Below are 57,671 nucleotides of genomic sequence, written 5' to 3' on the forward strand. Positions count from 1 at the left end.
TTAAAACGCTTTCAATAATTCTTTTTACGTCTTCTTTTATCTGGTGATAAGTCATTATCACTTCTGCCTGATCTACATCTCTAATCATAGGAATAGGTTGATAAGCCGCTTCTTCCCGCTTAATTGCGGCATGATCGTTTTGAATACAATTATGAAAAGTTTTCAATTCGATTTTATTATCAGGATCATCAGCCACCATGCCAACAAATTCACCCGAGGATAACCCTGAAATTTTTGAGGCTGGTATTGCGTAATCCAATTGCGTTGATTTGCTTATTGAGGTGTCCTGACTATTAATTGATATGCTTTCCTTTTCCTGGTTAATTTTACCAAATCGTTCGGAAAGTTGTTTTGCCGTGTCGCCGGTTACCTGCCCAAAAACAATGTTCCCTACTATATTTAAAATAACTTCTGCCTGCTCACGGCCGTAGTCTTTTTTTAGCTGGCTATAATCCTGAACGGCTAAGGTAACGGCGACTTTATTAGATCTGGCTGTAGCAATCAAATTATCAATTCCGTTAAAGTAAATAGTGGGGAACTCATCATAGATCATGCTGCACTTTTGCTGATTTTTACGGTTGACAAGCTTATTGATGCGGTTGATATAGAGCGATAATACCGCGCCATAAATCTGTGATTTTTGTGGATTATTGGCAAGGCATACAATTTTGGGTTCATCAGGATTATTAATATCAAGTGAAAAATCGTTGCCGCTTAACACATAATATAATTGTGGCGATGATAATCGTGCTAAACTAATTTTGGCACTTGCAATTTGTCCTTCCAATTGTTCGTAAGCTTCATTTTGCCAGGCAGAAACAAAAGGGTTGATCAATACTTCGATTTCAGGTTCTTGCAACAATACCTCAAATAAGTCTTTATACTCTACCTGAGCCAATTCGATCACATGAGGCAATGTGCAATAGCGCCCGTCTTCATATTTCTTTAAAAACCACATAATGGCGGTAATAAAGTTAATAGGAGATTCCACGAAGAAATCTCCTTGCTTCTTAATCCATTCACGGTTAAGACCAAGCATGATCGTGCGGCTTGAATCTATTGCATCAGTAATATCAATCATCGTATGCGGTTCTAAGGGGTTGGCCCGGTGCATAATATTTTCGAGGTTGATAACATATTGAGTGGGCTTTACCTTGTACAAGTGGCCGTACTTTAAGAGTGCATTGTAAACGATCCTGGTTAAATCATCATATTTAAAATCATAAACCAACATGGTAAAGCCCTTTTGAATATGTTGGGTAATAATGTGACGGATGACGAAATAGGACTTACCCGAACCTGGGCTACCGCCAATTAGTGTGCCTCTAAACGGATTGATGATGTTTATCCAGCTATTGCGGCTTTTGCCTTTCAGATTATAAATTGCCGGCAAATTGATCGAGTATTCATTTTCTAATAATCTTTCCTCCTGCGGGAACGATTCATTTTCCTTATTGAAAATATCCTTACCCAAATTGATCTTTAGCAATCTGAAAAGCAGACTTACCCCTGAAAGAATTAGCATATAACCAATGACTGTTACGCCTATATACAATATGGCTATTGTGGTTGCTGGGTAATGTATTGTAAGAAAGAGTGTACTGATGAAGTACGTTATTGAACCTATGGTGCAATAAATAAAAATCCTGCTGGCCTTTATGGATTCATCCTTTTTTCCTTTGCTGCCAACCAGCGAAATCATTAAAAGAATTAGCGCTGCTAATTTCGCATAAAGTACTTTAGCAAAAATTACCATCTTCGATAACGGCAATAAAATGTGATTTACGAATGGCTTGGTCAAGCCTAAAATTTGGAAAGCCGTATAGCAGCTTAGATAAAAATGTATTATTAAAATAGCAATGCTTAGTAGCCTTGTAAAGTCAATTATCTTTCTTAGGGCTTGCTCGTTTTCACCTGTTTGCATAATGTTAAATATTAAAGTGAATGACCTTTTCTTTTCTTCTTTCGCTTATTCTGTCGCAGCCTTCCTATGGCCGCCATGTCTTGTTGTTCTTCTTTGAATAGTATTTTTAACAATGAATCTCCATCGGCTGAAGTTGTAACTGAACCTGAAATATTGTCAGGAAATTTTGAAGCCTGACTAACATTCTTTATCGGTTTGGAAACGATTTGATTGTAGTTAATTTCCTCATTTTTAAACCAATTTATCAGGGTGGCAGCACTGTAATTTTTTCCTAAATCACTACCGTTAAATACTGCCTTCGACCCATGATCTACGAACGTTATCCCATATAGACGGCCTTCTTCATTTTGCCGGAAAATGACCTGAATGCCATCATCTTTTAATTTTTTTTGAAACGCATTTTTGGAAACCGGTGCTAATAATACCTTGTCAATCTTAGTTTTTACCTGCTCTTTTAGAGGTTTTCGCAATACTTCATTTAATCGAAATCGATCTTCGAGCGCCTTCATAGTTGGCTTGCCATAGATGCTGCTGGCCTTGATTGGCACCCCAAGTTTGTTTCCTTTTGCATCAAGTGCCCAATAAACCAAGCCGTTTTTTTCATACATTCTTGAATCTTTGGAGCCGCGATCAGCCGTAATATTATATTGATTGAGTACGGCGTTCAGTTCAGGAATGCTGGTATATTTGTAGGCTTTAACTATTTCATTCACTACATTGGTGATTGATCTTTTAAGTTCTGACTTACCATAATCAACCTGTTGCAATGGCTTAGATAATACGTTTTGCTGCTTGCCCTGGTCTTCTGCCTTCACCAAATTGTAAGTCAATTCAACTTGTTTTCGGGCACTTTCGGAGGCCCTGTTCGCAAGTAAATGAAAACTGATACGTTTTCCGTCCGGTTCAATATTAGTGGTAACAATATGCAGGTGAGGGTGTCCGGCATCATGATGCTGGTAAACCAAATAAGGCTGTTTACCAAAACCTAAACCATCCATATAGTCATCGGCAATTTGTTGAAGTACGCCTTGCTCCAGGTTTTCGCTCACTGCAAAATTTAACGAAACGTGCAACGCATTTACGAGCGTCCGCTCGTTCCGATTTGTTAGATCAGTCAACCTTTGCAGTTTATCCATAAACGTTAATTTGGCCGGGTCTTTCAGGTAGCCTTGCGCGGAAATCAGCTCCGCTTTACCCAGCCTTACTTTATGTTCATTATAATTTATTGCACCGCTGATACTTCGCCCGGTTTTAATTTTTGCGACCATAATTCTGAAAAACTTTGCATACGTTCTTTAATCTGACCGATTGCCGGATCGACCTTGCTGCCAATAATGGAAAGTAAATTTATCCATAGGCGGTTATCCGCATTTCCGTGCGCACTATTGATTTGGCGTACAGCCTGGTTAAGATTATTGCCGATGGCATTTAACTCTTTTCTGAGCAAAGCCAACTCTTCCAGCATTTCATCCATCGACTTGTCACGGTAGTTTACCGTGATCGGTTTTTCAAGCAGAACGCACCTGATATACTCACTCATTTTTAAAAACCGTGTTTTTTTAAAACGGGTATCCAGTACTTTAAATTCGTTCGGTTTAAACCGTGTGGTTACTTTGCGTTCCCTGTTTTCTTCTTCATTTTCCATTACTGTAATCTTTAAAAAATCCGACCCTGGAGGATTTTTACCCTGCCCCCCGACTGACCTCGGAAGGTAGGGGCAAGATCCGTTTGTCCGACAAACGTTTATCTTGCTGATTGCTATTAAGAGGCAATCTCATCCCTTTTGACTTCTTCAATCTGCCAGTATTCCATTAGGACCTGTATCATATTGATTTCTTCAATTTGGCATCTAAAAAGAATTTTAAAGCATTTATACTGATGTCCTTTAAAGATGTATCGTATTCTACTCCGTATGATTTCAAGCGCTTCAAAAGCGCCTTTGGAATCCAGACATTCAGCTGCGCCTCGTCCTCTTTAACTGTAGCACTTTGCTTTATTGGGTGAACTTCCTGAATGGGCGTTTTGGGCGTGTCCTTTTTAAGTTTGTCCGCTAAGCCACCCAGTTTGTCTTTATAATCTGTCATTGTAAACCTGATTTAATTACCTCGTTGAACGAGAGTTTTGAAACCTGCATAAATATGTATTTATGTAATTATGCACTGATACGGTTAACGATCTCTTCTGCCAGGGATGTTATTTCTGATTTCGCTTTTGCATCACTTCCCTGTAAAACTCCGGCAGTTATCGAAGACCTCGCAATACTTACCCGATCATGTATCAGGGTTTCCAAAACAGGGGTTGCCATGTCTTCTAAAAGGCCGCTAACCTCTTTGGTAATACCTGATCGCGGTTTGATCATATTCATCACAATGCCGGCCTTTATGTCGGGGTTCTTTACCTGCGCATCGTTGACCAATGCGATAGTCGAACGTATAGCCATTACATCAAAAAAGCCTGCTTTTGTTGGAATCAATATAAAATCGGAGAGGCTGAATAGCTCGGGAAGCTTGTTCGACAAGTAAGGCGGGGTATCAACTATAATAAGGTCATAGCCTAAATTTTTTATGTCCTGTAATTGGTCTTTCCCGACCACCGCCAGCCCAGGGAGATCGTCCTTGATCTGGAGTAGACTTCCTTGCAAATCTGTATCAACCAAAGCAACGCTAAGTTGATCCTGGAAACACACTGCTAAATTCATTGCCAATGTGGTTTTTCCAACGCCCCCTTTTTGGTGGGCTACTGTGATGATCTTTCCCATGTTATGTAATTCTAAATTGTTATAAATACATAATGCTATAATTGCATAATGCTGTAAATCGTTAAATACATAATTCTTTAAATGCAGATTGCTGTAAATACACAAAGCTGTAAGTATGTATTTCTATAATTACAGCATTCCATATCTGCATAATTCGATAACTACATATTGCTGTAAATACAATAACCTGTAATTATGCATCAGGAAGGACTTTGCCTTTTGCTTCCTGACGTTCGATTAATTTAGTTTGTTGCTGGCCCTTAAGATTCTATCGGTTGTTCAACATTCAGAGATTAACCCTGTGATTTTGGCACCAGCTTTATTGATAATTTTTAATAATACACCTAACAACTTCATGATTCGATGAAACAAAACCCGATTCAATAAAAACCGTCAAATTGTCATGAAATTTGCATTTGCTGTTCAAGATGATTCCGTGTGAAACGGCGATTTTTTTAACCGCATCTTCACTGCCTGCCGGTAATCATAAATCCAATCCGCAGCGCAAACTTTCCAGTTAATTATTGGGTATCCGGTAATACTTTTCCACTCCCGTAATTCATGTTGAGTGAAAAAATCGCCCGCAATTTCTATTAAGCCTTTTTGATCAAAGTAAATTTCAATACTGGCAAGCGACGGCGGCATGGACGTACCTAAGCCATCATGGCTACGTAAAGAGATTGCATTCCTGTTATTCGGCCCTTTATCCAAATCCGGAACGATCCGTTTTGCTTTACGCTTCATGCCATTTTCATTTGATCGTTCAACTTGCCAGAGTTCATGAGTGCCTCGATATCTTCCAGGTTATAATAAGTTATACCACCTAATTTTTTGAAAGGTATCAGGCCTTTATCACGGAAATATTGGAGCTTGCTTTCGGAAAGGCGCAGCATCTTTTTAATCTCGAAGGCTTTGAGCCATTGGTGTCCCGGATGGCCGGTCTGTTCCTTCAATAGCTTTTTAATATCAACAATCAATTGTTGCTTAAAATCAATCAAGTCCTGCACCGTGATCAGTTGATCGCGGTGAACTTTCGGAAAGTCATTTTGAGTTTCATTGTAATTTGCCATAGCTTAAAATTTAGCACAGCAAATGTGAGGAAGGGAAAAATATATTTTTCACACCTCATGTACGAGGTAGGTGTTTTTTTATAAACTAAGGTTACTATATTTAGAAACCTTTCACATAATTATGCCAAACAAACTAAGTTCAATTACTAAGGAATTACTGCTCGAAGCATTTGTTAAAATAGATCAGAACGGTGTGCCAAAAGACAATGAGTACAATGAATACTGGTTAAACTATGGGGGTAAAAAATATCCTTTTAAATATTCAGTAGAATTAGCAAGTTCTTCTCTCTCCAAACAGGATCAAAAGCTAACAACCGATTTCCAAAGTAACAATGGTTATCGCAAAACTATTGCAGATTTAGGTTTCCCAATTTATTTTCAATCGTGGAATGAAAGAGGCAACGAACCAAGTTTTTTTATTGGAGCAAGCTACTTTGGCAAGGAGCCGAACCTTATTCCGATGTTTGATGACTTCATTAAGAATGAATATTGGCGCACCGATCACGACCTTTCATCCGGGCAAGGAGCTAAAATTTATAAGCTGTTGCAAAAAGCAAAGATTAATGATCGTATCGCAATTAGATTTTTAAGCCGTAAAAACAGATCAGTAGAAATTATGGCAATTGGCACAATTGCAAGCGTTAATAATATTGGTACTGGGGAACTTAAAGTTAAATGGGATTATAGACCACGACTTTTCAAAGGCCCTGTTCCTTCAGGTGAAGGTGCTGGCAATTGGTCATTAACTTTATTAGAACTTAAACGTCCTGAAGATATAGAAGTAATATTCGATTACTCTAAAAATTTCAAAAGAGCTGCCAGGTTAGCATGGAATGATAACGGTTACATATTTCCATCGGGTCGCTTAGGGAAAAGCGCAGATAAAGATTCTCACGAAGCACAATTCGGTTATGGGCATGAAGAATGGATTCTCGATATGAGTAAACAGATTGATGGTTATCACTATGCCTTTTTAGAACCAATCAGAAAACACCAGTCAGCATATATCTATAAAAAATATGATGTATGGCTTTATACTCTTGATGGACAATCTAAACAAAGATATTGGGTTGGAAATATCAACGATATTGAAGTGATCGATTCGCAACTTGCTAATAATATAAAACAGCAATATCTGAAAGCTGGCTGGCTTGAAGAGATGGAAAATCAAATCAAAATCAGCGGGGCTAATGATAATGGTTTTTCGGGATACGACGGTTTGGATATTTTTAACATAAGATTTAAACCTGAGAACATACTAATCAACGACCCTTATGTCGAGATTCCCGAAGATAATTTAATTAATGGTGTGAATAGATATACCTTCTTGCACATGAGGGACAGTTTTAAACTTCCCGAACAAGACCCTACAAAACCATTTATATTTGTTCCTCCAACAGTTATACCAACCAACACACCCAAAAGCCCCAAAAAAAAGAGTACAGTTCGCCAGCCGAAAGCTGTGGAAATCATTTACATCCATCGGGCGATCAGCGATAATTTAACTTTTAAATTAAGAGAAAAATACGGATCAATAAATGTTAACCCCGAACATCCGGCAGGTTATGGTCAGAATCGAGTAGATATAGTTGTTAATGACGCTGATGGACTAATCTTTTATGAAATAAAAAGTTATAATTCACTTATGACTTGTATTCGAGAAGCAATAGGACAATTGCTGGAATATGCTATGTGGCCGGAACATCAAAAAGCAAAAAAAATGATAGTTGTTAGCGAAAAGAAAATTACTGTTGATGGTAAAAAGTATTTTGAACATCTTAGAAAACATACTAATCTTCCACTTTATTACCAGTCATTCGATCTTAAGACGAATAGCCTATCAGAAGAATATTGATGTCAGACACTTAAGGCAAATCGTTTTTGTTGACAATACTCTTGGATTCTGGATTATATTTATAATTTACAATGCTTTCATCTATAACAAATTGAACTGCCTTTTCAATAATATCCAGTGGAGCTACAAACCACTCTCGTGGCGAAACCTTGCGACCAGTACTATCGATAATGTTAATGTTTAGACAAGAGGCTCCGAAAAAATTATGTAATAATAATTCCAATTTTTGAGCATTTAGGTTGAAACATTTAAACGCTGTTATTATCGTCACGGGTGCCATAAGAAATGTGGCCTCATTAATTGCATTTTTTACCCTTTCCTCAACGTTTGTTGTACAATAGCCGATTTTATACAAATGTTTAATGCCTTTTATCTCTGGGATTTCACTTTGAGATTTTAATATGTAGATGAAACCAGTTGCTTTATCTTCGGTAGATATGTTATTGAAGCTATCTAAGAGATTTTCATAAGTTTCAGTTACTCGCCTTCCGTTTTTATATAATTCAGCGGCAAGTGACCTTAGAAGCATGTCAGATTCCGTTCCGTTTTCAAAAATTACTCGTAGCCTTCCATTAAGTCTACCACCTTCAGTCCATGTATCACCAACGTGAGCAATGAAAAGTAAAACTCCTTTTAACACAAAAAAATTGCCAGTGTTGATTTGTTGTTCGACCTTAAATTGAGTTAATTTTCGCTTGCCAACTGCAATATCAGAATGACAAGTTTTGAATAGTATTTCAAACTCTGTAAAGTCCTTTAAAGGTTTTCTTTTAGCAATATAGTCAGGAACATTTATGTCTTTTGGTACGTTTCTTAAGTTAAAAATACTATCAGGCTCTGTAGTCAGTAATCCAAAATTATCGTCATTAAATATATCATTGACTGATGTTATTGGTTTTTGAGGTTCTTTTAGCAAACCATGCTTGTCAAAATCTTTGAGTGCTTCAACTTTAGTCGAGTTCTCTCTAATACCTTTCAATCGGGAATATAATGCTCGCTCTTGTACACCTCCTTTTAAACCGGGTTCTTTACCATTTTTTAAAAAAAATGCATTTATTTCTTCAAAGGAGCTTACCAATCTATCATCATCATTGCGTACGGTAGCTTGTGGCTTGGAATTAGTTAATCCAAACGGGTCATCATTAAAAATATCTTTTAAACTTTTCTTTTCCATCAAGCCATTTTTCGTCTTTGGTCACGCAAATATACGAGTACTTCTGCCATTCTTTTTTCAAGTGGGTCCATAGAAACAATACTCGGTTCCCGATTAAAAGTGGCATAAAACTCTTTTATTTTACCCCACGTTAAAATTGCTTCTTCTTCAGTGACCAAAATGCGTGTAGCCTCAATACTTTCCTGAATTAGCTTGAGAACATGGGTTGTAACAGACTTTGAAAGAATTTCAAATGCTTTTTGAAAAGGGTTAACTCTGTCGATTAAATCAATATGCAAATCATCTATATTCACAAAATTGTTAGCCATTCTTATAAATCGCTTGTCCCCAGTTTCAATAATTTCACTATTTTTAATTACCGAATCTACCACAACATGTTGCCTCAATTGCTCTATCTCATCATCCGTTAAATCAGGATATTTTATTTGAATAATCTTTGGGATTAAAACCTTATTAATGACTTCTGGTTCAAGGTTACCCGGCATAGCTTTAAGCATGGTATCATCCTGTAAAATTGCTGCTTTAAGGTCGTTTAAATCAGAATCAATTATGTCTTGCACACGTTTAGAGGTTGGTTCTTTAAAGCCATCAATTTTTATAGTGCCAGGCTCTGTATCTTGTTCTACATCAAATTTACTTTTGAATTTGAAGGTTGGTGCCAGTACTTGTTCCATCAGTAATGAAGCAGTTATTGCCTTTAACATATTGTTGACAGACAATTTCACCTGATCATCATCCGCATCAGGTTGAGCAATTAAATTGGTAAACTGAGCATGAACTTTATTACTACTGTCGCGTGTGCATCGTCCAATTATTTGAATAATTTCAGTTAAAGAACCTCTATATCCAACTGTGAGCGCATGCTCACAATAAGGCCAATCAAACCCCTCTTTGGCCATTCCTAATGCGATAATTATGTCAAGATCATCAACTGATTTGATGTTTCGCAAATAGTTTACCACTCGATCACGATCTCGCGGATTATCGTTAACCAAATCAGCAATCTTTATGATTTTAGAATCTAACTTTCGTCTAACATGTATAATCCCTGAATCTTGGTCAATGTGAGTGACGTCGCCAATTGTGTCAATAATAGTATCCACCTCCTGATGTTTATCTTTGGTAGATTCGCCAGAGTTTACATTAGGTATATGTACAATTGTTTTTTTTGTAGTATCTAAAATATCTGTGATGGCGGATGTATAACGTCCTTGATAAAAATGGTATCCTATGCCTAATGATTTTAAATGTGTATATCCATTTAATTGTTGGTAGTAATTATAAGTGACTTTCGTAAATTTCGCTTCATCTTCAGGAAGTAAAACTGGGTTACTGTCGCCCCTGAAATATGATCCCGTCATTGCGACGATATGAGCGGTTGATTTTTGCATAATCGACCTAAGTAACTCGCCTAAACGATTATCTGTATCTGCTGATACATGATGAAATTCATCGATTGCAAGTAAGCAATCATTGAATAAAAGTTCATCCGATTCCTCAACTGCGAAACGCAAAGTAGCGTGAGTACAAATTAGGATTTGTTCATTGTTGCCTAAAAAGTTTTTGAAGCTTTGTACCTTGCTGGTACTTCCATCAGATCCTGGGGTACATAAGTTAAATTGTGGATTTGGTACCCAATCAGCAAAAAAACCATTTTGCTTTAAATAATTAGTGCTGAAAGAACCCCCAATAGATTTTTCCGGAACAGCTACTATTACTTTTTTTATGCCTTGATTATGAAGTTTATCTAATGCAATAAACATCAAAGCTCTCGATTTTCCAGAAGCAGGAGGTGCTTTTAAGAGTATATATTGCGCATCACGTGCAGAATAGGCGTTCTGTTGCATTTCCCTCATACCTAAATCATTGGTTTTTGAGCTTTGCCCAGTCTGCTGGTAAGTTACATGTACTAAATCAGGCATTGTATTGTTCCTCCAATATCATTTTTTCGTAAAGCTTAAATAAATAGTTTAAACGCTCATCGTCACTTCCAAATGGCCTTGATCTATAACAACGATCAATTGCTAAGTCAAGTTGCTCATGAGCCCTTTTCAGTGATTCAGGCATGCTATCAGGATTATAAAGTTGAGCCAAAGTTCTTTCAGAATACTTCTCTCTCTCGTCAAGAATGATATAAACATAACTTTCTAATTCTTGCTTCTGCGTATCACTTACAAGGGGAAATGGCATAGTGTTAAAAGTCAGGTTAACTGAATAACTATAATCCTGTCGCATTTTACCGCTGGTAATTTCCATCCACAAACAATGTAGTCTTGAGGAAAGTATTGCGAAAACATAAACCTCGGGGTCGTATATCACGAATGCTTGATTACTAACAATAGTGCCGGGTTCAAGAAAACCACAAGGGAGATAATTTCGTCTACCGGAACTTGTCCTTGGAACAATAATACATTCAGTGTTTTTATATTTACGGTAGAAGAATCTATGAGGTACAGATGCAGCTTTCTGCGCGTCTCTTCCTGCTCCTAATCTGTATTGTTTGCACTTGCCAATACGTTCAGAAATTAGTTCTATATCATAGGCTTCGGAGATAGAATCATCTTCAATCCATAAGCAAAATCGCTCTATAGAATTTAAAAAATCACCACCACTTAAGAAAGGTTTAATGAATCGTTCAGATCTTGAATCAGATTTAATAAATTCAATCCTTTCAGATGTTGACAGCATTAAAAATCCTCCATCAATCCCGCTACTACCTAAAGCCATTTCAGGAAATTTTGACAGCGGAACTGTTCGTTGATAGATAATCGTTGAGTTACCGGATATTAAATAAGGCCCGATCGAGTCAACCAATGAATATGCATCTTCGGAAAAAAGTACTTTTTTGGACAAGCTCTCATTTTGTATTCCTAAAATAACGCAAGTAACACCGGCTTTATCTTTGGCATTGTTATCCCAATCAAACGGTTTATAGGCAAAAGAAATTTGAAGTTTTTTTGAAAAGATGTAAGGCCAAATTAAACTAACCTGTTCACCTTGTGTTAATGAACTTGTAGAAACAAATGCGAAACTGGCATTATATCCAAGTATATAGTCGGAAGCCTGCTTAAACCAGCAAGCTATAAAATCTAATCGCAATACGTTTCCAACATCTTTAAATATTAGTTCCATATCTGACTTTTGTTCTACAGTCCACCCGCGAAATCCTAAATATGGCGGGTTGCCTAAAATATAGATTTCGTCATTTTCTTTTTTAGGACAAATTGCCTCCCAATCAAGAATATTCGCATTTCCATGTATTATTCTTCCAGAAGTTTTTAAAGGTAAAGATGGGCTACCTTGTCCAAGCACCTCTTTAAACTTAGTGTTCATCTGATGTTCCGCAAGCCATAAGGATAATAGTGCAATTTCATGCGCAAAATCATCGAGCTCAATTCCATAAAATTGTGATAATTGGATTCGTGAAAATAATGGCGGTTGGTATGCAGATGCTAAGGATAATTGAGCTTTAGGTATAAGAGAAAGTTGTTTTTCTTCAAATCCACTTACGAAAGACTGAAGAAGCTCTAACCTTTTCAATATTTTGATCTCAAACAACCTAAGTTCTTTATAAGCTATGATTAAAAAATTCCCGGAGCCACATGCCGGGTCAAAAATCTTGATGGTAGACAACCTTTCAAGCAACTTGTGAAGTCTGGAGGGCTGATTCTTGTTTTCTTCAAATTCAGTATGTAATTTGGATAAGAATAAGGGTTCAATAACCTTCATTATGTTTGGAACGGATGTATAATGCATTCCCAAACCACCTCTATGACTTGGTGTAACTACCGCCTGAATCATAGAACCAAATATGTCAGGATTTATCGCACTCCAATTAAGAGATCCGCTATCAATAATTGCTTTCCTCGAATGTTTCGTAAAAGATGGAATCGGCTGTTGCTCCTTAAATAAACCACCATTTACGTAGGGAAATTCTTCTAAATATTTTGGTAAATTATCTCTTTCCTTTACACTTAAAACATGAAATAATCTTTCCAAATAACTCTGCAAGTCACTTCCATCTGGCTGAGTATGTGAGCTGATCGCATTTATAAACTGATTCTTTTTAAATATTCCGGTATCTTCAGCGTAATAGCAAAAAAGCAATCTTGATAAAAATACGTTTAAACCATGAATCTCAAAGTTAGATAATATGGGATTGTCTTTTAAAATTTCATCATAAAGTTTGGCCATTTTGACTGCAGCCTTTACATCGGCAACCGCTTCTTTTTTTGCGCTATGTTTTTCTATCCCCGACAATGGTAAAAAGAAATCATAGTGACTATTTAGTGCTTGAAAGTTTATATCTAATGTGTCCTTCGTTTTTAAATCAACGGACAGAAAAGTAATATAATCGGTAACAATTATAAATCTCGGTGAAAATTTAAGAATTTGTTGATCTTTTGCATAATCATCAATCAGATTGTGTAACAAATTAGAGTTGGTCGCTTTGAAAAAGAGCTTCTTTTTCCAGAGTATCTCCCCATCTATTTTGGATAAATTTAATCCACCAAGTTTTAAGCGTGTAATAGAAGATTTTGGCTGGCCGTAAGCAGTTAAAAAATCATAGATGAAAGTATCTTCCGAGAAGTTTTCAATTAGACTATTTAAGTTATCTTCAATTTCTATTAAATTCATAAATAAGGCGCAAATCGCTCAATCGGCTATAAAAAGAAAGGATAAATATAACCTTAAAGGTCATACTTATCCAATCTAATCATAGCTTTTTATAACCCATAATTATAAATTACTTGAAGTTCTTATATAATAAAAACCAACGATCTGCTTTAAAGCATGTTATCACTATGTGTAAAGATGTTTTAAAGTTACTTTGTTGACGAAGCCATGCGATTTTTTAACGCATCCATATCCTCTTTGAGTTTGCGTTCGACAACTTTTGCGTAAATCTGCGTTGTAGTAATTTTTGTATGACCCAATATTTTACTTACAGTTTCAATGGGGACACCATTAGAAAGTGTGACGGTTGTTGCAAAAGTGTGTCGAGCGATATGAAAAGTCACTTTTTTAGTGATATTGCATAAATCGGCTATCTCCTTCAAATAACTATTTACCTTTTGATTAGATACTGTAGGAAATACTCGTCCATCAGAAAGTGACCTTATATTATCCTCATATTTATCTAAAATCTTCAACGCTGGTGGAAGTAGCGGCACATTAACCGGTATTAGTGTCTTTTCGCGACATGTCCTGATCCACCGCTCCCCATCGCTGCCGGCGATAATATGCTCTGGGGTTAAATTGATCATATCCACATAGGATAATCCAGTATAGCAACAAAAAACAAACATATCACGCACCATATCTAAGCGTGCGATTGCCAGTTTTTTCTTTTCCATATCTGCTAATTCTTTTTCAGATAATTGTTCGCGATTAACCTTTAAAATTTTCAATTTGTAAGTGGCAAAAGGATCGTTGTTAATCCATTGTAGATTCAAAGCCAGATTAGTCATTTTCTTTAACCTGATGATATGTTTCATCACCCCGTTGTTATTCAATGGTTGCTGATGATCTTTGGGCTTGTGTGTACGGAGAAACACCTCAAAGTCTTTTACAAACTTATAATCTAATTGGTGTAGATAAATATCTGTTGCATTAAATTGAGTTTCCAGAAATTTCAATAAATAGCGCTGGGTGACATAATAATGTTTCAGGGTACTCCACTTTAGATCTTCGGTAGAAGTTTCGTTGTGGTACGTTATAAGACGGCTTAGTGAATATACCTGCGCTTCCTCTCCAAGATATAAATCCTTAACAGCTTTGGCCGATAACATTTTCCTTTTAATTTGAAGTTCTTTGTAGCTATTGCCAATTACAAGTCTAACTTCCTCCAGGTAATTGTTAATTGATTTAACTTCTTCTTTATTCCCTTTGGCGGCACCTTTGCCGCCATCCCAATTTTTGGGATCAACGTTTTGCTTTAAAGCAATGTAAGCGCGCTGACGGTTTACCGTCACGCAGGCATAAATAGGTTCTTTTCCGTCTTTCGCTTTGTCTGGACGGGTGGTAAAATGAATACCGAACGACTGTGATGTTTGCATAAAATTTAATTTTTAAGTTTTAAATGTTTCATACTTCATCCCGTTTTTAGGTAACACAATAGGTAACACAAATACAGCATACAGATGCGTTAAAAAACAACTTTTATCGCTGTAACAAACTGTAATTCAATTTATTGAATGGGTTTGTGTTACCTAAGTTAAAAACAAAAAACAGGTAGTCGGATAGGTAACGAGAACTTAGGCTTTACAAAGGGTTGGTAAGGGAATAATTAATGAAAAAACCCCTTAAATCAATGATTTAAGGGGTTCTACCGCCTCGCCAGAGTCGGATTTGTGCGCCCACCTGGGCTCGAACCAGGGACCAAAAGATTATGAGTCTTCTACTCTAACCGACTGAGCTATAGGCGCGGATTAAATATTAATATTTTTTCCGGTGCAAATATCTAAAATAATAGCAAATTACGCAAGGTTCGTTTAACTTTTTCTACAGCGCCGTTATAAACACCTGTAAAACATCAGTTTTAATTTTGTTATTTATTCAGGGGTGATTCTAAACTCTACTTGTAAGGAAAATTGTTGTTGCAAATTCTCTTGTTTGTTAATCTCTACCAAAAATTTTAACTTTTTGGTAGTTAGGTTCCTTTAGTGAATAGTTATCAAAATTTAGTTGTCTGGTTCTACAATTAATAATGGCAGCATTGCTAATTGTTCTTCCAGCTATTCACGCCGTATAGAGTTCTATTTTAGATTGCTATTACTGCTGCAATTATGGAAATTATTCAACAGCCATGGCCATGTTATATTGCAGGTCGGCTTATTGGATTGATTATACCTGCCTTGTTTTAGAATGTGTATTGTTGTGTAAACGCGCAGGTATTTGTTATTTCAAAAATACTTTGTAATTATGCCTTACCAATTACAGCAACCATTTACCGCTCATTTATGCTTCCGGAACAGGAATATCAAATGTGGCCTGATGCAACACTCTTAACTGCATTAAGGCAGGACGACCGTAAGGCGTTTGAAATGCTGTACAACAGGTATTCGGGCAAGGCATACCATGTTGCCTATAATCTATTTAGAGATAAGGTGGTGTGCGAAGACCTGGTACAAGAACTGTTTATAGATCTTTGGACAAAGCGAAACTCCCTCAATATCTCGTCGTTAGAATGGTATCTTAAAGTTGCTGTTAAAAATAAGGTGCTGATGTACATTCGCATGCAAAAGGCAACGCTCGATCTTTCTGCCATAGCAATGCTAACCGAAAGGTATGCCGCTGACAGCAAGCTGCATCAAAGAGAGATCAATTCCATTTTAGACAATAATGTTCAGCGCCTTCCTGAAAGGTGCCGCGAAATATTTACGCTCAGTCGTAAAGAATACCTGTCCAATAAAGAAATAGCCACCCGACTGAACATTTCTATAAAAACGGTAGAGAACCAAATGACCATTGCATTGCGTTACCTGCGCACCGGCCTTTCCGACTATCTCCCAATGGTTGTTGCTGCTATTATAATAGCCACCGAAAATTAAACCGAGCGCCGCTCACTTTCATTTTGCTTCTGCTTAAATATTTTAAACTTCCTTAGGGGGTAGGCTCTTCTATTGCATCTTACATATATAAACCATGAGAAAGTTTACTTTTCTAAGAAAAAAAATCCAGGCAAAAGACCGCGCTTTGCAAGAAAAACTTGTGAATAAATACTTTGACCATATGCAACTCAACAATGAGCCCGCAGCCGGCAAAGAAGCAGGTTTTGATGCCAGCGCGGTATATAGCCGTGTCTTAAACGGCATCGACGCGATTCCGGCTAAGCGCAACATCAGCCGGCGTAAGTGGATAGCTGCAGCATCTATCATGGCTGTGCTATCGTTCTCGGTTTTCTACGTTAAGCACCGCCTCCAAATATTGGATGTAGTGTCACCAATACCTCAAAAGCAACTTGTAACAGTAAACGGCCAGGTAGCCAACTTCACACTTGCAGATGGTACCAAGGTTTGGCTTAACGGTGATAGTAAGCTCAGCTATCCGGAAACGTTTCGTGGTGACAAGAGGGAAATTACATTATCAGGCGAAGCTTTTCTTGAAGTAGCACATGATGCTAAAAAACCTTTCATTGTACATACAGGCAATATTAAAACTCAAGTGCTCGGCACCAGCTTTAATGTGAAAGCTTATCCGGAGAATAGTTTTGTGAAAGTGGATGTGGCAACAGGCAAAGTAGGCGTGGTAGCACCCAACATAAAAACCGTCTTATTGACTCCTGCAGAGGAAGTATTAATAAACAAAAAAGACAATAGCACTGTAACCTCGCGGCGGATAGATGTAGTTGCGGTAAGCGGCTGGAAAGATGGAGAGTTTATGGTTAAAAACATGCCTCTTACTGAAGTTCTGAATGCTATTTACCACCGGTATAATGTAAAGATAACGGCTGATGATAACCTTACGAAGTGTTCTATATCGGCCGATTTTACGAATGTTTCCTTACAAAATATATTAAAGATAATCTCCAAGTTGGTTAAAGGGAAAGCCATAGCGCACGGAGAAACTTACAGACTAAAAGGTAAGGGTTGTTGAGATCAGAAATAAACCAATTGTAATTAACAAGATAAAACCAATTATCAGTTCACCTAAATTAAAACGAATGATGACATAAATACATAAAAAAACCCTGTTCAACGAGATTGAATCAGGGTAATTAAAATGCCGGGTTATTATTAAGTGTACGTATCAGAGGTCCAATTCAGAACGCTGCACTTGAATTTCAAACACTTTAATCTATTCAAATCTATGAATATATCTCTATTTCCAAATGGAGTGCTTCGTTATGTATTAATATTAATGAAATTTACCTCGCTCGCCTGCTTTGTTGTTTGTCTTACTTGCTTCACTGCCGTTGCAAACAACTCGTATGGCCAAAAATTTCTGGAGCAACAGGTTACGCTTAAGTTTAAAAACTTAAAGCTTACCGATGCTTTGGATAAGATGGCTGCCGATAAACATGTAAAATTTGCTTACACAGATAACATTTTAAAGCCGTCGTTCAAGGTCAATTTAAATGTAACCGACAAAACCGTCAAAGAGGTACTGGACGAGGTACTAACTCCTTTTGATTTGGGTTACAAAATCATTGATGACGTAATAGTCATCACAGACAGGGCAGAGGCCGCCACCTTTGCTGCTACAACACGCAATGCAAGCGCCGTGAAAGTGCAGGGTAAGGTAGTTGATGATGCAAATGCACCGCTGCCGGGCGTAAGCGTAAAGCTCAAAGGAACTGGCATTGGTACCGTGACAGATGTTAACGGTAACTTTGTGTTAGACCTTCCAAATGTAGACGGAACATTGGTTTTTAGCTTTATTGGCTTTACTTCTAAAGAAGTACCGCTAAACGGGCAAACTGCACTTGGTAATATTCAGCTGGTACCGTCACAGAGCTCGTTAAATGAAGTTGTGGTTGTGGGTTATGGCACGCAAAAGCGTGTAAACGTGATTGGCGCAGTAGACCAGGTAACCTCTGCTGCTATAGAGGGTAAACCTGCTGTTAACCTTACACAGGCTTTACAGGGCACGTCGCCTAACCTTATTATACAGCAAACCAGCAACGAGCCTGGAGCTTACCAATCTATCAACATACGTGGTGTAAGTACCTTTGGCAACAACAGCCCGCTATTAGTTATCGACGGTATCACCGCCAGCGATCCGGGCGCGCTCAACCTGCTAAACCCGAATGATATCGAAAGCATGTCGGTACTGAAAGATGCGGGTAGCGCTGCCATATACGGTTCGCGTGCAGCCAACGGTGTAATATTAATTACTACCAAAAAAGGCAAAAAGAATGCAGGCGCTGTACTTACTTACAATGGACAGGCTGGAGTTCAGGTGCCGCATGTAGGCTATAAGCCAGTACACGCTTACGAAAACGCGATTTTACGTAACGAGGCTGTAGTAAATGCAGGTTTAACACCTATCTACAGCCCGGCACAAATACGTCAATTTCAGCAACAGGGAGATAAAGAATGGTTCCTGGACGCTATACTAAAAAATGCCGTTCAGCAGAATCACAACCTAAGCTTATCTGGCGGCAGCGATAAATCAACCTACCTGGTATCTGCAGGTGTGCTCGATCAGCGTAATAACCTGGTTGGTCCTGATTACGGCTTAAGAAGGTATAACTACCGCATGAACCTGAGCAGTGACTTTGGACGATTAAAAGTCACCAGCATACTGGCTTACACACGTACCGAGATCAAAGAGCACTCGTTCGGAACAGGTACCTTAATTGTAGATGCCGGCAGAACGCCAACCTACTACGATATACAGGATGCACAGGGCAATTACCTCACTAATGATGTACTGGCTGAATTTAATCCGCTGGGCATTTTAGAAAAAGGTGGTTACCGCAAGCGTGATAACGACAATATTTTTGGAAACCTTACTGCCGAGTTGGGTATTACTAAAGACCTCAAAATTAAGGGCGTATTTGGTGGAAGTTTACTGTCTAATCATTTATTTGGTCGTGTTATACAGGTTAACTTTTTACCTAAGGGTACCTACGGATCTGATAGAAACACAAATGACGAAAATGATAAGAACCTTTTCGTTAACTCACAGTTCTTAGCGCAATACACCAAAACCATTAATAAAGACCATAATGTGGATGTGTTAATTGGTGTTGCAAATGAGTCTACTAATTCACAGAGCAACTACCTGCGCTTGAAGTTTACCGATCCTGAATTAGGTACACCTATTACGGGAACGGTTATCGAAACATCATCTACCGGAACAAACAGCCATACGCAGGAAAGCAGCCTTAACTCGTTGTTCGGCAGGGCGTCATACTCGTACAAAAACAAATATTATGGCGAGGCCGATTTCAGGTTAGATGCATCATCTAAATTTGCACCGGAAAACCGTGATGCATTCTTCCCATCATTAACCTTAGGCTACCGCCTGACCGAAGAAAGCTTTATGCAAAACTACCGCGATAAGGTGGGCGATGTAAAGCTGCGTGCATCATACGGTATATTAGGTAACCAAAACGTTGGTAACTATCAGTTCTTAAACAATTACAGGGTTTCTCAAAACGATTATTATAGCTTTAACAATGGGCAGGTAAGCGTTATTGACATTCAGTTTGCAAACCCGAATATCCGTTGGGAACGCGCATCGACATTCAACATTGGAGCAGATCTGACATTCTTCAGAAATGCCCTCACTGTAGGTGTAGATTACTTTAATAAGATCACCCGCGATATCTTGTTACCTCCGGTTGTACCGGGTGTGTACGGCGCTAATGCATCAGATTACAATGCAGGCGAGGTGCAAAATCGTGGTTGGGAGCTTAACGTTAACTACCGTGTAAAAACGGGTGCGTTTAACCATAGCTTCGCGTTCAATGTTGGGGACACCAAGAACAAGGTGTTAAAACTTGAGGGCGGCGACCAAATACGTACTAGCGACGAAATGCAGCTGATTAACAAAGTTGGCTTGCCGATAGGTTCATACGTTGGTCTCGTACGCGACGGTTATTTCCAAAACCTTGATGATATTACCAATGGCCCAAAGCCTGCAGGTCTTAACGTACAGCCGGGAGACAATCGCTATGTCGACGTTAATAAAGACGGTATTATAGACGAAAATGACAAGTTTGTCCTAGGCAACGGTTTCCCTCGGTTAACCTTTGGTTTTACCTACAACCTGGTGGTAAAAGGATTTGATTTGAACTTGTTTTTACAAGGTGTGGGCAAACGCAGTATGTTCGTAAGAGGTGAGCAGGTAGAGCCGTTCCACGTGAACTACTCACAGGTTATTTACCAGCACCAACTTGATTACTGGACACCGCAGAACCCTAATGCACGTTACCCTCGCCTTACCGCAAGTGGCAGCCAATCTAACGAGAATAACTTCCGCCGTGGTTCAGACATGTACCTGTTTGATGGCTCTTACCTCAGGGTAAAAAACATCCAGATAGGTTATACCATCCCGTCATCTATCACTAAAAAGATAGGTATGAGAAAGGTGAGAACTTACCTAACCGGTCAAAACGTACTTACGTTTTCGGGTATGAAGTTTATCGACCCGGAATCTTCTGAATTGAATGGCAATGCTGCCCTACCTCAAAATGGTGGTGCCAACAGTGCGCGGTCTTACCCGCTGCCAATTTATTATGGGTTTGGTATTGATATCACTTTATAATACGCTACAGACATGAAAAAATTTAATATCAATAAAATATACGTTGCCTTGCTGCTGCTTTCGGCAACAGCTTGCAAAAAGCTCGATTTAGCGCCCACCGACGCCTTTACAGACGGCAACTACTGGACAACAACAGAGAAAGCCAATACTGTACTGAACCGCGCTTATCAGCAAATATCAAACAGTGGCTACTTCTTTTCACAAGAGGCAATGTCTGACAATGCTTACAATGGCCGGGGCGACAATAACGGCGTTGCATCTTTGGCAGCCGGCACCTATGATGCTTCACTGGGCCGTTTTAAACAGGAGTGGAGGGACCATTATTCCGGTATAAAAACCTGTAATATTTTCCTGGAGAATGTTGATAAGGTAACATCAATGGACGCCAATTTAAAAGCAAGAATGAAGGCTGAAGCCCGATTTGTACGTGCATGGCATTACTTTATTTTAGAAACTTTCTGGGGCGATGTCCCTTTGGTTGAAAAAGACCTTTCTATAGAAGAAGCTAAGGTTATATCACGTACACCTAAGGCGGACGTTGTGACCTTCATATTAAAAGAACTTGACGAGGCTGCGGCAGCCCTGCCGGTAAACACCGCGCTGGCAGAAGGCGACCGCGGCCGTGCTACCAAGGGCGCTGCTATTGCTCTAAAAGCAAGGGTGTTGTTGAATGACAACCGCTGGAGCGATGTGGTTGCCGAATGCGAAAAGCTAATTGGTAACAATACCAATGGCACTTACGCTTTATTCAACTCTTACGAAGGATTGTTCTTACCACAAAACGAGTACAATAGCGAGGTGATGTTTGATCTTCAATACATTCCGCCATCAGCAGGTAACAGGTCATACTCGGACTTTAGGGACATGGCACCAATTTCGGTAGGGGGCAGGCTAAACGCCATAGCGCCAACGCAAGAATTGGTAGACAGCTACCTGATGCTTAACGGTAAAAAGCCAGGCGAGTCTGGTTCTGGTTACGACGAGAACAACCCTTATGTAAACCGCGACCCACGCTTAACCAATACAGTAGTATATCACCTTTATAAGTGGAAAAACCGTGATAACAGTCTGAAGACGATATACACCAAGCCGAATACTGATCCGGATCCTTCTCACTTTGACGAGTATTCCCCAGGTGCAACATCATCGCCAACAGGTTATTACACGCGCAAATATTTCGATCCTACATCTAACGTAGCTGATTTTGGCTCAGGCTTAAACCTTATTCTGATCCGCTATGCGGACGTGTTACTGATGTATGCTGAAGCTAAGAACGAGCTTAACCAAATGGATGCCGGGGTATGGGATAGAACTATGAAGGCTATCCGCACTCGTGCTGGCTTTACTGATGCCGCTGCAGTTAATTTTCCTGCAGCAAACCAGTCAGAGCTACGCAGTACAATACGCAATGAGCGCCGTGTTGAGTTTGCTATGGAAGGCCTGCGCATATTTGATATTCGCCGCTGGAAAATTGCAGAAAACGTACTAAATGGTTGGGCACATGGTGCCAAGTTTGGACCCGCTGGCATAGACAATGGTTACATACGCGCCAACCTGCGCACGTTTGATGCCGGCAAAAACTACCTGTGGCCTGTACCTCGGGACGAAAGAGCCATTAACCCCAATCTTTCACAAAATCCGGGTTGGTAATTAGATAATAGTTGTAGAAAAATTTATAATCAAATAAGATCATGAAAAATATTTTTTATAGCCTGCTTGCAGGTATAGTTGCAATGCTTGTAATAACAGGCTGCAAAAAAGATAAAACGTTAAGCAGCACTAATGTATCTGCAGTCAGTAATCTGTTTTTACCGGAAAATGCTAAGTACATTAAAATAGTGTCAGGTGCAGCAGGGTCGGTAGCATTTGAGTGGGAGCAAGCTCATGCAGAAGATAATGGCTTGGTGCTTTATGAAGTTGCTTTTGATAAAGAAGGCGGCGATTTCTCTAAACCGCTGTATTCAGTACCATCTGACGGTAACGGTTTATACAACAAACTTACCTTAACTTTTAGCGACCTGAACAAGATTGCGACGCTTTCTGGTGTTAAGCCACAGGAATCAGGTAAGGTAATCTGGAGGGTGATTTCATCAAAAGGTATTAATGAGGTAGCGTCTAAAGAAAGCCGCGTGATAGAAATAGAGCGCCCTGCTGGTTTCACTGATGTGCCTACTGAGCTGTTCCTGACCGGTACTGCTACTGAAGGTGGCGATGATTTAAGCAAAGCGGTAAAATTCAAGCAAACTGCGCCTGGTAAATTTGAAATTTTCACGTCCCTAAAAGAGGGAAGCTTTCATTTTGCTGATCGTATAACAGGTACCCCGGGTACTTATTCTTACGATGGCACCAAGCTTACAGAAGCAGGTAACACCAATTTCGCAGGCGCTACTAAAGTTGAAAGGATAGAAGTTGATTTTAACGTTGCCTCATATAAAGTAACGGAAGTAACTGCTGTAGGTCTGTGGTTCTCCGCTGACAACAAAATATGGTTTGATCTGCCTTATTCAGGTAACGGTACCTGGAGTGCAGACAACAAATCGATTGTTTTCCACCAGGAATCATGGGGCCGCGATGAGCGCTACAAATTCAGGTTTACATTCAAAAATGCTGATGGCAGCACAACAACCCAGTATTATGGTAGTGCAAATGCAGATAACAGCGCTGCAGACGCTAACACGCCGCCTACATACTACTACATGAAACCGGTAAACAACTCTCAGTACGATTACACCTTTAAGTTCAACCACGCCTTTGACAACAAAACGGCAAGCATTAAGGTGATCTTTAATACTACTGTTCCGGAATACACGCATACAGTAACAGGTAACTAATTCGCTTACTAGAGATGCTTGCAGGATTTTAAGCCTGCAAGCATCTAATCATCAAACATCAGTTTATGAACTGCATAACTCAACGAATAAAAAAAGCAGCGCTAGCGGGCCTTATCCCCGTTATGCTTACATCTTGTCTAAAAGACAAACCCTTTCCGCTGTATGATAATAAGCCCTCCGCAGTAATTAACTACACTTTTGCAGCTACGGCGGATACTTTACAAGATAAAACCTACGCAACCTTCCTGTCGGCAAACGGTAACTACTTTATACAAAGCAGCGCAGGCAATACCAACTATAACTATTGGCCGCAGGCGCATACAATGGATGTTTTTACAGATGCATTCCTGCGCACTAAGAACGAAGTTTACAAGCAGCGCATGAAATCATTGCTGAACGGTACAAAGATCAGCAACGGCAATAAACTGCAAAACGAATACTACGACGACATGGAGTGGCTGGCGTTGTCAACACTGCGCGCTTACGAAGCTACCGGAGATGCCGATTACCTTGCTGCCGCAACCACCTTGTGGACGGATATTAAAACCGGTGTTAACAGCAACCAGGGCGGGGGTATAGCCTGGCGTAAATCACAGCTGGATTATAAGAACACACCAGCTAACGCTCCTGCCATAATATTTGCAGCGCGCCTATATCGCCTGCAAAAGAACCAGGCTGACCTTACCCTGGCCAAAGAACTGTATACCTGGTTAAAAACAACTTTGGTTGATCCTTCATCAGGGATCATATGGGATGGTATAAACGGTAACCATGATGGCCAGATCAGCAAAAACAAGTTCACCTACAACCAGGGCGTATTTATAGGCGCCGCGCTGGAGCTTTATAATGTAACAGGCGACGGCACTTACCTTGCTGATGCCGTGCGCACCGCAACAGCTACTATTAAAGACCTTGATATATCACCCGGTGGTTTGCTGAAAAGCGAAGGTCAGGGCGACGGTGGTTTGTTTAAAGGTATTTTAGTAAGATACCTTACACTGCTTACGCTGAAAGAAGATGTTGCATCTACCGACCGCGATGCTTACGCGAAGTTTTTAAAATATAATGCCGAAACTTTATTTGCCAAAGGTATCAGCAGGCCCGATTACCTGGTTAGTCCGGATTGGAAAACCAAGCCCTCGGGTGCAATAGACTTAACCACGCAAATAAGCGGGGTTACGACGATGGAGGCCGCAGCCACGTTAAAAGCAGCCGGCAAATTTTAAGTACTGAGATTGGGTCTTCCGGGTGAAACTTGCCCGGAAGATTTTTTATTTGACCCTACATTATCTATGAAAAAACTGTCGTTAACCGCGCTGCTGTGCGGTGCAATAGCTTTGAGCGCTATAGCACAAACTCCTAACTACAACTCCCGCGTACAAGCATTAAACAAGAACATCTATAGCAAGCTGTACGATGCTAAAGCTAACCTGTACCTGGAAACCACCGATGCCGCTACTAATAAGGGCAATCATTCGTTCCTGTGGCCTTTAACAGCATTGCTGCAGGCAGCAAACGAGATGGAAGTACTGGAACCTAAAAAGCAGTGCATCGCCCCTGTAATGAAGGCTATAGACCAGTATTATACTGATAGGGCACCAGCGCCGGCTTACCAGGCCATGGTGGTAAAAGAGAAAACAGATCCCCGCTTTTATGATGATAACGAGTGGATAGCCATTGCGCTGATGGATGCGTACGCGCGTACCCACAAAAAGGAATACCTGGAAACTTCTAAAATGATCTACCGTTTCCTGCTGACTGGCTACAACCAGGTGGGCGGAGGCGGCTTTTACTGGGAAGAAGGTAACCTGAAAAGCAAAAATACCTGCTCAAACGGGCCGGGGATTATAGTTGCCCTGCGTTTATACCAGGCAACTAAAGATAGAGCCTATCTGGACACCGCCATAAAGGTTTACAACTGGACAAAAAAGAACCTGCTGGCTCCTGAAGGTGTTTATTACGACGCGCTGAAGGTACCTTCCCTGAAAATTGATTCGACGTTTTATACGTATAATGCGGGCACAATGCTGCAATCCGGGGTGATTTTGTACAATATTACCAAAGACAAAAAGTACCTCACCGACGCCCGAAACGTGGCTGCCGCATCAGAAAAGGTGTTTCTCAGAGAGGGTAAACTGCCTGGTAATTACTGGTTTAACGCCGTTTTGGTACGTGGTGTAATAGAACTTTACAAGGTAGATAAAGACAAAAAGCAGCTGCAGTTTATCATCGATGATGCCGAGCACGTGTGGAAAGACGAGCGCGACGAACAGAACATGTTGGGTAAGAGGAAGATAAAGTCGCTGATTGACCAGGCCGCGATGATGGAAACTTACGCCAGGCTGCAGAAGTTGCTTTCGAAATAGCGTTTGCTGAACAAAAGTGTTTCGGGTGGGAGTGAAACAGTGTGAAACACCCGAAACACTTTTATTTATTAAGTGACTGATAAATAGCTAGTTGCAAAATCAGGCGAAACAAAGCGAAACAGTTTGAAACAGCATTTCGCCTATATGCAGTAGGGGTGAGGCTGAATTCCAGCGCCCCGATGTGCCAACTTTCCGGGCTTGCGTTTTTGGACTTTTGAAAAATGGATGCCAAAATGGTGATCCAAAATCTGCAAAAACCACACTTTTTAAGAGGCCGAAAACAACCCGTTGCCCCGCCGATGGTCCATAAAGCAGGTTTTTATAAAAACATGTTTTTCGCCTGTTTTTTAAAAGTTGGCGACGGACGTCAAACCACCACGTGAGAGCCAATTGCCGCCCGAAACTCTAAACTTCTAAAGTCAATTTATTTTATTCCCTTTTCCAGTTTCGCGTTCTGGCCGGCCTGGATGAGCCATGTGCCGTTCTTTTTGATGAGCACGATCATCCGGCGGAATTCAAATACTTCCCCCGGGTAACGGGTATCGTCAGAAAGGCCTGTCCGCACGTGGGCAATGGCCACGTCGGGTTTCAGGTATTGTATATCCTCAACCGCGCGGGTGTAGTAATGGCTCTGTTTAAAATAGCCGTTATGGGTGGTTCTGTAATGATCTTCAATATCCTGCCTGCCTATGTAGTATGCCCCAAACCAATTAACCCAGGTAGCATCGCTGCTGTAGTTGGCGGCAAGCGCTTTTGGGTCGTGCCTGTTCCAGGCATCCTCATAGTTTTTAACCAGCTTTCTTATAGCCGTATTGTTGGTGGCGGTGTCGATGTTTTGCCCGCGGGCCGACGACACAAACAGGCCTGATATACCGGCTATTAGTAAAATGTGGAGAATGCGTTTCATGGTGATAGTGGATGATATACTAAGATACACAAAACCTGTTTACAATAATCACTTACAGCTTGTATGAAATCTGCACAGGAGGGTAGAGCGTCACGCTTGCGGCACCAAAGGATAAGCACTACTGCTCTGTGAGACCGGTGCTTTCCGGCAGTGGTTCATTATCGAAGTATTCCCAATCGTACTGTATTTTTTGCATTTTAATGTAGTAGGGGATAATAATCAATAGCTCCAGCCTTAAGCTAAAGTGGCGAACACCTTCCTGGGGTACAAACCAGGAATAAATCATGGCGAAACAGCACACAACAATGCTCAGTACTGCATCCACCTGGGCAACTTTAACTGCCCATGTTTTTTCGGTCCATAAGCCAACAGCAACTACTGCTTTAAACGCGAAAAGGATGACCAGGAACACCCCGGTTATGGAAAGCGGATCATAAGTGCTGATGCCGAGCAAAGAAAGTTGAAATTTATAGTTTAGTATGCCTAATATGATTGATACGGGCACTGCCGCGCCGAATATCAAAAACATCCACGTAAACACTAACACCCACCACGGGAGTAACTTTCTTCTTCTTGAAACGGGGGTTAGGGCGATTTGCGCACCATTGGGAGTAATATGCTCTGCAGACATTATGATAGGTTTAACTCTTTAAAAATATAAAAAGTTAGTGAATTCCTGTTAGGCGTTTATAGCGGCTGTTAGCTGCCGCTGCTTCGGGTGACCTTTCCACAGCAGTAGAAACAATATTTGTTTCTATATTTATCAATGCTGAACCTCACAATAGAAAAGTCCGGGTATATTATTACTCATTATAGCGAGTTGTTGACCTTGATGGAGACGAAAGCATTAAGGCACCACAGATCTACCCTGAAACTCGAGGATAAAAATGATGTCCGGCGAACAAGTTTATATCTAAGAATTGGGTGGTTAAGTGATGATCCTCTTGTATTGGATCATCTTGAGAAAGGTTATAATCAATTTATATTGAACTGTGCCGAACGTATTCTGAAAGACAACCCTGACAAGGTATATTTTAACCTATGCCCGGTCTGTAACAAACTCGCACTGACACCGCAAGCAAAACAATGCAGGTTCTGTGGGCATGACTGGCATTGATAATCCACCAGTGAGGACGTGTACTGTAGCAAGAGCTAGTCAAATAAGCAAGATATAGTCTTATTTTATAAATCATATCTTATTATGAATTATATAGTTAACAATATTATGTAAGTACTTTAATATTCATATTTTAGCTTGGCTTATAAACCACGCATGCCTATCACACCTAATGTTTACCAAATCAACAAAGAGCATCACGAGTTACAGAACTTAGATACTCTAGATATCATTAAAAAAATCGTTGATAAAGGTCGGATCAAATTTCAATTTGAGCAGGTTTTTGATCCTAATGAATTATCGACTTTTCAGCGGGGGAATTTTACTTATTATCTTTTTTTGCTGAATGCACGTGAGCATAACTCTGATTGGTCAGAATTTTTGCCTGAAGAACTGACTGCTGACAATGATTTTACGCAGCAGAAATTATCATTGTTACTATTTATTAAGACCGAATTCCAGCTATTTGTTGTTGTTGGCGGCAGCGCATTTATGTTGATTATCCCCTATATAGATCATTCTTTTGGTATTACAGCTTATGACCGGATTGTCGAGCCAGAGTTGGATGAATTAACATCGATTCGAACGCGAGGAATTACTGGACTGCGAATCGGTATGAATGAGCAGTTCCGCAACGAATACCGCATTATTAACTTCACCAGATTTGGTAAACTACCTAAAGAAATTCATGTTAAACTTTGCCGTAAATCAACTGATATTTATTTTGCCCGACTAAAAAGTAACGAAAGAGAAAGACTACACTTGACGGTTGGTGCTGGTTTCAAAATTGGGAAAAACTTCGATTTCGATGGCTTGCATAAACTAATTGAGGATTTAACGATTGTTGCTACTCAGCCGCCACAGGAATATTTAAGCTCCTATAAACCAATCACCGACAATAAAGAGATCTATGAGCTGCGTAAACTTTTAATTCGAAAACTTTACAATAACCTTGCCGTCATATACAATGGTAGCCGCTTAGTCACTGACCGTTTTGATTTCGATTTCTGCAATCCTAACCGTATTGACCTTTTTTATGAAGCAGAGACTTATGTACTTAAAGAAAAAACTGAAGAAAAGGGTTATAAACCATTTGATAAATTAAACAATCGTGAGGATATTTTCCGCCGGGTGATGGACCAGGCAGTTGCAAGAGTTGGAATAAATGATGAATATAAATTTGGCGAATACCTTTGGGGCGTTCATATTGCCGCAATGAAAGGAGATAAGACTACTACGAGTTCTAGTTTTTTATTCCATTTTAGTGCGGAATTTACTTTTAAAAACAATCCTGTTTTTCTTATTGATGCCAATTGGTATTTTGTAAAAGAACAATTTATCAAAGATTTAATTAGCAATGCGCAACACATTTTCCGCCTTTATCGCGCAAAATCTGGGATACTAAAATTTTACTGGAATAAAGACCAATTACCACACGAGCGGCAATATAATTTTTTGTATGATTCTGAAGAGGGCTATATCGTTTGTGACGCCTTGATTGTTGATGGCGTGGAACTTTGTGACGTCCTACACTATGACAAAAAGAACCTCTATCTTTGTCATGTTAAAGCTGGGTTTAACTCGAAGGTGCGGGAATTAACTAATCAAGTACTCATTTCCGCCCGGCGGTTGAAAGAAGCGACTAATGGCAAGGATAGCAGTTTTCTAGATCGTTTCTATGATAAACTTAGTAGTTCCGATCGGAATTTCGATGATCTTACCCTTAGTAAGTTTAAGGGGTTATTTAAAAAGAATATTCATTACGTTATCGCGATTGCTTCTACATTGACTGAAGACCTACCAATTGATGAACACATGGACAAATACGATTCTAATATTGCGAGGTTCTCTCTTATCCAATGCTCCCAGGAAATGACTGCTAATTACTTCCCATTGTTCGTTCACCAAATTTTTAGAAATGATAATAGTCTTTCTTCAGAATCTTGATGTTTGGTTTTGGCAATTATCGTCTATTCGGTAAGGTAAGGGTTGTTCTTGATAGCAAGTGTGTTGGTGAGCCTTTACCTATTCGAGCCCGTCATATAATGTATTGAAAATATCTATCCACATCAGTAGCACACACCCCCGCTGGCGCAAGTATGCAGCGTGGGCCAAGGCGTGGCGTACTTTTGCCTGTCTAACTTTGTACTTTACTACCATAAGCAGATAGTCTATTGTACTTACGTTATGATGTGAGCAGTAAGTTTAAATTTAATGATTAGGGAAAGCTATACTTTATAACTTTGGCGGTTGTTAGGTGGTTTGTTTCACGGCTTAATTTTATTTGATGCCATTCGGACATTTAATATAAGTCACAAGTACTCGGCCCACAGTCTTGCGCTGCATACTTGCGACAGCGGAGATCGATTTACCTATCGCTCTTTTTGCAGCAATCGGCGTCCCAACGGGGCAAAAAAGCACAAAACTGAAACAACTAACAAAAGCCAATTATTACTCGTTTGAAAAACTACTTTACCCACGATAAAACAAAGGCCGAAAAGGACTAAAAGCATGACGCCTGCAATCAACTTCCGCCTCCATTTTAGCCGTTTATCTTTTTTTAACCTGGCTCTGAAATGCAATTCATCCAATTCCTCTGCACGCGCTTCTTCTTCCTTTAGCAACTCCAATACCTGCTCGTTAACATCAGCCCATTGGTTGTAATTATTAAGTGTGAATGCTTTATAGATGGACAGAAAATTTATCAATTCTACTTGCAGCTGCGTTAAATCGGGTAAATAAAAGATAACATATTCACCAAAATTGTAAATGGTGCTATTCTCAAAAGCGGTTAGTTTTAGCGGCGAATAAAGGCTGCCCACTAACGCCGCTATATTTTCTACTTCGTTAATATCATAAATAGGTTGCGTGTGGTATATGTGGCCTAAAAGCGCCCTGATATCTATGGGATCATCCGTCGGTTCTACATGCTTGTTAAACACTTCAACAAGGCCATTAATGTCGCGACTAAGCGAGATCTCAATTAAAAAATAGTCAGGTTCATCTGCCTCCTCAATACGCTGATCAGCCCACGCTACAATTTCGTCTTTAGATATCACCCCACGTATAAGCCCATCGCGAAATGCGCTGAGCAGTAGCTTAAGATCTTGCACCTGTGGAGAAGATGTCATTATAATAGTTGTTCCCGGTTTATGTTCCTAATATACTTAATCTTCCGGTTTACCCCTCCGCTGGCGTACGCGTGGCGCGTGTGTCTCAACAGGAAATGTAAAAGCTTTAATCGATAAGCACGAGTGTGTCGAATTGCTGGTACCTGTGTTTGATGATACTGTCTAAGCTGTAGTTTGCTTTAGTGCGTGTAGTATCAAAATTGTTAAATTTATAAATATGCACGATCTTGTTTGCAGTTGCAGTATCGGGGTTTCTTTGGTACAGATCACATAAACAAAGCGCAAAGCGATTTTGATTTACCCGGTAAACGTCGGCTTCCATACCGTCAATACCATAGTTAAAGTTAATTGTGCAACTCTTGTAATTGAAAGCTTTATTGCTTCTATAGCGTATTTCTGGAAGAATTACAGTAAGCACCGCAACAATAACTGCGATGATGCCAACTACCAATATTGTTGTTTTTCTCTCTTCCATAGCTGCGTACTTTATGTTTAATATTAAAATATGCAATAAGTAACCCACTTTTTGAAGGCATGTTAAGGTTATTGCACCAATGGCCGCCCGTTTAACGTCTGAATTAATACCAGCACGGCCAGCAGCGCGTAAACAGCGCCAAACAGTAGCGTAAAGCGCACGTTCTTTAGCAGATAAAAGGCTACTAGGGGCAGGAGTTGTAATGCATGCATACCTACGAAGTGGGCTATACGAGGGTCGCCAAACTGGCGGCTCCAGTTCAGGAAGGGCAAGCCGCCGCCGGTGTCGGTGCCGCAAATAAAGCAGCAGCTGGCCAAAACGCTGGCCAATTACGAAACCGCCAAGCCGATATGGATGAACCCGACGATAACGCCGCTATACCGCAACCTTAAGCGACATGCGCTTGCTCATTACTTTTTGTATCAGGACCTGTAATTTAGATTTGTAATCGTCGCGAAGCCACTCCAGGTAGTTCTTGGTTACTTTGCCCAGGCATTTTCCGTATTGTTTTACACGCCAGTCAATCTCTTTATCTAGTTCGCCGGCCAGTGTCAGTGCTTCGGTAATGGTCTCGGCATTATCGGCACACATCTGAACGTGTTGCTGAATAGAGGCGTTGATAACAGTGCTTGCTTTTTGATGACTATCCATTGCCTCCTGGTAAGCCGTCTGGATGTCAAAAGACAACTCCAGGCTATTCGGGAACTTTGATCGCATTTCAGAAGGCATGCTGTGCGCATCGTGGCTGGTTTGGCAGTGGATGCTTTCGCAATACTCTTCGGGCTTGTCAAACACGTACTGCCAGTCAACGGTGGAGTTCCAGGCCCCAAACCGTTCTGTATTATTGCCCAGGTCTATAATGGTGAAGTTCTTCTTGTTCGGCAGCTTTCGCGATCCGCGGCCAATCATCTGGTGGTATAATGTTAATGAAGTAGTAGCTCGGTGTAGTATTACGGTTTGTATGGTTGGCTCATCGAACCCGGTTGTTAAGATAGATACAGAGGTGAGTATAGCACCGCGGGTTTTCTTCAGCCACTTTAATATTTCCTCACGTTCGGCCGCAGGGGTTTCGCTGTCAAGGTGGCGGGCAGGGTAACCGGCATCGTTGAACATTTTACACACCGCTTTAGAGGCGAAAATTCCGTTATTAAATATCAGCGTCTTCTTATTTTTAGAATGTGCTTCGTAAGCGTGCAGCAGCAGGTCCAGCATAGCCGGCGATGCATAAAGTTCATCGGAGGTGCTGGTCGTGAAGTCACCGTGAGTACCGGTGTGTAAGGTATTTAGTTCAACATCATACCGCCATATGGTTGGCTTCGCCAGAAACCCTTGGCTTATTAAGGCGCTGATGCTTTCGCCAATCACCAGTTCGTTATACGTGTCGCGCATAGGGGACGTGATGTCAGAGCTGTAGGGAGTGGCGGTTACACCTATAATACGGGCGTTGTCAAACTTGTCCAGCAGCTTTTGAAACGAGTTGTGATGTGCTTCATCTATAATCACCAATCCTATTTCATCGGTGTTAAAGACACCCTCGTTTATGCGGTTGTTGAGCGTTTCCACCATGGCTACATAGCAGCCGTAATTGTCTCTTTTGCTTAGCTTTTTTACGGCACTGTTAATAACCTTGTTCCTGATGCCCAGGCTTTTGAGGGTAGATGAGGTTTGATTGCAAAGCTCTGCACGGTGGGTGAGGATCATCACTTTTTGACCGTATTTACTTATAAAACGGTTAGCTATTTCAGAAAAGATCACCGTTTTTCCGCCGCCTGTAGGCAGCTGGTACAATAGTTTGTAATTGCATACAGCCTGTTCCATTTTATTGAACAGTGTATCAATATCCCTTTGCTGATATTCGTATAATGTTGTTGGTGTTTGTTTCGGTAACAAATTGGTAGTAATGTTCATGCTGGTTAGTAAATTACAACAATGCCTTAGTAGGCAGAGCACGTGTAACCTTAATCAAGAATTCAGCCAATAGTGGCGGTACCTGATGAAAGATCATTGAATGAAATTGCAACGAAGAAGATATTATTTCAGCATTGTATAATAATATCTATATTTGCAGCCAATTCCTGATTCGTTAACCATTTAATATCAAGGAATCATGACAGCGCAAATCTACATATTGCCCCTCTCGCTCATTGCCTAACAAGGCAGGCAAATTCTGTATTTTTCAGTTTTAAAATACCGGTTACAATAGTAGCCCTGCATTTTTTTGCTTGCCGATTTCCGGCTCGTTGAGCGTTCCTGAAAGGGTATGTCCTTAATCAAGGACTGACACAAATCAACATCAATTTAATATCACATGTGCTAAATACACATGCATGGCCGTGCCATGTTCATCCGGCGCGGCAAACATTTAACGAAGTATAAACAACAGCCGGGTACAGCTTCTATTAGCGTTATCCCGGCTTTATGGACATAACCCACATGGGCAATTTAAAAACAAAAGATTTGAGTAAGATTGGGTATGATAATGACCAGCTGCGAAGCCTGGTTATTGGTATAGCCGCTAAAAATTTCAAACACCACAGTAAGCAACAACTGCTGGACCTGCTGGTGAACATAAAAAACGATCCGGAGGCATTTCTGGACGATGAGCTAACGGCGAAGATAGCCGCAAAGATAATAGGTAAAGTGGACGGCCCTGCCTTTAAAACGTTTGAACTACGGCACGAACCTGTTTACTGTAAAACCTACGGTGGCAAGGGTATAGAGAGTGCTGCAAAAAAGCAAATGGAGCTTGCCAATTTGTTGCCGGTAAGCGTACAGGGCGCTTTAATGCCTGATGCGCACATGGGTTTTGGTCTGCCTATTGGCGGGGTGCTGGCTACAAATAACGCGGTGCTACCGTATGCAGTAGGTATGGACATTGGCTGCCGTATGGCATTAACTATTATTGATGAGGGCGAAGCTTATCTAAAACGTTATGATTATCAGATAAAACAGGCACTTAAAAATCATACCCATTTTGGTATGGAAGGAGGGCTTGATACCCGGCAGGAGCATGAAGTGCTGGACAGCCAAGTGTATAATGAGATAGGCTTTCTAAAACCATTGCGCGGGAAAGCAGTGCGACAGTTAGGAACGTCGGGCAATGGCAACCACTTTGTAGAATTTGGCGAGATAGAGTTGCTGGCTGAAAATACACTTGGCCTGCCTGCGAAACGGTATACCGCTTTGCTTACGCATTCGGGTAGCAGGGGCCTGGGCTCGGCAATAGCGCGGCACTACACTCAAATAGCTATGAATACCTGTAAACTGCCAAAGCATGCACAGCAATTGGCCTGGCTGGACATGAACAGCGAAGCAGGGCAGGAGTACTGGCTTACCATGACCCTGGCCGGCGATTATGCAAGAGCTTGCCATGAAAGAATACACGCTAATCTTTTAAAAGCATTAGGGTTAACTGCCCTGCACGTGGCAGAAAATCATCACAACTTTGCATGGCAAGAACAACTGCCGGACGGGCAAAACGTGATCATCCACCGCAAGGGTGCCACGCCTGCACATAAAGGCGAGTTGGGCATTATTCCGGGCAGCATGACGGCGCCTGCCTACCTGGTAGCGGGTAAGGGGAACAGTGAAGGTTTGTATTCCGCATCGCATGGTGCCGGGAGGGCCATGAGCAGGCAAAAGGCCAAGGACAGTATTACAGTTTCTGCTATGAAGAAACTGCTTAATAACGCAGGTGTGACCCTAATTGGCGGCACAGTGGAAGAAAACCCGATGGCTTATAAGAACATTGACGCGGTAATTAGTGCACAGCAATCGCTGGTGGAAATCCAGGGTAAGTTTTTTCCAAGGATTGTAAGAATGAATAAAGAATAACATGGAAAAGATGATCATACAAATTACCTCAGGCAAAGGCCCGGCAGAATGCTGCCGGGTTGTTGCCCGGGTACAGCAGCTAATGATGCAGGAGGCAAAGCAATTGGGGATAGACATGCAAGTGCTGGAAAACAAACCTGGCGAATTAAAAGGTACGTTGCTGTCGGCAACTATGATGGCTGAGGGTAAACACCTTTCCGGTTTTGTAAATGACTGGAAAGGCTCGGTGCAATGGATAGCGCAAAGCCCTTACCGCAGATACCATAAACGGAAGAATTGGTTTGTTGGCGTAGCAGCCTTTGATGTTAAACAATTAACGCAGTGGAACCCCAAAGATGTTAAGCTGGAAACTTGTCGCTCTTCGGGGCCGGGTGGGCAAAACGTGAATAAAGTAGAGACCGCTGTGAGGGGCACACATTTGCCATCGGGCATACAGGTGATGGCGATGGATACCCGATCTCAGCTCGAAAATAAAAAATTGTGCCTGGAACGGCTGGAAGCAAAGTTAATGCTTTGGCAAACAGAAACGTTGATGGAGCAACAGCAAAGCCAATGGCAGCAGCACAACATACTGCTGCGGGGAAATGCGGTAAAAACAATTAAGGCTGGATTAATTTAAAATATTTAGCTGTAGCTACCAAGATCGAGATGCGCTCAGCTTATGAAAGGAGCTGTAGTTTCCTTGGAAATACCATGGATAAACAACCTAATTAACAGGCACGTGGCCGGATGCAATTGTGCCGGTCGCGTGCTTTTTGTACAGTCTGATAATTCGTTGCAACCTGGGCCTGTTATATCGTTGTACCAATATGGGATACAGGTTTAACAAAACATTCAACACAAGCAGCCAAATAGCTCCTTTAAATGAGTGCACCACACAAGCGTAGATCCATATTATCTGTACAATAATAAAGATTGAGAGGTGATTGAATTCTGCTTGGCGGGTGTTATACTCCAGCTGTTCAATAGCTTGCAGGTCGGGCTTTACAGGGTTACCTTTCTTGTGAAGCTTTTCCCAACCTGTTAATACCATGATTTTTCTGAAAGCATGTACACCAAACCACTCGTATATAACTCCTTTCTTTTCGAAGTTGCGAGTAGTGAAGTAAGAAAAAGATAGATCGGGTTTTAGAGTTTGTATAACAACCGATACACAAAGCATCAGCATAAAATTAACCGTCCAGGCGAAAAGGAAGGAATGCACGCCAGCTCTAAACATTGTAAAGGCAGTTATTAATACGGCGACAACAATACTAATTAGGATTATCAGGGTCTTACTTAATGTTGATTGTAATTGGGCAGGCATATGTTGTAAACATAACATTTGGTTACATAAAAATCAAGATACCGATAAAACAACTCTATATAAGTACGCAAAGGTGCCTGTCAAAATTCTTGCTTACTTTCGCACAAATCATCGCGGCTTAAAACAGCGGTACTTATGATAAAAGCTTATAAACTATACACCGGCGCGGACGGGCATTCGCATATACAAACTGGGCATGTTGCAGAGGGTGTATTTAACCTGGTAACTTCAATCCGTTTCCAGGAGTCGCCACCACATTCGTTTTACGATTGGCATAACGCACCTGCAGAACAGTACGTTATATCTATTGATGGTACTTTAAAATTTGAGACGTTTCTGGGTGAAACCTTTATTTTAAAGCCAGGTGAGATATTGATTGCTATGGATACTATAGGCACCGCCCACAAGTGGAAATTGGTTGACGATAATCCATGGAAACGCGTGTACGTTACATTTAGCGAAGAGCAGCCCGTAAACTTTGTTGCAGACTAGATATAGACTACTTCTGCATCAAAATGCATACCTGATGGTACAGTAGGGTATCATCTCGGCACACAAGGCTACAAGCTCGTTTACCAACTCGCGTTTCAGATTGTTCTTGTACCGTACATTTCGCTGTCCGCTCTGGCTGTATTTTACCTGCTGTATATCCGGCCGCCATAGTACTTCTTCGGCTTTGGGGTGCCATAACAAATTAACATCATGTAATCCCTGGTTGTGTGTCAGGAAAATGATCTCGGTAGACAGCTGCCTTTTTGTTTGATCGTCTAATACGGCGTTCAACTCGTCAAACAGTTTTCGCCAGTCATCCAGCCAACCCTCATAGTATATAACGGGGGCAAAGCTTGCGGTAACTTCGTAGCCTGCTTCTCTAAACTCATTCATTACTGCTATACGGTCGCTTATTGGTGTGGTGCGCACATCCACCAGTTTAGACATCTGGTGCGGCATCAGGCTAAAACGTATCCGCGTCTTGCGCTGCGGATCATAGTTTAACATCTCCCGGTTCACAAACTTTGTTGCAAATGTTAATTTGGCGTTTGGCAAGGTAGTGTACAGCTTTACTAAGTCCTTTACATTGTCGCAAATAGCAGCGTCTGCAGAGCAATCGCCGTTTTCGCCAATCTCGTACACCCAATACTCAGGGTCGGTCTCATCAGGTATAAGCTTTTTACCCTGCCTTGCAGCATGCCGGGTAAGGTAGCCCATAATCTGTTCAATGTTTACAAAAGTAGTTATAGGGTTTGCATAACCCTTTCGCCTCGGCACATAGCAATACGAGCACGACATAGCGCAGCCGTTGCTTTGTGAAGGGGCCACCCAGTGAGAGCTGCGGGTATTTGGCCTAGCAGAAAGCCCCTTTTTGGTGCCTAAAATAAGTACATTCTTTTTATTCCAGAGCCAATCCTCTACAGATCCCTCAAAGCCAAACAGTTCGGGTATTTGGTTATGAGCAGGCACTTCTATCAGTTTGGCATCGGGATATTTTGCCAGTATTTCCCTACCTCGCGCAAATTCACGCACATTAGGTTCATGGTAAATCTCGTGTATGGCAAGCAGGTGGTCAATGGTCTTTTCGTGCAACATATTTAATGCTTAACACGTATCATACCATAAACAAAATAGTTGTAACTATTACTGCAGGGGAATGCTTGTTTAGCCCTTAGCGTTTTTGCAGCTTAGTTGAACGCATTGATAAATTTAAAATTACTGTGCCGAAAAGGTACGCCTCCCGAGGTCTTCAACTACCTGGGTGCGGGTTTTATTTTCAAGCAGCATCAAAAACTCAATTGTGCCGCCTTCTGCTCCGCAGCCAAAGCATTTAAAAATGTCACGGTCTGGTATTACCATCAGCGAGCTCATCTCATCGCGATGAAAAGGACATTTTCCTTTAAGCGCTTTGCGGCCGGGTTGTAAGGTAACATACCTGGAAATAGTTTCCACCAGGTTTAGTTGTGCAGACATAGCTAGTTCTCGTATTCTTCCTGCGAAAATAAAATTATGTGTGCATTTAACAAGTGCTGTAAAGCTAAATGTGGATAAAAAAGTGCCTTAAATTAGCGTTAAGGGCAATTGTGCTTTTGTTAGATCGTTACAAATACTGGTTAGAGATGCGTCAAAGTGGAAGAACTATTTCATTTATTGGCTGTTAAAGTGCTAAACCACCGATTATGACAGACGAGCAATTTAGGGAAGAATATAAACCGTTACACGTACCTGCGGCATACCATAAAGAAGACACCTTGCAGGATAAGATAATTTACGCGCTTGGACAACTGGGCGAGGGTACGCCTGAAGATGTGCTGGCCAAACTGGAAGAACTGGAGCCCGGCTTGGGTACCGGATCTTGCGGGCAGGAAGTACAAACTATCCTCTACGGTTTATTCGACCGCGGGTTGCTGACCGGCAGGGAGGCGAATGCAGTAATGTTGTTCAATCTGCATAAGATCACCCGCAGTAACGATGGTGCCGTCGATCCTGATCTGCTCGCTCCCGGACTCGACTAGGATGGTAGTGTTGTATTGAAATTTTAGTTAAATTATTATCCTATTTAGTTAAACTACTTTGCCGCCGTGATGTTTTGCTACTATACTTTAGTAGCAACATGGACAAATTGCCAGGTAAACAACCTGAAAATCAAAAACAGAATACAGATGGAAAGCCAAAGTCCCGGAATGTTATCCGCGAACTCGGCTTGGGACTTATCACGGGTGCTGCCGATGACGACCCGTCGGCTATTGGTACTTATGCAAGTGCCGGCGCTAAGTTTGGTCCCTCGTTTTTGTGGGTTGCGCCGGTAATGTTCCCTATGATGTACACTGTTGTGTATCTGTCATCAAAACTGGGACAGGTGGCAGGGAAAGGGCTTTTTGATGTAATTCGTGACCACTATCCTAAGTGGATTCTCAACGCCGCGCTTATAGGGGTAATGATAGGCAACACAATTGAAGCAGCGGCAGATATCGGTGGCATTGCCTCTGCACTGCACTCGTTTATCCCGTGGCCGGTTAAGTATATTGCCGTTGGCGTGTCATTGCTAATTTTAGCTTTCTTGTTTTTTGGCAGCTACAACCTAATAAAAAGCATCTTTCGCTGGCTGGCGCTTACGCTGCTTACCTATATCGTTTCCGCATTGCTATCTAAACCTAATATTGGCGAGGTGTTAAAAGGGACGTTCATACCAACTTTTCAGTTGAACAAAGAATTTTTGTCGATGATAGTTGCGGTTATAGGCACATCGCTGTCGGCCTATTTGTATACCTGGCAGTCAAACCAGGAGGTAGAGGAGGAGATACAGATGGGCCGCAAACAGCTGTCGCAACGTAAAGGTGCCACAGATGAAGAGCTGAAAAAGTCAAGAAAGGATATTTTGATTGGAACGTTCTTTGCGTCGGTGATCACTTATTTTATCATTCTTTCAACTGGGTCTACGCTATTTAAATCCGGTCAGCATGAGATCAGCAGCGCCACCCAGGCTGCCGAATCTTTACGGCCGTTGGCAGGAGATGCTGCACGCATATTATTCGCCTTAGGAATAGTTGGCGTAGGCTTCCTTGCAGTCCCGGTAATGACCACAGGTGCTGCTTATGATCTTTGCCAGGCTTTAGGCTGGAAGCACAGTCTGCACGCCAAACCAGCTGAAGCCAAGCTGTTTTATGGCTCTATAGCGTTCATAACGCTTATAGCCACAGCAATGAACTTTATTGGTATAAACCCGATGAAAGCGCTGGTTTTCGCCGGTATTGTACAAGGGTTTTCTACCCCGCCGCTGATGTTGCTCATTATGCTGATGACCAATAACAAAAAGATAATGGGAGATAGAGTAAATAGCAGAGGCTTGAATATTATCGGCTGGGTTACCACTGTTGCTATTTTTACTGCCACACTGGTACTAGTAGTTACGTGGTTCATTTAACAGTCGAGTGCCTAATAAGCTAAAGAGTAATTCTATAGCCTCGTTTTAATTTACATCCTTAAGTAATCGTGACATATACGGTGTTGTAAACAATGCCGCTTTTAACGTGGACTAACTTTTATTAAGATTACGACTGCTATTATATCTATTGTGTGACTGGTTCTGCGTCAGCAAAATGATCTTTTACCTTTTTCAGCGCCGAGCCTATTACCTGGTGCATGTCATAATATTTGTACTCGGCTAATCTGCCGCCAAATATAACGTTGTCCTCTTGGCGTGCCAGTTGCTGATATTGTTTATACACTTCTGAGTTTTTAGCGTCGTTTACAGGGTAATATGGCTCTTTCTCAGCTGTCCATTCAGATGGATATTCCTTAGTAATAACGGTTTTAGGCTGTGTGCCAAATTCAAAGTGTTTATGCTCTATAATTCGGGTGTAGGGAATATGGCTTTCAGTATAATTTACCACCGCGTTACCCTGGTAGTTCTCTTTATCATGCACCTCGTGTTCAAAATGCAAACTGCGGTACTCCAATTGGCCAAACTGGTAATTGTAATATTCATCTATTTTGCCTGTAAAGATGATTTTAGGCGCCAGCTTGTCCCACTCTTCACGATCCTCAAAATAGTCTACCCCAAGTCTTACCTCAATACCGTCCAGTAGCCCGTCTACAAGTTTGTTATAGCCGCCAATAGGAATGCCCTGATACTTATCATTAAAGTAGTTGTTATCGTAAGTAAAACGTACAGGTAAACGTTTTATAATAAACGCAGGTAATTCAGTGGCGGCCCGCCCCCATTGTTTTTCGGTATAACCCTTTATAAGTTTTTCATAAATATCCGTTCCCACCAAAGAGAGTGCCTGTTCTTCAAGATTAGCGGGTTCTGTTATGTTCAGATGCTCTATTTGCTCCCTGATTTTTTCTTTTGCTTCTTCAGGAGTAAACGTTTTCCATAAGCGGTAAAACGTGTTCATGTTAAAAGGAAGATTGTAAACCTCATCTTTGTACACAGCAAGCGGGCTGTTGGTATACCTGTTAAATTCTACAAAAGAGTTTACGTAATCCCAGATATCTTTATCGTTGGTGTGGAAGATGTGGGCACCGTATTTATGTACATTAATGTCTTCTCGGTTTTCACAAAAGACGTTGCCTCCGGCGTGTTGTCGCTTATCGATAACCAGGCATTTTTTACCTCTTTTGTTTGCTTCATGGGCAAACACTGCTCCAAATAAACCGGACCCCACAATCAGGTAATCATAAGTAGTTCTAAATTCCATATTCAATTTTGCTGTTGGCAATAGTATATATTAGCCGGCCTTTGATAGCTTGGGCTCCTGCATTATAATCCGACACCTCCCGGAGATTGTTTCAGCATTTATTTGTGTAAAAAGCTACAGCAAACAAAGCGTTTATTAGTAAGTAACCATGAATAATTCGGCTAAGCATGTTAGCTTGACTAACAACGGCCCTTATTCATTAACTAATCTATGATATAGTCAACTCCAGCGGTATTCCTCCAGGCATCAAATACCCTGGTCGTTGATTGTTTAACTTAAACAAAAATTGAACGAAAAGTTTTTAAATAATTTATAAACTATCTTAAAAGGAAATACCGAGAAAGAGTTAATCACCAACCAACGGCTGCGTTAAGATTATACTTATGGTAATGGGGTAGTACCTAATAAAAAGAATTGATAGATGCGTGAATGGATTATACACAAAGGTCCACAGATATCCGTGTTTATTAGTGATCTGACTTAGCAGGCATTAGCGGCTGATCGATAGCGAGTCGTCGTTTTGGCAGGCTGCCCTCGTAATTTTCTGCCAGATATTTGATCAAATTTTCCCTAATGTAGCATCTAAGGTCAAATGCGGTAGAAGAGTTTACCGCACTTACTAAAGCTCTTAGTTCAATTGTAGTTTCTTTAACGTCAGTTACTTGTAATATCCCAACCCGTTTATCCCAGAGTGGCGTGTTGTTTAAAAGCCGTGTAAGTTCTTCCCTTAGTTTATCCACCGGTACAGTATGATCTACATACAAAAACACTGTACCAAGCAACTCTGATGTGGTGCGCGTCCAGTTCTGAAATGGCTTCTCTATAAAATAATTGATGGGAAGTATTAGCCTGCGCTGATCCCATATGTTTAATACCACATAGGTCAGCGTTATATCTTCAACACGTCCCCATTCACCTTCTACAACCAGTACATCATCAATCCGGATGGGCTGCGTAAACGCTATCTGGAACCCCGCCAGCAAATTCCCAAGGGATTTCTGCGCGGCAAAACCAACTATTATACCACCAATACCAACTCCTGTTAACAAACCGGCACCTATCTTACGCACACTTTCGAAGCTCAGCAGTATCAACGCCAGTGTCAGCAAGATGATTAGCACGTTGGCCAGCTTTCGCACAAACTGCAGTTGGGTGCGTATTTTGCGCTCTTTTAAGTTGTCTGCTTTGTTAAAGTTGTATTTGTGATAGACATAATCTTCCAAGATCCTGATGCCGTTCATTACTAAACTGGCAAAAGAAATTACCAGCATTATTCCAGCCCAGCGCTTAACATCGTCTATATAGCCATCTTTTAACGCCAGGTATGGCAGTAAAATGTTGAGCGTTAGCAGCGGGACAAAATGATTGAGTGGCCTGCTGAGATGTGTGATTACAGATCTGAAAAAAGAGTAATCTTCTTCCTTTTTATTTTTGTAGTAATTAAGCAGGAGCGTTATAACCCACTTTACAACAAAGCCTATCAGCAATACAAACCCGATAACCAGCAGGTTCCACAACCAGTGCGGCAGGTGTTTCGCCCATAAGTTTAGTTTATCCCCCATCTTATACTATAAGAAAATCGGCCTGTCCAGTTTCATTGCTATCCGGTAAGCTGCATTCATCAATCCAACATGGCTATAAGCCTGCGGGAAATTACCCCATTGGCTGCCCGATTCTTCATCTACATCTTCGCTAAACAGCAGCAGGTGATTGCAATATTTCATCAGCTTTTCAAACTCGCGTATTGCATCGTCCATACGGCCCACACAGGCTAGCGCTTCCACGTACCAGAAGGCGCAGATCAGGAATGTGGTTTTTGGCTTGCCAAAGTCGTCGCTGTGTATGTAGCGATAAAACAGACCGCCTTCTGTTTTCAACTCCTTCTCTAAAGCGGTGAGGTGGTCTTTTGCTTTCTGGGAATTCGGGTCTATATAGTTCATCATGATCAGTTGCAGCGTACTGGCATCAAGATGGGGACTGCCGACTGCATGGGTATATACACGGCGCTCCGGATCGTAACAGCTTTCGATGTGGGCCGCTGCCCTGGCTTTTAGCGACTGAGCACGTTCCACTAAACTATCGTTGCCAATAGTTAATGCTATTTTCTCCGCAGCATTGCAGCCAGCCCACTGGAACAGGTTGCTGTAGCAGTGTATGTGCGCAATGTTCCTGAACTCCCATATCCCCGCATCCTTTTCGTCAATGGTACGCTCTATTTTGTCCAGTATAGATGATATCCACTTGTCGGAGTCTTTCCTTTCGCTGAATACAAAGCGGTGATCTGTATACAACGGAAGCAAAGATATCAGTACCTGACCGTAGATGTCGTTCTGTATGTGTTCAGATGCCTGGTTGCCTATACGTACCGGTTTGTTACCCATATAACCATCCAGATGCTCCATTATGGTTTCGGTCAGGTCTTTTTGCCCTGTAATGCCGTAAAGCGGCTGGTACCTGAAACTACCACCTTCAGTAAACGAAATATCTGTAACGTAGCTAAAATAACGCTCCATCTCCTCAAAGTGCCCAATGTGGTTTAGCGACGTAAGTACGTAATAAGTATCGCGCAGCCAGCAGTAGCGGTAATCCCAATTGCGTTCGCTGCCGGGGAACTCGGGCAGGCTGCTCGTACTGGCGGCTATAATGGCGCCCGTATCTTCATACTGGTGTATTTTAAGCACCAACGCCGAGCGAATTACATACTGCTGGTAAAATGTAGCGATAGACGAGTGCTTTATCCACAAACGCCAGTACTCCGTTGTTTCACGAAGGTACTCTTCGCACGTACTTACCAGCGAACCATCAAGTTCCGCACCGTAGTTAAGCAACAGGTACTTGGTTTCGTTAAGCGCAAAGTACTGCTCGTCCAAAAGATAGGCGAGGGGGATATTAGATGTTAGTGTTATTCTTTCCCCGCAACCGGTAAACTCAATCGAGTCGCTGCCCTGAAGCTTAGCTTGTTTTGTACGGCCGAAGTCGCAAACCGGGTCACATTTCACCCTAATCTGTGGGGTCCCTTCCAGTACTTCTATCTTACGTATTAATATAAGTGGTTTAAAATACCTGCCGTTCTTAAAAAATCGCGGTGCAAAATCAGTAACGCGATATTTACCGTTTTGGCTGGTTAATTCGGTGCGTAACACGTTAGTGTTTTCTAAATAAAATTGGTGTGTGGTATATTCCGTTTTTGGCAAAATGGAAAACTCTCCGCCTTTGTTTTGATCCAGCAATCCGCCAAATACAAACGGGCTGTCAAATCTTGGCCAGCACATCCATTCTATATTTGTGTTTTTATTAATGTGTGCCAGGAATGCGCAATTTCCTATCAGCCCCGTATTATAAACATGTTTTTCCATTCAGCTTTTGTAAATTATCATACCAACAACAATAATTTATAATTGTTACCAAAAAGCGGTTTTTGTTTAAAGGGCGGCTTTTGGTTTCAAAAAACATCAATGTCTTGGGGAGATTCCTCAATGTTCAGTTTTAACAGGCGGTAAATCTCGCCTTAGAACTCACTTATCAATTTCTCTTTGACGAGGCGGTAAATTTCTTATAAGTTGATAACTTGTTGGGAATCGGACATTGGATTTAACGTAAAGTTTATCGTTATAAGAAAAAAAGTTCTTTTAAAAACAATTAGCCAAATAACTGCTTTTGGTGGTATGACTAAAAAGATTTACCCTGGGAAGCCGTATCCACTTGGCGCCACATGGGATGGCGAAGGTGTTAACTTTGCCTTATTTGCCGACAATGCCACTGGGGTCGAACTTTGCTTATTTACGGATGAAGATGGTGCTCACCACGAAGAACGCATACGCTTATCAGAACGTACCCACCAGGTATGGCACTGTTATCTGCCCGAAGTCAAAGCCGGGCAGCTATATGGTTACCGCGTACATGGCCCGTATGAGCCAGAGAATGGGCATCGGTTCAATCCTAATAAACTGTTGATTGATCCATATGCAAAGGCAATATCGGGTGTAATAGACTGGCACGACTCATTATTTGGCTATGAACTTGGCCATCCTGATGAGGACCTTAGCTATAGCGAGACCGACAGTGCACCTTTTTTGCCAAAATCGGTTGTGATAGACAATAACTTTGATTGGGAGAATGATGTAAATCCCCGCACTCCTTATCATCAGTCGGTGATATACGAAACGCATGTTAAAGGTTTCACTCAAATGCACCCGGACATCCCGGATGAAATAAGAGGTACTTATGCCGCTATCGGTCATCCGGCAAGTATAAAGTACCTTACTGATTTGGGTATAACAGCTATTGAGTTGTTGCCCATACATCAGTTTGTTGCGGACAGGCACCTGGTAGAGAAGGACCTTACTAATTATTGGGGATATAATACAATTGGGTTCTTCGCTCCGGACTACCGCTATGCAGGAATGATTGATCATGGCCAGCAGGTGCAGGAGTTCAAGCAAATGGTTAAAGAACTGCACAAAGCAGGCATTGAGGTGATACTGGACGTTGTGTACAACCACACCGGAGAAGGCAACCACATGGGGCCTATGCTATCCTTAAAAGGTATTGACAATGCATCATACTACCGGTTGGTAGAAGACAATAAACGTTTTTATAATGATTATACGGGCACAGGTAACACGCTAAACGCTATGTTGCCAAATGTGTTGCGTTATATAATGGATAGCCTTCGTTATTGGATAACGGAGATGCATGTTGACGGGTTTAGGTTCGACCTGGCGGCTACCCTGGCCAGGGAGCTACATGAAGTAAATCGCTTAAGCGGCTTTTTTGATATAATTTACCAGGATCCCATCATATCGCAGGCTAAATTAATAGCCGAACCGTGGGATATTGGCGAAGGTGGCTACCAGGTGGGCAACTTTCCACCGGGATGGGGCGAATGGAACGGCAAGTTCAGAGATTGCATACGCGATTACTGGATAGGTGCTGAAAGTATGTTGGGCGAATTTGGTCAGCGCTTTACTGGCAGCCCCGATCTATATCAGGATAACTTCCGGAAACCAACCGCAAGTATAAACTTTATAACTGCGCACGACGGGTTTACATTGAACGACCTGGTATCATACAACGAGAAACACAACGAAGCAAACGGCGAAGACAACAACGATGGCGAGAGCCATAACCGTTCCTGGAACTGCGGGGTTGAGGGACCTACAGATGATGAAGAGGTAATAAAGCTTCGGAACAAACAAAAACGTAACCTGCTTACCACGTTGTTTTTGTCGCAAGGTGTACCTATGCTGGTTGCGGGGGATGAGTTTGGCCGTACGCAGCAGGGTAATAACAATGCTTACTGCCAGGATAATGAGATATCATGGCTTAACTGGGCAGAGGCCGACCAGCAATTGCTGGCATTTACCCAAAAACTGATCAAACTTCGCAAAGATCATCCAGCCTTCCGCAGGCGCAGATGGTTTCAGGGACAGCCGGTTAAAGGCAAAGGTTTGGAGGATATTGCCTGGTTTTTACCGGAAGGTACCGAAATGGAAGACAAGAACTGGAATCATGACTTTGCACGATCATTGGGTGTATTCCTTAATGGCCGCGGATTACACTCAGTAGGGCCGCAGGGCGAACGTATAACGGATGATCATTTTTACGTGATCTTCAACGCTCATCATGAAAGCCTGGATTACCACATACCGCGAAAGATAAAGAGCAACGACTGGAAAATAATCCTGAATACCAGTGACGACGATATGAATGAAAAGCTTTTAACCGACCAAGAATGCATCACTGTAGAAGGAAGATCGGTTGTTGTGCTGCATCATCCGCTTACCTAATATGGCAAACTATCAATTATCAAATAAGCAGCCGGGCGTAACCTTTACGCAAGATGGTGTCTGCAATATTTTAGTTTGGGCGCCGATTGCACAAAGTGTGGCAATCTTGCTGACGGATACCGGTAAAAAGTATGAGCTAACTGCGGGTGAACGCGGCTACTGGCAGCTCTCTACAAATGAAGTGCAGCCCGGCGACTTGTACCAGGTTGTGTTGAATAACCAAAAGCAACTGCCTGACCCCGCCTCACGTGCGCAGCCGCAGGGTGTGCATGGGCCCTCACAGGCAATTGATGTTAATGATTTTAAATGGACCGATGACGAGTGGGCCAATCCTGCACTGGAGCAGTATCTTATCTACGAATTGCATACAGGCACGTTTTCACCTGAGGGTACATTTGCCGGTATAACAAAGAAACTACAGTACCTTAAAGAACTGGGTATTACTGCTATTGAGATTATGCCGGTGGCACAATTCCCCGGCAGCAGGAACTGGGGCTACGATGGCGTTTTTCCATATGCGGTGCAAAATAGCTATGGTGGCCCTGCAGGGCTGATGGAACTGGTTGATGCCTGCCATAAGGAGGGCCTGGCCGTAATACTTGACGTGGTGTATAACCACGTTGGGCCCGAGGGCAATTATCTAAACGAGTTTGGCCAGTACTTTACCGATAAGTACAACACCCCCTGGGGTCATGCCATTAACTTTGATGATGCTCATTGCGATGAGGTGCGTAACTTTTTTAAGCAGAATGTGCTGTTGTGGTTCCGGGATTTTCATATAGATGCGCTGCGCATGGATGCTGTGCACGCTATAAAAGACTTTAGTCCGAAACACATTCTGCAGGAAATAAAAGAGTCTGTAGACGAGTTAATGGCGGAGACAGGCCGTAGGCATTACCTCATTATAGAGTTTGATCTTAATGATAAACGCTTTATAGACCCGCTGCCGCAAGGCTACGGTATGGACGGGCAGTGGATAGATGAGTTTCATCATGCCTTAAGAGTTACTGCGGGCGGCGAACGTAATGGTTATTACGCCGACTTTAGTGGTATTAGCGATCTGGCTAAATCTTATCGCGACGCTTACGTTTACGATGGCCAGTATTCTCCGCATCGCCAGAAAACGTTTGGTACCAAAACATATAACCCGGGGCAGCAATTTGTTGTGTTTTCTCAAAACCACGACCACGTGGGCAACCGCATGCTTGGCGAGCGCAGTAGCGTGCTGTTTAGTTTTGAAATGCAGAAGCTACTTGCCGGTGCAATAATGGTGGCGCCTTACTTACCCATGTTGTTCATGGGAGAGGAGTATGCAGAGCAAAACCCCTTCCAGTACTTTGTCAGCCATACCGATGAGGAACTAATAGCAGCGGTAAGGAAGGGCCGTAAGGAAGAATTTAAAGCTTTTCACGCCGAAGGAGAAGCACCTGATCCTCAATCGGAAGAAACCTTCAGGCGCTCTGCATTAAACTGGGACAGTATACACCAGCAGCAACATAAAATTATGCTGCATTACTATAAAACGCTCATCGCGCTACGTAAACAATCCCCTGCACTGGCTACGCTAAACCGCCATCAGCTGGAGGTATCATGCGATCAGGAGCAGCAAACCTTGTGGCTGCATCGCTGGGAGGGAGATGAACACGTGTATTGCTTCATGAATTTCTCTGACAAGGTGCAACAACTGGCATTGCCTGCAAATGGCCCGGAACTTTCGATAGTACTTGATTCGTCCGATCCTGAATTTGGTGGCCGGCGCAGCACATCCGTTCGGGGCGGGGAAGCAGAGGTAATTCTACCCGAATCCATTATTATTTACACGAATCAAAATGTTTAACCCCATCTCAACATACCGGATCCAGTTCCATAAGGACTTTACCTTTCAGCATCTGCAGGAGATAATACCTTACCTGGCGCAGCTTGGCGTAAAAACTTTGTACGCGTCGCCTATATTCAAGGCCGTGCCTAGCAGCAATCATGGGTACGACGGCACCGATCCCCTGAGCATTAACCCGGAAATTGGTACCCTGGAAGAACTGGTACAGGTAAGCAAAGAACTGCAGGATAACGGAATAAAATGGCTGCAGGATATTGTGCCTAACCACATGGCCTTCCATCATGATAACATATGGTTAATGGACCTGCTGGAGAAGGGGCCATTGTCTGTTTACCGAAACTACTTTGATCAAAGCCTTTCTGATAACGAATTGTTCAGCGGTCCGCTGATGGTACCTTTCCTGGGCGATGATCTGGAGAAAGTTATTGAAGACGGGCAGCTGCAACTAGGCTGGAACGGTGAAAGGATGGTATTTAAATATGCCGAACAGAATTGGCCTGTAAGCCTTAAATCATACCCGGACATTTTAGAAGCTGACAAGAAAGCCGTAACTGACGCGGTACGCACCTTACTGCAACAGCTGGATGCTTTATACGAAACAACCGATGCTGATGCATTTTCTAAGGCGGCCGGGGAACTAAAGCTGCAGCTTACCTCGCTGGTAAAAAATAAAGCCTTCAACGATCATTTAGTGCGTTGTTTCGAATTAATAAACGCCGATAAACAAGCGTTAAAGGATATTGCGACTACGCAGTATTACCGGCTTTGTAATTGGAAAGAAACCGATAAGCAAATAAACTATCGCAGATTTTTTACGGTAAACGGACTCATCTGTTTAAATATACAACGCCAGGAAGTTTTTAACCATGTACACCAGTTGGTTGCAACATTGCTTAAAGACGGCGTTATTAATGGTTTGCGGATAGACCATATAGATGGCCTTTTTGACCCTGAACAATACCTGCATAGACTGCGTGCGCTGGCCGGGGACGATACCTATATAGTAGTAGAGAAAATACTAGAGGAGGGCGAAGAACTCCCGGTAAACTGGCCTATACAAGGCAGCACCGGGTATGATTACCTTGCGCTTGTTAACAATCTGTTCACTCATAAAAAAAGCGAGAAGGCATTCTCATCTTTCTATACAGAGTTAACAGGCGATGACCGGTCCGTTAAAAACCAGATCTACGATAAAAAAGCACTGATACTGTCCGAGCATATGAACGGCGAATTGGAGAACCTCACCAGTTTGTTCCTTTCGCTTGATCTTGCTGATACCGCCACAAAAAATACCTACGAGCGCAGTGCAATAAAAAAGGCAATTGGTTCACTGCTAATTCACTTCCCGGTATACCGTTTCTATGGTAATGCCTTCCCGTTGAACAAACAGGAGTCTGGTGCGCTTAAGGACGTTTTTAAAAGCGTAGGCAAGAGCAGTGAAGAATTGCAGCCGGCCCTGAAGATTTTAGAGGATGCGCTAATACACAAAACCAGGAATGCCGACGAGGCATATCGTGATAAAGTGCTTTTTTTTTACCAGAGATGTATGCAGCTTACCGGCCCGTTAATGGCTAAAGGGGTTGAAGATACGCTGATGTATACCTATAACCGCTTTATTGACCATAACGAGGTAGGGGACTCGCCGGAGGCATTCGGGATATCTGTAGAGGAGTTTCACCAGGTGATGAAAAAGCGGCAGCAGCAATGGCCTTTAGCCATAAACGCCACCGCCACACACGATACTAAAAGAGGCGAGGGTGTAAGGGCGCGATTAAATGCGCTCACCGGCATAACCGAAGAATGGCTGAAAATGGTAAAACATTGGCAGTCCATTAACGCTGATCTAAAAACCAACAATGCACCTGACGCAAACGATGAATACTTCATTTACCAAACGCTGGTAGGATCATACCCGATGCCGGGTGAGGAAGAAGGTACTTACGCGCAGCGTTTAGAAGAGTACCTGGAAAAAATGTTGCGCGAAGCTAAACGCCACTCCAACTGGGCCGAGCCTAACCAGGAGTACGAAGAAGGGGTGAAGAAATTTGCTGCTGCCTTGCTCAACAAGGCAAGGCCGTTCTGGCAAAGCTTTTCGGCTTTCCACCAAAAGGTGAGCGAACTGGGTATTTCCAACACGCTTGCACAGGCAACGCTTAAGCTCACCTGTCCTGGCGTGCCCGATGTTTACCAGGGCTGCGAACATTGGGACCTTAGCTTTGTGGACCCGGATAACCGCCGCCCGGTAGATTATGCGCTGCGCCGCAATCTTCTAGGTGATGTTGAAGACGAGGTAAACCTAACGGACCTTTGGAAAGACCGATACAACGGGCAAATAAAGGTTTGGCTTGTAAGTAAACTGCTGAAGTTGCGCGCTGCAAACACAAGTGTGTTCAGCAAAGGTGAATACGTTCCGTTGGAGGTGAAAGGCCCTCATCACAAGAAAGTGCTGGCTTTTGCGCGTGCTTACCGCGGTACATGGTTTGTGGTAATAGTACCGGCGGAAATGGCAACGGTAGCAGGCGGGTATATTGCACCCGGCTGGGCCGACTGGGGAGACACCCGTGTGGTGCTGCCTGCAAATGCACCTGCAATATGCAGCAATGCCCTTACTGGCGAAGCTATCAAGCTCAGCAATGGTATTATGCTGCAAGATATACTGAACTATATGCCACTGGCCGTTTTAAAACTGGAGAAGCAGTACCAGGGGCGAAGCGCAGGTGTATTAATGCATATCACTTCGTTACCATCTGCTTACGGGATAGGCGACCTGGGAAGTCAGGCATACCGGTTTGCCCAAATGATGCATGATAGCTGTCAGCAGTACTGGCAAATACTTCCTTTAAACGCCACCAGTGCCGGCGATGGACATTCGCCATACAGCTCTTACTCCAGCCAGGCAGGAAACATATTGCTGACAAGCCCGGAGCAATTGCACAAGGATGGGCTGCTTAGTAACGACGACCTGAAAGCTGCCAAAATACCTGCCACTAACCAGGTGGACTTCAAGAAAGCGGAAGAAATAAAGACCGCTTTGCTGGACAAGGCATGGGAAAACTTTAACGGCTCCAATCATACTCTGTTAAATCAATTCGAAGCGTTTTGTACTAAAGAGGCCAGTTGGATAGATGATTATGCTTTGTACCTGGTTTTAAAACAACAGCATGGCTTTTCGGCCTGGAACACCTGGGCAAACGAGTTTAAACTAAGAGACCAGGAAGCACTATCAGCATTTGCTGCGCAAAATACCGATGTGCTGAGAAAAGTGAAGTGGCTCCAATTTATCTTCCATAAGCAATGGGCCGCTTTGAAGGATCATTGCAATCAGCTCGGCGTTAAAATCTTTGGCGACCTACCTTTTTACATCAGCTACGACTCAGCCGATGTTTGGGCTGCGCCGGAGATATTTGATCTGGATGAAAACCTGCAGATGAACCATGTATCCGGCGTACCGCCAGACTTTTTCAACTCCGACGGACAACGATGGGGCATGCCCATTTTCAAGTGGGACAAACTTAAAGAGCTCAATTACGAGTTGTGGCTTAAACGCATTCGCAAGACATTGGAGTGGTACGATCTGCTCCGTTTAGATCATTTCCGTGCGTTTTCTGCGTACTGGAGCATACCAGCTGCTGACGAGACCGCCGTTAATGGTGAATGGATCGAAGGTCCTGCCGCTGACTTCTTCAATGCTCTTAAGCAGGAATTTGGCAGCCTGCCGTTTGTTGCTGAGGACCTCGGTGATATTGACCAGCCGGTTTACGACCTCAAAGACGGGTTTGGCTTGCCAGGCATGAAAGTGCTGCAGTTTTCCTTCGGCGATGATGTTGCACAATCGGCCTATGCGCCGCACCATCACGCAGAGAATTACTTTGTATATACCGGAACCCATGATAATAATACCACTCTAGGATGGTTTGATAAAGATGCAGATAGTGCAGTACCTAAAAACCTGTCAAGGTATACCGGTATAAAGGTGTCATCAAAAAACATTAATAAGGTATTTATTAAAATGGCACTTGCGTCGGTATGTAAAACAGCCATTATCCCGGTGCAGGACTGGTTAAACCTGGACGAGCAATCGCGTATGAACACGCCGGCAGGGGAGGGTAGCAACTGGACCTGGCGCCTCACCGACGAATTGCTGGCAAAATTCCCGGTAAATAAAATTAAGAAGTGGACCACGTTGTACAACCGGTGCTAAGCCATATACAACAATCGGTTTTTATTTGGAAAAAACAAGTAAGTGAAGGATTAACACCATTTACTTGTATTTTAGATTTTTCCTATTAACTTTATTGCGTCTTACGTACACAATAGCCATTTAAAACCAATTTTATAAACCACATGAAAAGAATTAAACTATTTTTTGCTGCTGCGGTGGCGTTAATGTTTTTTGCCGTTAAGTCTAATGCGCAAACGCCTGCAAGCTATTATGCAGGCAAATGGGATGTTTTAGTTAAAGGCACACCGCAGGGCGATGTACACCTGCTTTTTACCATTACAGAAAAAGACGGTGCGCTATCAGGTACTATTCAAAACCCGGAAACTAAAAAAGATGAACCTGTAACCAAAGCAGAAATTAAAGACGATAAACTATCTGTAGCGTTTACCATTATGACTTACGATCTGGTGATGAACGTTGGAAAAAAAGATGACGACCACGTAACCGGTACCCTGGCAGATATGTTTGAAGCGGTTGGTGAGCGTGTTAAATAATAACTGTAAAGCTAAACTAAACAAAAAAGCAGGCCGCAAGCCTGCTTTTTTGTAAACTAAAGATGTACTTTGCAAATGCGGCAGTTCTGTACAACCGATACTCATAACGATATTTAGTTACTCTTATTCATCAGCCTATCCGCAAAATCTCGTGCCACCGGGTGGTGTAGCCCTGGCTTAAATGTTCATGTTTAAGGCGCCAGGTTTTTTCGTAGCCTTCGCTGGCCATGCGTAGTGTGCCGCGCCCGTATGCACGGTTTATGGTATCAAGCACAGCTGCTACCGCATCTTTTTTGCCATAATCGTGCGCATTAAATGCATTCAGCTGCAGTTCGCTTTCAGGTAGCAACCCCGTAGCAATACAACCCGCTTTACGATATTTTATCCCTGGTTGGTATAACTTACGGGCGATTCGCGTGGCGGCTTGTACAAGGTCGTGGCTGTTGTTGCTGGCCAGCACCAGCTTTTGAACTTGTGAAGGAAAGTGCTGGGGATGATCTTCCCGGTGCTTATTAGTATACAAAAATACCTGCAGGTAAAGGCATCGGAGGTTATTGTGGCGCAGCTTTTCGGCAATGCGGCTGGCATACAAGGTAACAGCCTCGCAAAGTACATCCGCATCTTCTATATAATTACGAAACGATCGGCTCACTGTTATACCCTTTTTGCTTTCGGTACGGGCATCTATCGGCAGAGCCGGCCGGCCCCAGAGTTCGTTCCACATGCGCTGACCCTGTATGGTCATGTGCTGTTTAAACCACATCTCGGGTAGATCGCGTAGCTGGCCTACGGTCTCAATGTTCAGTTCCTCCAACTTTTTATAGTACTGCCGGCCTATACCCCAAAGGTCTTTTGCCGGGAATATATCTACCGCGTCTTTTATCTTTTGCCTGGTATCCAGCACCAGCGTGCCGCCGTTCTTTTTAGCAAGCTTGTTGGCCAGCTTTGCAAGGGTTTTGGTAGGTGCCACGCCAATAGAAACCGGTATGCCTGTGTTACGTACTACGCTTTCACGAACTTTAGGTGCGTAAACTTCCAAATTTCTAATACCACCAAGCCAACCAAACGCCTCATCTATACTATACACATCTAGCCGGGGGAACCATCGCGAAAGGTTATGCATTACCCTTTCAGACATGTCGCCGTACAGCACATAGTTGCTGGAGAATACTTTAATGCCATACTTATCAATAAGGTCTCGCACCAAAAATTCAGGATCGCCCATTTTTATTCCGCAAAGTTTGGCTTCCTCACTTCGCGCTATTACGCAACCATCGTTATTACTTAGCACTACAACAGGCTGGTTGCAAAGGTCCGGCTTGAAGAGCCGCTCTGCAGAGGCATAAAAGTTGTTGCAATCACAAAGCGCAAACACGGCTGTACCTCCCTTTTTTTAAACCGGGAGGCAGCATGCCCCGGCAGATAGCAGTTACTACGCCCCATATGTGAAGGTTTTCGCCATCGCTGCTTTCTATCGCAACGGTGTCTCCGGTAAGCACCGGATTAGTGCCACTGTTGTCAAACGTTCGGCAGCAAAAAGTGCCCTGCACTACGGCCACTACCACTGCGCCATGCACCGGTACAAGAGATCTGTCAACAACCAGGATATCGCCGGGCCACAAACCCCTGCTTTTCATGGCTTCACTGTCCATAGCGAAATAAAATGTACAATGCGGATCTATCACCAGTACATCAGCAACGTTTAAACGACCCTCAAGGTAGTCGCTTGCCGGCGACTGAAATCCCGTGATTTTTTGCTCCGCGCGCTGCTGAAATCCCCTTATCATAATAAATAAATGAAGCACAAAGCTATGCTAAAAATATTAGCATAAATTAATTAATTTACAACATTTTGGAATTTGCGCTGTGTTACGATCAACTGTCACAGTTGATAATGATGGGAATCAACACATCAATCTTCCTGACATTCACTTCTGCAATTTGTCGTAACCTACATTCTCAAGATGGGTTAGATACATACATTTTTGACTAATTGGCGGGCGAAATTACTGGCTTCTTTCATTGTAGTGTCATAAACACACTAACATTGCTTAAAATAGTAAATCTGGTTGACTAATTTAGTCAACTTAGTTTACCTTTGTCTCATTATCTACGAGTCATGGAAACGCTTAGCCTTAAACAATCACCAAATCACCCCGCCAACACAGTGCAGACCAAGGGATCTGTAAAACAACAGGATGTTCTTCGTGCATCTGGCGGTTACCTGGCAAATGCTTTCAGGGAAGGCTTCAAACAAAGCTTTTTAGGCTATGATATAGATATGGACTTCATACTCATTTCACTCCGCAGTTTTGCTCATACATCCGGTAAAAGCATTAAATCTCTTGTTACAAAGTACAATGCTTTAACTGGGCACAACAAACGCGTCTATCATAATAATACAACCTTATCCAATTACTAATTACATCACAATGAAAACCTTTACACCTTCGCTTTTTGCAAAAAGCGTAATATTATTCCTGGTAACAATTCTATCCTTTACAGTAAGCTACGCTCAAACAACTGTTGTAAGAGGTGTAGTTACCGATGCTAAAACGCATCAAACAATGCCTTATGTTACCGTGTCATTCAACAATAGCACAATTGGTGGTAACACTAACACTCAGGGCCGTTACAACATTTCTACCACTGAAAAGTACAACCAGATTAAAGTGAGCTTTGTAGGCTTTAAAACAGTTGTCCGCAATGTAGAAGTAGGGAAAGAGCAGGAAATTAACGTTGCTCTTATGGAGGATAATCACAGCTTAAACGAAGTTGTTGTACGTACATCTAAGAGGAAGAAATATACCAACAAGAACAATCCGGCTGTTGAGCTTATTCGTCAGGTAATTGCCCACAAAAAGCAAAACGTAGTAGAGAACTACAACTTTGCCGAGTACAAGCAGTACGAACGCCTGGCCGTATCGTTAAGTAACCTGTCAGATAAGTTCAAGAACAAAAAAATATTTAAGAACTATCAATTTCTTTTCCGTGAGCAGGATTCAACCTTAATTGGCGGCAAAACTATGCTGCCGATGTATATGGAAGAAAAGTTGTCTACCAACTACTTCCGTAAGGATCCGTACTCCAAAAAACAGGTAATAGAAGCCACTAAACAAGTTAAATACAACGAGAACTTTGTAGATAATCAGGGCCTTACTACATAC

The 57,671-nt window shown here is 42.1% G+C and carries 46 protein-coding genes and 1 tRNA gene (2 of these 47 running past the window's edge); 21 read left to right on the forward strand and 26 right to left on the reverse strand.

Annotated elements, in window-relative coordinates; translation table 11 throughout:
- The 7 genes from mobC to AC59GT_RS06405 all read right to left on the reverse strand — a co-directional run.
- A protein-coding gene (gene mobC / locus AC59GT_RS06375) for a conjugal transfer protein MobC (RefSeq protein ID WP_497236843.1) crosses the window boundary here: on the reverse strand, positions 1-1,924 show its 5' portion. Its footprint begins 14 nt before the window's first position; the window shows 1,924 of its 1,938 coding nt (coding positions 1-1,924); its start codon is at positions 1,922-1,924; its stop codon lies off the left edge, out of view.
- An 11-nt stretch (positions 1,925-1,935) separates the two neighbouring features.
- Entirely contained in the window at positions 1,936-3,192 is a 1,257-nt protein-coding gene (locus AC59GT_RS06380) for a relaxase/mobilization nuclease domain-containing protein (RefSeq protein WP_497236844.1), read from the reverse strand.
- Positions 3,147-3,569: a plasmid mobilization protein gene (locus AC59GT_RS06385; protein ID WP_022833082.1), complete on the reverse strand. Its 423-nt coding sequence runs from the start codon at positions 3,567-3,569 to the stop codon at positions 3,147-3,149. The genes AC59GT_RS06380 and AC59GT_RS06385 overlap by 46 nt, the downstream gene beginning before the upstream one ends.
- 178 nt (positions 3,570-3,747) lie before the next feature.
- Entirely contained in the window at positions 3,748-4,008 is a 261-nt protein-coding gene (locus AC59GT_RS06390) for a hypothetical protein (protein WP_497236845.1), read from the reverse strand.
- A gap of 68 nt (positions 4,009-4,076) precedes the next feature.
- On the reverse strand, positions 4,077-4,682 hold the full coding sequence (locus tag AC59GT_RS06395) for an AAA family ATPase (RefSeq protein WP_497236846.1): 606 nt from the start codon (positions 4,680-4,682) through the stop codon (positions 4,077-4,079).
- Positions 4,683-5,105: 423 nt separating this feature from the next.
- Positions 5,106-5,426, reverse strand: coding sequence for a hypothetical protein (locus AC59GT_RS06400; protein ID WP_497236847.1), 321 nt, complete (start codon positions 5,424-5,426; stop codon positions 5,106-5,108).
- Positions 5,423-5,752 carry a helix-turn-helix domain-containing protein gene (locus tag AC59GT_RS06405; protein ID WP_497236848.1) on the reverse strand — a complete coding sequence of 110 codons (330 nt, stop codon included), beginning with the start codon at positions 5,750-5,752 and terminating at the stop codon, positions 5,423-5,425. Before AC59GT_RS06405 ends, AC59GT_RS06400 begins: the two co-directional genes overlap by 4 nt.
- Before the next feature lie 121 nt (positions 5,753-5,873).
- Between AC59GT_RS06405 and AC59GT_RS06410 the strand changes: the two genes are divergently transcribed.
- On the forward strand, positions 5,874-7,607 hold the full coding sequence (locus AC59GT_RS06410; RefSeq protein WP_497236849.1) for a hypothetical protein: 1,734 nt from the start codon (positions 5,874-5,876) through the stop codon (positions 7,605-7,607).
- Between the two features lie 10 nt (positions 7,608-7,617).
- Here AC59GT_RS06410 and AC59GT_RS06415 read toward each other — a convergent pair whose 3' ends face one another.
- The 5 genes from AC59GT_RS06415 to AC59GT_RS06435 form a co-directional block, all read right to left on the reverse strand.
- The gene (locus AC59GT_RS06415) at positions 7,618-8,781 is read right to left on the reverse strand and encodes a GIY-YIG nuclease family protein (RefSeq protein WP_497236850.1); all 1,164 of its coding nucleotides are present in this window, start codon (positions 8,779-8,781) and stop codon (positions 7,618-7,620) included.
- Positions 8,781-10,703, reverse strand: coding sequence for a DEAD/DEAH box helicase (locus tag AC59GT_RS06420; RefSeq protein WP_497236851.1), 1,923 nt, complete (start codon positions 10,701-10,703; stop codon positions 8,781-8,783). Before AC59GT_RS06420 ends, AC59GT_RS06415 begins: the two co-directional genes overlap by 1 nt.
- Positions 10,696-13,419 carry a class I SAM-dependent DNA methyltransferase gene (locus AC59GT_RS06425; protein ID WP_497236852.1) on the reverse strand — a complete coding sequence of 908 codons (2,724 nt, stop codon included), beginning with the start codon at positions 13,417-13,419 and terminating at the stop codon, positions 10,696-10,698. The genes AC59GT_RS06420 and AC59GT_RS06425 overlap by 8 nt, the downstream gene beginning before the upstream one ends.
- 188 nt (positions 13,420-13,607) lie before the next feature.
- A complete protein-coding gene (locus AC59GT_RS06430) occupies positions 13,608-14,840 on the reverse strand; it encodes a site-specific integrase (protein ID WP_497236853.1) in 1,233 nt (410 codons plus the stop codon).
- Between the two features lie 295 nt (positions 14,841-15,135).
- A tRNA-Ile gene (locus AC59GT_RS06435) sits at positions 15,136-15,209 on the reverse strand.
- Between the two features lie 534 nt (positions 15,210-15,743).
- Between AC59GT_RS06435 and AC59GT_RS06440 the strand changes: the two genes are divergently transcribed.
- The 8 genes from AC59GT_RS06440 (at position 15,744) to AC59GT_RS06475 (ending at position 26,580) form a co-directional block, all read left to right on the forward strand.
- Positions 15,744-16,334: an RNA polymerase sigma-70 factor gene (locus AC59GT_RS06440; protein WP_497236854.1), complete on the forward strand. Its 591-nt coding sequence runs from the start codon at positions 15,744-15,746 to the stop codon at positions 16,332-16,334.
- A gap of 94 nt (positions 16,335-16,428) precedes the next feature.
- Positions 16,429-17,379 carry a FecR family protein gene (locus AC59GT_RS06445; protein WP_497236855.1) on the forward strand — a complete coding sequence of 317 codons (951 nt, stop codon included), beginning with the start codon at positions 16,429-16,431 and terminating at the stop codon, positions 17,377-17,379.
- A 213-nt stretch (positions 17,380-17,592) separates the two neighbouring features.
- The gene (locus AC59GT_RS06450; protein ID WP_497236856.1) at positions 17,593-21,000 is read left to right on the forward strand and encodes a TonB-dependent receptor; all 3,408 of its coding nucleotides are present in this window, start codon (positions 17,593-17,595) and stop codon (positions 20,998-21,000) included.
- Positions 21,001-21,012: 12 nt separating this feature from the next.
- Positions 21,013-22,650 carry a RagB/SusD family nutrient uptake outer membrane protein gene (locus AC59GT_RS06455; RefSeq protein WP_497236857.1) on the forward strand — a complete coding sequence of 546 codons (1,638 nt, stop codon included), beginning with the start codon at positions 21,013-21,015 and terminating at the stop codon, positions 22,648-22,650.
- A gap of 41 nt (positions 22,651-22,691) precedes the next feature.
- Entirely contained in the window at positions 22,692-23,831 is a 1,140-nt protein-coding gene (locus AC59GT_RS06460; RefSeq protein ID WP_497236858.1) for a SusE domain-containing protein, read from the forward strand.
- A 65-nt stretch (positions 23,832-23,896) separates the two neighbouring features.
- Positions 23,897-25,057 (forward strand): glycoside hydrolase family 76 protein, encoded by a 1,161-nt coding sequence (locus AC59GT_RS06465; protein ID WP_497236859.1) that lies wholly within the window; start codon positions 23,897-23,899, stop codon positions 25,055-25,057.
- 66 nt (positions 25,058-25,123) lie between these two features.
- Positions 25,124-26,197 (forward strand): glycoside hydrolase family 76 protein, encoded by a 1,074-nt coding sequence (locus tag AC59GT_RS06470; RefSeq protein WP_497236860.1) that lies wholly within the window; start codon positions 25,124-25,126, stop codon positions 26,195-26,197.
- Positions 26,198-26,418: 221 nt separating this feature from the next.
- Positions 26,419-26,580, forward strand: coding sequence for a hypothetical protein (locus tag AC59GT_RS06475; protein ID WP_497236861.1), 162 nt, complete (start codon positions 26,419-26,421; stop codon positions 26,578-26,580).
- Between the two features lie 41 nt (positions 26,581-26,621).
- Here AC59GT_RS06475 and AC59GT_RS06480 read toward each other — a convergent pair whose 3' ends face one another.
- Both AC59GT_RS06480 and AC59GT_RS06485 read right to left on the reverse strand, forming a co-directional pair.
- The gene (locus AC59GT_RS06480) at positions 26,622-27,104 is read right to left on the reverse strand and encodes a YybH family protein (protein ID WP_497236862.1); all 483 of its coding nucleotides are present in this window, start codon (positions 27,102-27,104) and stop codon (positions 26,622-26,624) included.
- A gap of 118 nt (positions 27,105-27,222) precedes the next feature.
- Positions 27,223-27,735 carry a hypothetical protein gene (locus tag AC59GT_RS06485; protein WP_497236863.1) on the reverse strand — a complete coding sequence of 171 codons (513 nt, stop codon included), beginning with the start codon at positions 27,733-27,735 and terminating at the stop codon, positions 27,223-27,225.
- Between the two features lie 642 nt (positions 27,736-28,377).
- Here AC59GT_RS06485 and AC59GT_RS06490 point away from each other — a divergent pair.
- Complete coding sequence (locus tag AC59GT_RS06490; protein ID WP_497236864.1) at positions 28,378-30,168, forward strand: DUF6119 family protein; 1,791 nt, start codon at positions 28,378-28,380, stop codon at positions 30,166-30,168.
- A 425-nt stretch (positions 30,169-30,593) separates the two neighbouring features.
- On the opposite strand, the gene AC59GT_RS06495 is transcribed toward AC59GT_RS06490, so the two are convergent.
- The 4 genes from AC59GT_RS06495 to AC59GT_RS06510 all read right to left on the reverse strand — a co-directional run bounded on the left by AC59GT_RS06495 (position 30,594) and on the right by AC59GT_RS06510 (position 33,735).
- On the reverse strand, positions 30,594-31,352 hold the full coding sequence (locus AC59GT_RS06495) for a hypothetical protein (RefSeq protein WP_497236865.1): 759 nt from the start codon (positions 31,350-31,352) through the stop codon (positions 30,594-30,596).
- Positions 31,353-31,458: 106 nt separating this feature from the next.
- Positions 31,459-31,827, reverse strand: a complete 369-nt coding sequence (locus AC59GT_RS06500; protein WP_497236866.1) for a hypothetical protein — start codon at positions 31,825-31,827, stop codon at positions 31,459-31,461.
- A gap of 68 nt (positions 31,828-31,895) precedes the next feature.
- The gene (locus tag AC59GT_RS06505; protein ID WP_497236867.1) at positions 31,896-32,156 is read right to left on the reverse strand and encodes a hypothetical protein; all 261 of its coding nucleotides are present in this window, start codon (positions 32,154-32,156) and stop codon (positions 31,896-31,898) included.
- Positions 32,157-32,202: 46 nt separating this feature from the next.
- Positions 32,203-33,735, reverse strand: a complete 1,533-nt coding sequence (locus AC59GT_RS06510) for a DEAD/DEAH box helicase (RefSeq protein WP_497236868.1) — start codon at positions 33,733-33,735, stop codon at positions 32,203-32,205.
- 510 nt (positions 33,736-34,245) lie between these two features.
- Here AC59GT_RS06510 and AC59GT_RS06515 point away from each other — a divergent pair.
- Complete coding sequence (locus AC59GT_RS06515; protein ID WP_497236869.1) at positions 34,246-35,661, forward strand: RtcB family protein; 1,416 nt, start codon at positions 34,246-34,248, stop codon at positions 35,659-35,661.
- 1 nt (position 35,662) lies between these two features.
- A complete protein-coding gene (gene prfH / locus AC59GT_RS06520; protein WP_497236870.1) occupies positions 35,663-36,280 on the forward strand; it encodes a peptide chain release factor H in 618 nt (205 codons plus the stop codon).
- A gap of 87 nt (positions 36,281-36,367) precedes the next feature.
- On the opposite strand, the gene AC59GT_RS06525 is transcribed toward prfH, so the two are convergent.
- On the reverse strand, positions 36,368-36,880 hold the full coding sequence (locus AC59GT_RS06525) for a glycosyl-4,4'-diaponeurosporenoate acyltransferase CrtO family protein (protein ID WP_497236871.1): 513 nt from the start codon (positions 36,878-36,880) through the stop codon (positions 36,368-36,370).
- A gap of 222 nt (positions 36,881-37,102) precedes the next feature.
- Between AC59GT_RS06525 and AC59GT_RS06530 the strand changes: the two genes are divergently transcribed.
- Complete coding sequence (locus AC59GT_RS06530) at positions 37,103-37,459, forward strand: cupin domain-containing protein (RefSeq protein ID WP_497236872.1); 357 nt, start codon at positions 37,103-37,105, stop codon at positions 37,457-37,459.
- Positions 37,460-37,477: 18 nt separating this feature from the next.
- Here the strand turns inward: AC59GT_RS06530 and AC59GT_RS06535 are convergent, their stop codons facing one another.
- Both AC59GT_RS06535 and AC59GT_RS06540 read right to left on the reverse strand, forming a co-directional pair.
- Positions 37,478-38,554: a spore photoproduct lyase family protein gene (locus AC59GT_RS06535; protein ID WP_497236873.1), complete on the reverse strand. Its 1,077-nt coding sequence runs from the start codon at positions 38,552-38,554 to the stop codon at positions 37,478-37,480.
- A 120-nt stretch (positions 38,555-38,674) separates the two neighbouring features.
- Positions 38,675-38,932 (reverse strand): CHC2 zinc finger domain-containing protein, encoded by a 258-nt coding sequence (locus AC59GT_RS06540; protein ID WP_117381960.1) that lies wholly within the window; start codon positions 38,930-38,932, stop codon positions 38,675-38,677.
- A 206-nt stretch (positions 38,933-39,138) separates the two neighbouring features.
- On the opposite strand from AC59GT_RS06540, the gene AC59GT_RS06545 reads away from it, so the two are divergent.
- Positions 39,139-39,474 carry a hypothetical protein gene (locus AC59GT_RS06545; protein ID WP_497236874.1) on the forward strand — a complete coding sequence of 112 codons (336 nt, stop codon included), beginning with the start codon at positions 39,139-39,141 and terminating at the stop codon, positions 39,472-39,474.
- Between the two features lie 98 nt (positions 39,475-39,572).
- Positions 39,573-40,883, forward strand: a complete 1,311-nt coding sequence (locus tag AC59GT_RS06550; protein ID WP_497236875.1) for an Nramp family divalent metal transporter — start codon at positions 39,573-39,575, stop codon at positions 40,881-40,883.
- Positions 40,884-41,028: 145 nt separating this feature from the next.
- On the opposite strand, the gene glf is transcribed toward AC59GT_RS06550, so the two are convergent.
- The 3 genes from glf to AC59GT_RS06565 all read right to left on the reverse strand — a co-directional run bounded on the left by glf (position 41,029) and on the right by AC59GT_RS06565 (position 45,518).
- Entirely contained in the window at positions 41,029-42,162 is a 1,134-nt protein-coding gene (gene glf / locus AC59GT_RS06555; protein WP_497236876.1) for a UDP-galactopyranose mutase, read from the reverse strand.
- Between the two features lie 467 nt (positions 42,163-42,629).
- A complete protein-coding gene (locus AC59GT_RS06560) occupies positions 42,630-43,724 on the reverse strand; it encodes a mechanosensitive ion channel family protein (RefSeq protein ID WP_497236877.1) in 1,095 nt (364 codons plus the stop codon).
- 6 nt (positions 43,725-43,730) lie between these two features.
- Positions 43,731-45,518 (reverse strand): glycoside hydrolase family 15 protein, encoded by a 1,788-nt coding sequence (locus AC59GT_RS06565; RefSeq protein WP_497236878.1) that lies wholly within the window; start codon positions 45,516-45,518, stop codon positions 43,731-43,733.
- 309 nt (positions 45,519-45,827) lie between these two features.
- Here AC59GT_RS06565 and glgX point away from each other — a divergent pair, with 309 nt between their 5' ends.
- The 4 genes from glgX to AC59GT_RS06585 all read left to right on the forward strand — a co-directional run bounded on the left by glgX (position 45,828) and on the right by AC59GT_RS06585 (position 54,504).
- Positions 45,828-47,951 carry a glycogen debranching protein GlgX gene (gene glgX / locus AC59GT_RS06570; RefSeq protein ID WP_497236879.1) on the forward strand — a complete coding sequence of 708 codons (2,124 nt, stop codon included), beginning with the start codon at positions 45,828-45,830 and terminating at the stop codon, positions 47,949-47,951.
- A 1-nt stretch (position 47,952) separates the two neighbouring features.
- Positions 47,953-49,788 (forward strand): malto-oligosyltrehalose trehalohydrolase, encoded by a 1,836-nt coding sequence (gene treZ / locus AC59GT_RS06575; protein WP_497236880.1) that lies wholly within the window; start codon positions 47,953-47,955, stop codon positions 49,786-49,788.
- On the forward strand, positions 49,781-53,989 hold the full coding sequence (treY, locus tag AC59GT_RS06580) for a malto-oligosyltrehalose synthase (protein ID WP_497236881.1): 4,209 nt from the start codon (positions 49,781-49,783) through the stop codon (positions 53,987-53,989). Before treZ ends, treY begins: the two co-directional genes overlap by 8 nt.
- A gap of 143 nt (positions 53,990-54,132) precedes the next feature.
- Positions 54,133-54,504: a hypothetical protein gene (locus AC59GT_RS06585; RefSeq protein ID WP_497236882.1), complete on the forward strand. Its 372-nt coding sequence runs from the start codon at positions 54,133-54,135 to the stop codon at positions 54,502-54,504.
- A 130-nt stretch (positions 54,505-54,634) separates the two neighbouring features.
- Here the strand turns inward: AC59GT_RS06585 and AC59GT_RS06590 are convergent, their stop codons facing one another.
- Positions 54,635-55,879 carry a Y-family DNA polymerase gene (locus tag AC59GT_RS06590; protein WP_497236883.1) on the reverse strand — a complete coding sequence of 415 codons (1,245 nt, stop codon included), beginning with the start codon at positions 55,877-55,879 and terminating at the stop codon, positions 54,635-54,637.
- The gene (locus AC59GT_RS06595; protein ID WP_497236884.1) at positions 55,863-56,291 is read right to left on the reverse strand and encodes a S24 family peptidase; all 429 of its coding nucleotides are present in this window, start codon (positions 56,289-56,291) and stop codon (positions 55,863-55,865) included. Before AC59GT_RS06595 ends, AC59GT_RS06590 begins: the two co-directional genes overlap by 17 nt.
- 332 nt (positions 56,292-56,623) lie before the next feature.
- Here AC59GT_RS06595 and AC59GT_RS06600 point away from each other — a divergent pair, with 332 nt between their 5' ends.
- Positions 56,624-56,926 carry a hypothetical protein gene (locus tag AC59GT_RS06600; RefSeq protein WP_497236885.1) on the forward strand — a complete coding sequence of 101 codons (303 nt, stop codon included), beginning with the start codon at positions 56,624-56,626 and terminating at the stop codon, positions 56,924-56,926.
- A 10-nt stretch (positions 56,927-56,936) separates the two neighbouring features.
- Positions 56,937-57,671, forward strand: partial view of a DUF5686 and carboxypeptidase-like regulatory domain-containing protein gene (locus tag AC59GT_RS06605; RefSeq protein WP_497236886.1) — the start only. 1,830 nt of this gene lie beyond the right edge of the window; only the first 735 of its 2,565 coding nucleotides appear in the window; it begins with the start codon at positions 56,937-56,939; the stop codon falls past the right edge of the window.

The organism is Mucilaginibacter sp. 320_HR, assembly GCF_059691875.1.

Coding starts and splice junctions, on each gene's coding strand:
- AC59GT_RS06500 (WP_497236866.1), bottom strand. CDS start 31,827: ATGGAAGAGAGAAAAACAACAATATTGGTAGTTGGCATCATCGCAGTT.
- glgX (WP_497236879.1), top strand. CDS start 45,828: ATGACTAAAAAGATTTACCCTGGGAAGCCGTATCCACTTGGCGCCACA.
- AC59GT_RS06595 (WP_497236884.1), bottom strand. CDS start 56,291: ATGATAAGGGGATTTCAGCAGCGCGCGGAGCAAAAAATCACGGGATTT.
- AC59GT_RS06440 (WP_497236854.1), top strand. CDS start 15,744: ATGCTTCCGGAACAGGAATATCAAATGTGGCCTGATGCAACACTCTTA.
- AC59GT_RS06395 (WP_497236846.1), bottom strand. CDS start 4,682: ATGGGAAAGATCATCACAGTAGCCCACCAAAAAGGGGGCGTTGGAAAA.
- treY (WP_497236881.1), top strand. CDS start 49,781: ATGTTTAACCCCATCTCAACATACCGGATCCAGTTCCATAAGGACTTT.
- AC59GT_RS06540 (WP_117381960.1), bottom strand. CDS start 38,932: ATGTCTGCACAACTAAACCTGGTGGAAACTATTTCCAGGTATGTTACC.
- AC59GT_RS06380 (WP_497236844.1), bottom strand. CDS start 3,192: ATGGTCGCAAAAATTAAAACCGGGCGAAGTATCAGCGGTGCAATAAAT.
- glf (WP_497236876.1), bottom strand. CDS start 42,162: ATGGAATTTAGAACTACTTATGATTACCTGATTGTGGGGTCCGGTTTA.
- AC59GT_RS06485 (WP_497236863.1), bottom strand. CDS start 27,735: ATGTCTGCAGAGCATATTACTCCCAATGGTGCGCAAATCGCCCTAACC.
- AC59GT_RS06530 (WP_497236872.1), top strand. CDS start 37,103: ATGATAAAAGCTTATAAACTATACACCGGCGCGGACGGGCATTCGCAT.
- AC59GT_RS06565 (WP_497236878.1), bottom strand. CDS start 45,518: ATGGAAAAACATGTTTATAATACGGGGCTGATAGGAAATTGCGCATTC.
- AC59GT_RS06495 (WP_497236865.1), bottom strand. CDS start 31,352: ATGACATCTTCTCCACAGGTGCAAGATCTTAAGCTACTGCTCAGCGCA.
- AC59GT_RS06585 (WP_497236882.1), top strand. CDS start 54,133: ATGAAAAGAATTAAACTATTTTTTGCTGCTGCGGTGGCGTTAATGTTT.
- AC59GT_RS06460 (WP_497236858.1), top strand. CDS start 22,692: ATGAAAAATATTTTTTATAGCCTGCTTGCAGGTATAGTTGCAATGCTT.
- AC59GT_RS06410 (WP_497236849.1), top strand. CDS start 5,874: ATGCCAAACAAACTAAGTTCAATTACTAAGGAATTACTGCTCGAAGCA.
- AC59GT_RS06405 (WP_497236848.1), bottom strand. CDS start 5,752: ATGGCAAATTACAATGAAACTCAAAATGACTTTCCGAAAGTTCACCGC.
- AC59GT_RS06510 (WP_497236868.1), bottom strand. CDS start 33,735: ATGAACATTACTACCAATTTGTTACCGAAACAAACACCAACAACATTA.
- AC59GT_RS06390 (WP_497236845.1), bottom strand. CDS start 4,008: ATGACAGATTATAAAGACAAACTGGGTGGCTTAGCGGACAAACTTAAA.
- AC59GT_RS06385 (WP_022833082.1), bottom strand. CDS start 3,569: ATGGAAAATGAAGAAGAAAACAGGGAACGCAAAGTAACCACACGGTTT.
- AC59GT_RS06560 (WP_497236877.1), bottom strand. CDS start 43,724: ATGGGGGATAAACTAAACTTATGGGCGAAACACCTGCCGCACTGGTTG.
- AC59GT_RS06515 (WP_497236869.1), top strand. CDS start 34,246: ATGGACATAACCCACATGGGCAATTTAAAAACAAAAGATTTGAGTAAG.
- AC59GT_RS06490 (WP_497236864.1), top strand. CDS start 28,378: ATGCCTATCACACCTAATGTTTACCAAATCAACAAAGAGCATCACGAG.
- AC59GT_RS06420 (WP_497236851.1), bottom strand. CDS start 10,703: ATGCCTGATTTAGTACATGTAACTTACCAGCAGACTGGGCAAAGCTCA.
- prfH (WP_497236870.1), top strand. CDS start 35,663: ATGGAAAAGATGATCATACAAATTACCTCAGGCAAAGGCCCGGCAGAA.
- AC59GT_RS06425 (WP_497236852.1), bottom strand. CDS start 13,419: ATGAATTTAATAGAAATTGAAGATAACTTAAATAGTCTAATTGAAAAC.
- AC59GT_RS06525 (WP_497236871.1), bottom strand. CDS start 36,880: ATGTTTAGAGCTGGCGTGCATTCCTTCCTTTTCGCCTGGACGGTTAAT.
- AC59GT_RS06450 (WP_497236856.1), top strand. CDS start 17,593: ATGAATATATCTCTATTTCCAAATGGAGTGCTTCGTTATGTATTAATA.
- AC59GT_RS06400 (WP_497236847.1), bottom strand. CDS start 5,426: ATGAAGCGTAAAGCAAAACGGATCGTTCCGGATTTGGATAAAGGGCCG.
- AC59GT_RS06600 (WP_497236885.1), top strand. CDS start 56,624: ATGGAAACGCTTAGCCTTAAACAATCACCAAATCACCCCGCCAACACA.
- AC59GT_RS06480 (WP_497236862.1), bottom strand. CDS start 27,104: ATGAAACGCATTCTCCACATTTTACTAATAGCCGGTATATCAGGCCTG.
- AC59GT_RS06535 (WP_497236873.1), bottom strand. CDS start 38,554: ATGTTGCACGAAAAGACCATTGACCACCTGCTTGCCATACACGAGATT.
- AC59GT_RS06545 (WP_497236874.1), top strand. CDS start 39,139: ATGACAGACGAGCAATTTAGGGAAGAATATAAACCGTTACACGTACCT.
- AC59GT_RS06550 (WP_497236875.1), top strand. CDS start 39,573: ATGGACAAATTGCCAGGTAAACAACCTGAAAATCAAAAACAGAATACA.
- AC59GT_RS06465 (WP_497236859.1), top strand. CDS start 23,897: ATGAACTGCATAACTCAACGAATAAAAAAAGCAGCGCTAGCGGGCCTT.
- AC59GT_RS06455 (WP_497236857.1), top strand. CDS start 21,013: ATGAAAAAATTTAATATCAATAAAATATACGTTGCCTTGCTGCTGCTT.
- AC59GT_RS06470 (WP_497236860.1), top strand. CDS start 25,124: ATGAAAAAACTGTCGTTAACCGCGCTGCTGTGCGGTGCAATAGCTTTG.
- AC59GT_RS06445 (WP_497236855.1), top strand. CDS start 16,429: ATGAGAAAGTTTACTTTTCTAAGAAAAAAAATCCAGGCAAAAGACCGC.
- AC59GT_RS06415 (WP_497236850.1), bottom strand. CDS start 8,781: ATGGAAAAGAAAAGTTTAAAAGATATTTTTAATGATGACCCGTTTGGA.
- treZ (WP_497236880.1), top strand. CDS start 47,953: ATGGCAAACTATCAATTATCAAATAAGCAGCCGGGCGTAACCTTTACG.
- AC59GT_RS06430 (WP_497236853.1), bottom strand. CDS start 14,840: ATGCAAACATCACAGTCGTTCGGTATTCATTTTACCACCCGTCCAGAC.
- AC59GT_RS06475 (WP_497236861.1), top strand. CDS start 26,419: ATGGATGCCAAAATGGTGATCCAAAATCTGCAAAAACCACACTTTTTA.